This is a genomic window from Microbacterium sp. DMC48 (assembly GCF_056313825.1).
Genome location: NZ_JBQUZN010000003.1, coordinates 463,209 through 519,616, shown reverse-complemented (window position 1 = coordinate 519,616; position 56,408 = coordinate 463,209). Strand labels below are relative to the sequence as shown.

General features: G+C 70.3%; 53 protein-coding genes (2 of these 53 cut by a window edge). 38 read left to right on the top strand and 15 right to left on the bottom strand.

What is annotated here, in order from left to right; translation table 11 throughout:
- Together ACT53O_RS02425 and ACT53O_RS02420 are read left to right on the top strand one after the other, a co-directional pair.
- Positions 1-630: the 3' portion of a sugar nucleotide-binding protein gene (locus tag ACT53O_RS02425; protein WP_476151224.1), read on the top strand. 780 nt of this gene lie to the left of the window's left edge; the window shows 630 of its 1,410 coding nt (coding positions 781-1,410); its start codon lies off the left edge, out of view; its stop codon occupies positions 628-630.
- 85 nt (positions 631-715) lie between these two features.
- Entirely contained in the window at positions 716-1,513 is a 798-nt protein-coding gene (locus ACT53O_RS02420; RefSeq protein WP_476151223.1) for a G5 domain-containing protein, read from the top strand.
- On the opposite strand, the gene ACT53O_RS02415 is transcribed toward ACT53O_RS02420, so the two are convergent.
- Entirely contained in the window at positions 1,468-2,517 is a 1,050-nt protein-coding gene (locus ACT53O_RS02415) for a nuclease-related domain-containing protein (protein WP_476151222.1), read from the bottom strand. The genes ACT53O_RS02420 and ACT53O_RS02415 overlap by 46 nt on opposite strands.
- A 163-nt stretch (positions 2,518-2,680) precedes the next feature.
- Between ACT53O_RS02415 and ACT53O_RS02410 the strand changes: the two genes are divergently transcribed.
- Positions 2,681-3,988 carry an HNH endonuclease signature motif containing protein gene (locus ACT53O_RS02410; RefSeq protein ID WP_476151221.1) on the top strand — a complete coding sequence of 436 codons (1,308 nt, stop codon included), beginning with the start codon at positions 2,681-2,683 and terminating at the stop codon, positions 3,986-3,988.
- 67 nt (positions 3,989-4,055) lie between these two features.
- Here ACT53O_RS02410 and ACT53O_RS02405 read toward each other — a convergent pair whose 3' ends face one another.
- On the bottom strand, positions 4,056-4,460 hold the full coding sequence (locus ACT53O_RS02405; protein WP_239498529.1) for a DUF4406 domain-containing protein: 405 nt from the start codon (positions 4,458-4,460) through the stop codon (positions 4,056-4,058).
- 46 nt (positions 4,461-4,506) lie between these two features.
- Here ACT53O_RS02405 and ACT53O_RS02400 point away from each other — a divergent pair, with 46 nt between their 5' ends.
- On the top strand, positions 4,507-5,262 hold the full coding sequence (locus ACT53O_RS02400; RefSeq protein ID WP_476151220.1) for a DeoR/GlpR family DNA-binding transcription regulator: 756 nt from the start codon (positions 4,507-4,509) through the stop codon (positions 5,260-5,262).
- Position 5,263: 1 nt separating this feature from the next.
- Here ACT53O_RS02400 and ACT53O_RS02395 read toward each other — a convergent pair whose 3' ends face one another.
- Positions 5,264-6,364: a sensor histidine kinase gene (locus tag ACT53O_RS02395; RefSeq protein WP_476151219.1), complete on the bottom strand. Its 1,101-nt coding sequence runs from the start codon at positions 6,362-6,364 to the stop codon at positions 5,264-5,266.
- A gap of 272 nt (positions 6,365-6,636) precedes the next feature.
- Here ACT53O_RS02395 and ACT53O_RS02390 point away from each other — a divergent pair, with 272 nt between their 5' ends.
- Complete coding sequence (locus tag ACT53O_RS02390) at positions 6,637-7,314, top strand: response regulator transcription factor (RefSeq protein WP_167487072.1); 678 nt, start codon at positions 6,637-6,639, stop codon at positions 7,312-7,314.
- Positions 7,311-8,519 carry a sensor histidine kinase gene (locus ACT53O_RS02385; protein WP_476151218.1) on the top strand — a complete coding sequence of 403 codons (1,209 nt, stop codon included), beginning with the start codon at positions 7,311-7,313 and terminating at the stop codon, positions 8,517-8,519. Before ACT53O_RS02390 ends, ACT53O_RS02385 begins: the two co-directional genes overlap by 4 nt.
- Here the strand turns inward: ACT53O_RS02385 and ACT53O_RS02380 are convergent.
- The gene (locus tag ACT53O_RS02380) at positions 8,428-9,294 is read right to left on the bottom strand and encodes a CPBP family intramembrane glutamic endopeptidase (RefSeq protein ID WP_476151217.1); all 867 of its coding nucleotides are present in this window, start codon (positions 9,292-9,294) and stop codon (positions 8,428-8,430) included. The two genes, ACT53O_RS02385 and ACT53O_RS02380, sit on opposite strands and share 92 nt — an antisense overlap.
- Positions 9,295-9,618: 324 nt before the next feature.
- On the opposite strand from ACT53O_RS02380, the gene ACT53O_RS02375 reads away from it, so the two are divergent.
- From ACT53O_RS02375 to ACT53O_RS02360, 4 genes are all read left to right on the top strand, one after another.
- A complete protein-coding gene (locus tag ACT53O_RS02375) occupies positions 9,619-9,876 on the top strand; it encodes a hypothetical protein (RefSeq protein WP_112932452.1) in 258 nt (85 codons plus the stop codon).
- The gene (locus ACT53O_RS02370) at positions 9,873-10,568 is read left to right on the top strand and encodes a response regulator transcription factor (RefSeq protein WP_036318294.1); all 696 of its coding nucleotides are present in this window, start codon (positions 9,873-9,875) and stop codon (positions 10,566-10,568) included. The genes ACT53O_RS02375 and ACT53O_RS02370 overlap by 4 nt, the downstream gene beginning before the upstream one ends.
- 301 nt (positions 10,569-10,869) lie before the next feature.
- Positions 10,870-11,613, top strand: coding sequence for a cohesin domain-containing protein (locus ACT53O_RS02365; protein ID WP_476151216.1), 744 nt, complete (start codon positions 10,870-10,872; stop codon positions 11,611-11,613).
- Positions 11,610-13,436, top strand: a complete 1,827-nt coding sequence (locus tag ACT53O_RS02360; RefSeq protein ID WP_378794103.1) for an amidase family protein — start codon at positions 11,610-11,612, stop codon at positions 13,434-13,436. Before ACT53O_RS02365 ends, ACT53O_RS02360 begins: the two co-directional genes overlap by 4 nt.
- A gap of 51 nt (positions 13,437-13,487) precedes the next feature.
- Here ACT53O_RS02360 and ACT53O_RS02355 read toward each other — a convergent pair whose 3' ends face one another.
- A complete protein-coding gene (locus ACT53O_RS02355) occupies positions 13,488-13,964 on the bottom strand; it encodes a VanZ family protein (RefSeq protein WP_476151215.1) in 477 nt (158 codons plus the stop codon).
- 134 nt (positions 13,965-14,098) lie between these two features.
- Here ACT53O_RS02355 and ACT53O_RS02350 point away from each other — a divergent pair, with 134 nt between their 5' ends.
- From ACT53O_RS02350 to glmM, 5 genes are all read left to right on the top strand, one after another.
- Complete coding sequence (locus tag ACT53O_RS02350; protein ID WP_476151214.1) at positions 14,099-15,796, top strand: sensor histidine kinase; 1,698 nt, start codon at positions 14,099-14,101, stop codon at positions 15,794-15,796.
- Positions 15,797-15,923: 127 nt separating this feature from the next.
- Complete coding sequence (locus tag ACT53O_RS02345; protein WP_295820623.1) at positions 15,924-16,853, top strand: UTP--glucose-1-phosphate uridylyltransferase; 930 nt, start codon at positions 15,924-15,926, stop codon at positions 16,851-16,853.
- A gap of 399 nt (positions 16,854-17,252) precedes the next feature.
- On the top strand, positions 17,253-17,699 hold the full coding sequence (gene rplM, locus ACT53O_RS02340; protein ID WP_005050409.1) for a 50S ribosomal protein L13: 447 nt from the start codon (positions 17,253-17,255) through the stop codon (positions 17,697-17,699).
- Between the two features lie 27 nt (positions 17,700-17,726).
- Positions 17,727-18,224, top strand: coding sequence for a 30S ribosomal protein S9 (gene rpsI, locus ACT53O_RS02335; RefSeq protein ID WP_005050408.1), 498 nt, complete (start codon positions 17,727-17,729; stop codon positions 18,222-18,224).
- 6 nt (positions 18,225-18,230) lie between these two features.
- On the top strand, positions 18,231-19,574 hold the full coding sequence (gene glmM, locus ACT53O_RS02330; protein WP_039413323.1) for a phosphoglucosamine mutase: 1,344 nt from the start codon (positions 18,231-18,233) through the stop codon (positions 19,572-19,574).
- A gap of 238 nt (positions 19,575-19,812) precedes the next feature.
- Here glmM and ACT53O_RS02325 read toward each other — a convergent pair whose 3' ends face one another.
- On the bottom strand, positions 19,813-20,754 hold the full coding sequence (locus ACT53O_RS02325) for a Ppx/GppA phosphatase family protein (protein WP_135948544.1): 942 nt from the start codon (positions 20,752-20,754) through the stop codon (positions 19,813-19,815).
- Positions 20,755-20,787: 33 nt separating this feature from the next.
- On the opposite strand from ACT53O_RS02325, the gene coaA reads away from it, so the two are divergent.
- From coaA to ACT53O_RS02280, 9 genes are all read left to right on the top strand, one after another.
- Positions 20,788-21,732, top strand: a complete 945-nt coding sequence (gene coaA / locus ACT53O_RS02320) for a type I pantothenate kinase (protein WP_005050402.1) — start codon at positions 20,788-20,790, stop codon at positions 21,730-21,732.
- 70 nt (positions 21,733-21,802) lie between these two features.
- A complete protein-coding gene (gene glmS, locus ACT53O_RS02315; protein WP_295820627.1) occupies positions 21,803-23,653 on the top strand; it encodes a glutamine--fructose-6-phosphate transaminase (isomerizing) in 1,851 nt (616 codons plus the stop codon).
- Positions 23,654-23,705: 52 nt separating this feature from the next.
- A complete protein-coding gene (locus tag ACT53O_RS02310) occupies positions 23,706-24,068 on the top strand; it encodes a holo-ACP synthase (RefSeq protein WP_036318303.1) in 363 nt (120 codons plus the stop codon).
- Complete coding sequence (gene alr, locus ACT53O_RS02305) at positions 24,065-25,189, top strand: alanine racemase (protein WP_476151210.1); 1,125 nt, start codon at positions 24,065-24,067, stop codon at positions 25,187-25,189. The genes ACT53O_RS02310 and alr overlap by 4 nt, the downstream gene beginning before the upstream one ends.
- A 74-nt stretch (positions 25,190-25,263) precedes the next feature.
- Positions 25,264-25,767: a tRNA (adenosine(37)-N6)-threonylcarbamoyltransferase complex ATPase subunit type 1 TsaE gene (tsaE, locus tag ACT53O_RS02300; RefSeq protein ID WP_039413335.1), complete on the top strand. Its 504-nt coding sequence runs from the start codon at positions 25,264-25,266 to the stop codon at positions 25,765-25,767.
- A 38-nt stretch (positions 25,768-25,805) separates the two neighbouring features.
- A complete protein-coding gene (gene tsaB / locus ACT53O_RS02295) occupies positions 25,806-26,498 on the top strand; it encodes a tRNA (adenosine(37)-N6)-threonylcarbamoyltransferase complex dimerization subunit type 1 TsaB (protein ID WP_476151208.1) in 693 nt (230 codons plus the stop codon).
- Positions 26,495-26,992, top strand: a complete 498-nt coding sequence (gene rimI, locus ACT53O_RS02290; protein ID WP_476151207.1) for a ribosomal protein S18-alanine N-acetyltransferase — start codon at positions 26,495-26,497, stop codon at positions 26,990-26,992. The genes tsaB and rimI overlap by 4 nt, the downstream gene beginning before the upstream one ends.
- Entirely contained in the window at positions 26,989-28,056 is a 1,068-nt protein-coding gene (gene tsaD / locus ACT53O_RS02285) for a tRNA (adenosine(37)-N6)-threonylcarbamoyltransferase complex transferase subunit TsaD (RefSeq protein WP_039413420.1), read from the top strand. The genes rimI and tsaD overlap by 4 nt, the downstream gene beginning before the upstream one ends.
- The gene (locus tag ACT53O_RS02280; RefSeq protein ID WP_112932462.1) at positions 28,053-28,547 is read left to right on the top strand and encodes a hypothetical protein; all 495 of its coding nucleotides are present in this window, start codon (positions 28,053-28,055) and stop codon (positions 28,545-28,547) included. Before tsaD ends, ACT53O_RS02280 begins: the two co-directional genes overlap by 4 nt.
- 25 nt (positions 28,548-28,572) lie before the next feature.
- Here ACT53O_RS02280 and ACT53O_RS02275 read toward each other — a convergent pair whose 3' ends face one another.
- Positions 28,573-29,766 carry a class I SAM-dependent methyltransferase gene (locus ACT53O_RS02275; protein WP_476151205.1) on the bottom strand — a complete coding sequence of 398 codons (1,194 nt, stop codon included), beginning with the start codon at positions 29,764-29,766 and terminating at the stop codon, positions 28,573-28,575.
- A gap of 23 nt (positions 29,767-29,789) precedes the next feature.
- On the bottom strand, positions 29,790-31,082 hold the full coding sequence (locus ACT53O_RS02270) for an extracellular catalytic domain type 1 short-chain-length polyhydroxyalkanoate depolymerase (RefSeq protein ID WP_433720423.1): 1,293 nt from the start codon (positions 31,080-31,082) through the stop codon (positions 29,790-29,792).
- A 242-nt stretch (positions 31,083-31,324) separates the two neighbouring features.
- On the opposite strand from ACT53O_RS02270, the gene groES reads away from it, so the two are divergent.
- The 3 genes from groES to ACT53O_RS02255 all read left to right on the top strand — a co-directional run bounded on the left by groES (position 31,325) and on the right by ACT53O_RS02255 (position 34,200).
- On the top strand, positions 31,325-31,621 hold the full coding sequence (groES, locus tag ACT53O_RS02265; protein WP_005050391.1) for a co-chaperone GroES: 297 nt from the start codon (positions 31,325-31,327) through the stop codon (positions 31,619-31,621).
- Positions 31,622-31,762: 141 nt separating this feature from the next.
- Positions 31,763-32,695, top strand: a complete 933-nt coding sequence (gene rarD / locus ACT53O_RS02260; protein WP_476151202.1) for an EamA family transporter RarD — start codon at positions 31,763-31,765, stop codon at positions 32,693-32,695.
- A 170-nt stretch (positions 32,696-32,865) separates the two neighbouring features.
- Positions 32,866-34,200: an ABC transporter substrate-binding protein gene (locus ACT53O_RS02255; RefSeq protein WP_112932466.1), complete on the top strand. Its 1,335-nt coding sequence runs from the start codon at positions 32,866-32,868 to the stop codon at positions 34,198-34,200.
- A 259-nt stretch (positions 34,201-34,459) separates the two neighbouring features.
- Here the strand turns inward: ACT53O_RS02255 and ACT53O_RS02250 are convergent, their stop codons facing one another.
- From ACT53O_RS02250 to ACT53O_RS02235, 4 genes are read right to left on the bottom strand one after another with little or no spacing between them, the layout of a single operon-like run.
- Positions 34,460-35,245, bottom strand: a complete 786-nt coding sequence (locus ACT53O_RS02250; protein WP_005050387.1) for an ABC transporter ATP-binding protein — start codon at positions 35,243-35,245, stop codon at positions 34,460-34,462.
- On the bottom strand, positions 35,242-36,255 hold the full coding sequence (locus ACT53O_RS02245) for an ABC transporter ATP-binding protein (RefSeq protein WP_036322109.1): 1,014 nt from the start codon (positions 36,253-36,255) through the stop codon (positions 35,242-35,244). The genes ACT53O_RS02250 and ACT53O_RS02245 overlap by 4 nt, the downstream gene beginning before the upstream one ends.
- On the bottom strand, positions 36,248-37,243 hold the full coding sequence (locus ACT53O_RS02240; protein ID WP_039413358.1) for a branched-chain amino acid ABC transporter permease: 996 nt from the start codon (positions 37,241-37,243) through the stop codon (positions 36,248-36,250). The genes ACT53O_RS02245 and ACT53O_RS02240 overlap by 8 nt, the downstream gene beginning before the upstream one ends.
- 10 nt (positions 37,244-37,253) lie before the next feature.
- The gene (locus ACT53O_RS02235) at positions 37,254-38,594 is read right to left on the bottom strand and encodes a branched-chain amino acid ABC transporter permease (RefSeq protein WP_036322115.1); all 1,341 of its coding nucleotides are present in this window, start codon (positions 38,592-38,594) and stop codon (positions 37,254-37,256) included.
- Between the two features lie 361 nt (positions 38,595-38,955).
- Here ACT53O_RS02235 and guaB point away from each other — a divergent pair, with 361 nt between their 5' ends.
- The 3 genes from guaB to ACT53O_RS02220 all read left to right on the top strand — a co-directional run bounded on the left by guaB (position 38,956) and on the right by ACT53O_RS02220 (position 43,437).
- The gene (guaB, locus tag ACT53O_RS02230; RefSeq protein WP_036322118.1) at positions 38,956-40,458 is read left to right on the top strand and encodes an IMP dehydrogenase; all 1,503 of its coding nucleotides are present in this window, start codon (positions 38,956-38,958) and stop codon (positions 40,456-40,458) included.
- A 212-nt stretch (positions 40,459-40,670) separates the two neighbouring features.
- Positions 40,671-41,519, top strand: a complete 849-nt coding sequence (locus tag ACT53O_RS02225) for an endonuclease domain-containing protein (RefSeq protein WP_476151198.1) — start codon at positions 40,671-40,673, stop codon at positions 41,517-41,519.
- A gap of 229 nt (positions 41,520-41,748) precedes the next feature.
- Positions 41,749-43,437 (top strand): ABC-F family ATP-binding cassette domain-containing protein, encoded by a 1,689-nt coding sequence (locus tag ACT53O_RS02220; protein WP_476151197.1) that lies wholly within the window; start codon positions 41,749-41,751, stop codon positions 43,435-43,437.
- A 21-nt stretch (positions 43,438-43,458) separates the two neighbouring features.
- Here ACT53O_RS02220 and ACT53O_RS02215 read toward each other — a convergent pair whose 3' ends face one another.
- Positions 43,459-44,571 carry an FAD-dependent oxidoreductase gene (locus ACT53O_RS02215; protein WP_476151195.1) on the bottom strand — a complete coding sequence of 371 codons (1,113 nt, stop codon included), beginning with the start codon at positions 44,569-44,571 and terminating at the stop codon, positions 43,459-43,461.
- A gap of 86 nt (positions 44,572-44,657) precedes the next feature.
- Here ACT53O_RS02215 and ACT53O_RS02210 point away from each other — a divergent pair, with 86 nt between their 5' ends.
- Genes ACT53O_RS02210 through guaA form a run of 4 tightly spaced genes read left to right on the top strand, consistent with a single transcriptional unit; the run spans position 44,658 to position 48,661 of the window.
- Entirely contained in the window at positions 44,658-45,779 is a 1,122-nt protein-coding gene (locus tag ACT53O_RS02210; RefSeq protein WP_016463524.1) for a GuaB3 family IMP dehydrogenase-related protein, read from the top strand.
- The gene (locus ACT53O_RS02205) at positions 45,776-46,600 is read left to right on the top strand and encodes an SURF1 family protein (RefSeq protein ID WP_112932471.1); all 825 of its coding nucleotides are present in this window, start codon (positions 45,776-45,778) and stop codon (positions 46,598-46,600) included. The genes ACT53O_RS02210 and ACT53O_RS02205 overlap by 4 nt, the downstream gene beginning before the upstream one ends.
- 10 nt (positions 46,601-46,610) lie before the next feature.
- On the top strand, positions 46,611-47,081 hold the full coding sequence (locus tag ACT53O_RS02200; protein ID WP_036318291.1) for a DUF3817 domain-containing protein: 471 nt from the start codon (positions 46,611-46,613) through the stop codon (positions 47,079-47,081).
- Positions 47,078-48,661 carry a glutamine-hydrolyzing GMP synthase gene (guaA, locus tag ACT53O_RS02195; protein ID WP_112932472.1) on the top strand — a complete coding sequence of 528 codons (1,584 nt, stop codon included), beginning with the start codon at positions 47,078-47,080 and terminating at the stop codon, positions 48,659-48,661. Before ACT53O_RS02200 ends, guaA begins: the two co-directional genes overlap by 4 nt.
- A 66-nt stretch (positions 48,662-48,727) precedes the next feature.
- Here the strand turns inward: guaA and ACT53O_RS02190 are convergent, their stop codons facing one another.
- Positions 48,728-49,645 (bottom strand): Bax inhibitor-1/YccA family protein, encoded by a 918-nt coding sequence (locus tag ACT53O_RS02190; protein ID WP_036318290.1) that lies wholly within the window; start codon positions 49,643-49,645, stop codon positions 48,728-48,730.
- A gap of 152 nt (positions 49,646-49,797) precedes the next feature.
- Here ACT53O_RS02190 and ACT53O_RS02185 point away from each other — a divergent pair, with 152 nt between their 5' ends.
- The 4 genes from ACT53O_RS02185 (at position 49,798) to ACT53O_RS02170 (ending at position 56,135) form a co-directional block, all read left to right on the top strand.
- A complete protein-coding gene (locus ACT53O_RS02185; protein ID WP_476151192.1) occupies positions 49,798-50,793 on the top strand; it encodes a glycerophosphodiester phosphodiesterase family protein in 996 nt (331 codons plus the stop codon).
- A gap of 76 nt (positions 50,794-50,869) precedes the next feature.
- Positions 50,870-51,802, top strand: a complete 933-nt coding sequence (locus ACT53O_RS02180; protein ID WP_112932474.1) for an ABC transporter ATP-binding protein — start codon at positions 50,870-50,872, stop codon at positions 51,800-51,802.
- On the top strand, positions 51,799-52,884 hold the full coding sequence (locus ACT53O_RS02175) for an ABC transporter permease (protein ID WP_294946264.1): 1,086 nt from the start codon (positions 51,799-51,801) through the stop codon (positions 52,882-52,884). The genes ACT53O_RS02180 and ACT53O_RS02175 overlap by 4 nt, the downstream gene beginning before the upstream one ends.
- 128 nt (positions 52,885-53,012) lie before the next feature.
- Positions 53,013-56,135 carry a S8 family peptidase gene (locus ACT53O_RS02170; protein WP_476151189.1) on the top strand — a complete coding sequence of 1,041 codons (3,123 nt, stop codon included), beginning with the start codon at positions 53,013-53,015 and terminating at the stop codon, positions 56,133-56,135.
- Positions 56,136-56,228: 93 nt separating this feature from the next.
- On the opposite strand, the gene ACT53O_RS02165 is transcribed toward ACT53O_RS02170, so the two are convergent.
- A protein-coding gene (locus tag ACT53O_RS02165) for a hypothetical protein (RefSeq protein ID WP_112932477.1) crosses the window boundary here: on the bottom strand, positions 56,229-56,408 show its 3' end. It continues 234 nt past the right edge of the window; the window shows 180 of its 414 coding nt (coding positions 235-414); its start codon lies off the right edge, out of view; its stop codon occupies positions 56,229-56,231.

Here is a 56,408-nt window from a genome sequence, read left to right as displayed (position 1 = left end):
TGGGCCGCGAACGTCACCGCCATCACTGCCCTGGCCCGCATCGCGACCACCAACAACATCACCCTCGTGCACGTGTCCAGCGACTACGTCTTCGACGGCACGAAGAACACCCCCTACACCGAGGATGACCCGCTCTCACCCCTCGGCGTCTACGGGCAAACCAAAGCCGCCGGCGACCAGATCGTCGCCACCGTTCCCCGCCACTACATCATCCGCACCAGCTGGGTCATCGGCGACGGCAACAACTTCGTGCGCACCATGGCCACCCTCGCCCAACGCGGCATCAACCCCAACGTCGTCAACGACCAAACCGGACGCCTCACCTTCACCACCGACATCTCCGCCGGCATCCACCACCTCCTCACCACCCACGCCCCCTACGGCACCTACAACCTCACCAGCAGCGGCGAACCCCAAACCTGGGCCGACATCGCACGCGACGTCTTCACCCTCACCGGACACGACCCCCACCGCATCACCGGCGTCACCACCCACGAGTACTTCGCCGGCGCCACCGCACCCATCGCGCCTCGACCACACAACAGCGTCCTCGACCTCACAAAGATCACGGAAGCCGGATTCTCACCATCTGGGGAACTGCAGAGCTACCTGGGTGCTGAGGCACCCTGAGAGGACTCTCGATTTTTCACGGTACCGCTCCCATTGCCGTGATCACGCGGGTGGGAGTACGTTCTGATCGAGCTGGGGAGAGTCGATGGCGAACGTGCAACCGGGGTGGTATCCCGACCCGAACAAGGCGGACACGATCCGGTGGTGGGACGGCACGGCGTGGACCGCGCACGTCGCCGAGAAGACCGGGGCCGCGGCATCCGCAGACACCGCGGTGACGACGGCGGCGGCGACGAAAGCTCCACGGCGGGGGCTCTCGCGCCGCACGAGCATCATCGTTGGCGCAGCAGCGGTGCTGGGCATCGCGCTCGTCGGGGGAGCGGTCAACGCGGCCACGGTCGCCGTACGCTCGGCGGGCGAACAGAACGGTGCGGTCGCGTTCGTCGCGGCGACCGGCACGGCTGCGGCATCCACCCCCACGCCCACGCCGACGCACACGCCGGTCGTCACCACCCGCGACGAGGCCGTCACCGAAGTCGTGCCGTTCGAGCGCACGTCGGTGGACGACTCCACGATGGCGCAGGGACAGAGCGCGGTCACGACCGCGGGACAGAACGGTGAACGCACGCGCACCTACCGCGTCACCCTCACCGACGGAACGGAGACGAAGCGTGAACTCATCTCCGACACCGTCACCGTGCCGCCCGTCACCGAGGTGACGTCCGTCGGCACCTATGTCGAGCCGGCCGCTCCTCCGCCCGCCGCCGCGCCGGGCAACTGCGACCCGAACTACGCCGACGCCTGCGTGCCCATCGCCAGCGACGTCGACTGCGCGGGCGGCAAGGGCAACGGCCCCGCCTACTTCGACGGCGTCGCGCGCGTCGTCGGCCGCGACATCTACAAGCTCGACGGCGACGGAGACGGCTGGGCCTGCAACGGCTGACGCGTCGCGTCGGGGGAGACGGCACTGCGGAAGAAGTCGGGCCACTCGCCACTCATCTCACCCAGGCCCACAACATCGGCCGCATGCGGCTCGAGAGACCGCGCGATCGACCGGACGTCGTTCGGAGTATCGGTCGATCGGCGCAACGCTCCACGGAGAAATGCGCCAAACGACGCGCTGTCGAGCGCTGGCGTCTGCACGTGGCCGCGTGAGTCGCCCGCGGGGCGCGTGCCACTGAACAGTCGCACCTCGGGGTGGCTGTACAGCACGGCGGTCTGAATCCACGACACCTGATCGTGTTCCGCCTTCAGCATCCGCGACAGGTGCGCGGCCTGCGCGCGAGCCTGCGCGCGCGGAGACGGGCGCAGATCGACGCTCAGCGGCGTGTTCTTGCCGCCGCGCAGGTGAATCGCGAACGAGGAGGGAAGCTTCAGCGATGCCGAGACCGGCGCGAGCGCGGGATGAAGCGTCGCCGGATCGACATCGTCGAAGACCACACCCTGCCAGTGCTTCGCCTCGACGACCACGATCGCCTGCGCCGTCACGAGCAGATGATCGATCTGCGTGACGAACGGCGCACCTCCTTCGTCGGCGGTGAGGAGAAAGAGGTTCGTCACCAGCACCCCATCCACCTGAAGCGCCGCCGCCTCGCGGCGGATGAACTCCCGCGATGTCTGCTCCCACTTCATCCCGTGGCTGAGCTGGGCCAGCAGCGCATCGACCTGCTCGCTGCGTCGGATGCGCTCCGCCTCGAGCGCGTGCACGCTCATCGCCTCCTGCTGCTGGAGCCGCGTACGGACGGCCGCCGCGGACGCCTCGTGAGCGGCGAGCTCCGCCCGGTGAGCGCGCTCGGCATCTTCCAGCCGGCGCCGCAGACGCGACCGAACGGCGACGGCCGCGCCGGTTGCGGCTGCCACAGCGGTGAGGGCGACGATGAGCAGGATGACGTGCAGCGGCGTCTCTGCGGGTGTGGCGACGGCGGATGTGGCGAGTACGGTGTTCATTCTCTCCCTGACGGATCGTGCGGTGGCGCGCGCGAGCGCCTCCTCGGGCGCCCCGTTCACACAGAGAGATGTCGCGCGCGTCGGTTCATGACGCGACATCGGTGGCGTCGATGTCATTCTCATCATTCGAACAAATGTCCGAGGGTGTCGCTACCCTTGAGGCATGGAAGAGACCACGCCGATGAGCGAAGACAGCGACCAGCTGTCCGTGCTCGCGGCTCTGGTCGCCGAGACCGAGACGGTGCTGGCAGAGGTCTCGGCGGCCCAGGTGGCTGAGGTGCGGCTGCTCGCGCGGGCCGGCCAGCTCGCCGAGCGTCAGGCCGCCACCCAGCGGGGCTCGGTGCGCGTGCACGACATGGCCCTGCGTTCGATCGCCGCCGAGCTCGGCGGTGTCATGCGGGTGACCGACCGCACGGTGCAGCAGCGCATCGGAGAGGCGCGCGAACTCGTCGAGAGCTACCCTGCCACCCTTGAGGCGTGGGAGGCCGGGCGCCTCACCCGCGCCCACGTGCGCGTGATCCTGGATGCCGGGGCGTGCGTGCCTGCCGATCGCAAGGCCCCGTTCGAGGCGGAGGCGATTCGGCTGTGCGCCGCCGACACCCCCAACCGGGTGCGTTCCGCGGTCGAGATCCTCGCCGAACGCTGCGCCGAGCGCTCGTTCACCGAACGGCACGCGGAGGCGAGCCGCGGCCGACGGGTGCGTGTGGTGCCGGGCGCCCAGGGCATGTCCGACCTCATCGCGACGGTTCCGACCGTCATCGCGGAAGGGGTCATGGACCGCCTCACGCAGCAGGCGACGGTCATCATCGATGCGCGCACTCCCGACGACGACCCGCGCACCACCGATCAGGTGCGTGCCGACGTGTTCAGCGACCTGCTGCTGACGGGCGCGCCGGCGCTCGATCCGACCGCCTGCGGCGACGGGCCGGGAACGCTCGGTGCGATCCGCGCCCAGGTGCAGGTCATCGTGCCCGCCCTCACCCTCCTCGGCGCCGACGAGGGGCCCGTCGACCTGGTCGGCCGCGCACCCATCGACGCCGCCACCGCGCGGTGCCTCGCTGCCGAGACCCACTCGCTCGCGCGCGTGCTCACCGATCCCGTCGACGGCACCGTCATCGCGGTCGACCGGTACCGCACCGCCGGACCGCAGCGGCGATTCCTGCGCGCCCGCGACCAGCACTGCCGTTTTCCCGGATGCCGCCGCGCGGCCATCCGCTGCGAGATCGACCACACCATCGACCATGCCCGGGGTGGACCCACCGCGCTGTGGAACCTGGCCCACCTGTGCCAGCGGCACCATTCGATGAAGCAGTTCACCGCGTGGAGGGTGCGACAACATCCCGGCGGCGTTCTGGAATGGACATCCCCGACCGGCCGCCTCTACCGCGAAGACGCACCCGTGCCGCCGGTCGCGTTCGTCGTGAGTCCCGCGCCACCGCCGGTGATGGCCGACTCCGCACCGCCGTTCTGATCCGCACGCTGGCCGTCCGGCATGCCGTGCACCGGCGCGCGGTCGTCAGAACCGCGGCGCGGTGGCGTCACGACAGCGGTGCGGCGCCCTCCGACAGGGTCGACGCCGTCACGCCCGGAACGTCCTCGAGGGCGTAGTACACCGGCAGGCCGCGCGCCTCGGCGATCGCGACGTCCTGATCCGCACCGCGCGACGCTCCCGGCAGGCGCAGCACCGCGTCGCAGCGCTGCAGCAGGCGCTCCGCCGTCGGGTACATCACCTCCGCGGCCAGCGGGTCGGTCGGGCCCGTCGCCCCCGCGCTGTCGAGCACCGGCAGCGCCACCCATTCGCCGATCATCGGCAGGTGGCCGGCTCGAAACAGCGGCCACGCCGCCGTCTCGAGCCGTTTCAGGTTCTTCGCCATCAGCGCGGGGTCACCATCGGTGCCGGATGCGTAGGGGCCGGCGATCAAGATCATCAAAGACGTACTCATGTCGGCTACACTAAGACATAACGTGCAAAAACAAGAAAGAACGTGAATGCTCGCCGCTGCCCGCAAAGACCTCCTGCTCGACCGCCTCCGCCGCGATGGGCGCATCGTCGCGAAAGAGATCGCCGCCGAGCTCGGCCTCTCCGAAGACAGCATCCGTCGCGATCTGCGCGACCTCGATGCCGCCGGCCTCGCCGTGCGCGTCTACGGCGGCGCCCTGCCCGCCTCGCCCGCCGTCGTCGACTACGCCTCCCGCGCCGCCGTCGCCCCCGACAGCAAGCGCCGCGTCGCCGCCGTCGCGGCATCCCTGATCGAACCCGGCGCCACCGTCATCCTCGACGGCGGCACGACCAGCCTCGCCGTCGTCGACGCGCTCCCGCGCACCCAGCCCGGCACCGTCATCACCCACAGCCCCACCATCGCCGCCGCCCTCCTCGACCACGTCGTCGACGTCTTCCTCATCGGCGGCCAGCTGTTCAAGCACTCCGCCGTGGCCTGCGGAGCCGCCGCCGTCGAAGCGGCCGGCCGCATCAGCGCCGATCTCTTCTTCGTGGGCGTCACCGGCATCCATCCCACTGCTGGGCTCACCACCGGCGATGCCGACGAAGCTGCCATGAAACGCGCGCTCGCCGCCCGCGCCGCCGACACCTATGTCCTCGGCAGCGACGAGAAGGTCGGCACCGCCTCTCGGTACGAGGTGCTCGCTCTCGACGCCGTCACCGCGATCATCGCCGACGTCGTCGACGCCGACCCGACCGCACGCGCACTCGCCGCGCGCGGCGTGACCCTGCTGCACGCACGCTGACTCAGACGGCGATCATCACCAGACTCGCGATCGTGCCGACCGGGTGGTCGGGCCGCACCGACAGCGTTGCCTGATTCGCCCGCACGGCATGACGCGGCGCGAACGCCGGATCTCGCGTCGCCGTGCGGTGATCGGCAGCGCCCATGAGGTGCGCCAGCTGTCGCCGTCGCTCTTCGTCCGTCGTGTGTCGCCCGTCGTCGGCCACCGACACCGTCGTGCGGTGATGATCGCGATGTGCTCGCACCACGATCCTGCCCGCCGTACGGCAGTGCCCGATCGCATACGACAACAGGTCGGCGAGCACCTGACGCAGCTGCGTCTGCTCGAACCGCACGCTGCCGCAGCCCTCATCGATCACCTGCAGCGTCACCCCTCGGGCCCCTGCAACGCCCAGGAACACGGCGCATACGTCCGAGAGCGCCGCCGACACCTCGGTGGCGGGTATCGACCGCGCGACGTCCTCACGAGCCGTGCGGAACAGATCGTCCACCACGTCGACCAGCTGCTCCGTCGCCCGACTCAGCCGCCCGCCGATCTCACCGGCCGGGGAGTGCGATTCGAGCAGCTCGGCATAGCCGGCCACCGTCGTCAGGTGACCGCGCAGGCGGTGGGCCGCATCGCGCAGGAAGTCGTCACGGATCCGCGACGCCTCGAACACCGTCGTCATATCGCGCGCCACGATCACCGCGCCCCGCCGGGCGCCGCGCTGATCCCGGAACGGGCGGGCGGTGATCGACATCGCGCGCTGCTCGGCCCCTTCGCCCACCCACGTCGTATACGGAATCGCGTTGCCCGTCGACGCCACGTGGTGCAGGAGCTGCGGCCCCACCGCGATCGGCGTGGTCCGGTCGGCGTGGAAGAGGCGCAGGTCGCGGTACTCCGCACCGGCGCTCAGGGTCTCGGGCAGCCCCGCCCGTGCGAACGCGTCGCGTGCCGGGCCGTTCAGGCGCAGGGGGATGCCGCGCTCATCGGTCACGATCACCGCTTCGCCGACGATCTCGTTCAGGGCCGACAGCACGAGCGGCCCGTCATCGCAGGCGCGGCGCGAGAGGCGGCCGCGTCCGCGCGCCGTCGATCCCGTGCTCCTCCTCGCCATGCTCATGGGTCCTCTTCCGTGCTCGCCACGGTGTGCATCCCCCTCGACGGTTCTAGCAGAGGGCTTCGCCCGGCTCCGAGCGCAGCGCCGGCAGTTGTAGGTGGAATCACCGACGCGTTCTGCGCTGCCGTGCGCGAACTCGCCGTCTTCTTCGTCATTTTCGACGGCGAGCCGCACGAGTGCGTGAAAATGGTCGTCGGCGGGGGGCCACTCGACAGGAGAATGCACATGTCACGCCCGTGCCCCCGATCGCTCCGCCTCCACGTGATCCCGCGATCGTGACGGGGCAGCTCCGCGTCCTCGACGTCATGGTCGTCGAGGATCAACCGCTCTTCCGCGAGATGCTCGCCGTGCTGTTGGCCGATCAGAACGGCCTGCGCGTCTCCGCCGTCGCCTCCTCGGCGCAGAGCGCCCGCAACACCGACGTCCGCACTCTCGATGTCGCCCTCATCGACCTGCGCCTGCCCGACGGCGACGGCATCCGGCTGGGCCGCGAGCTGCGGCTTCGCCGCCCCGGTCTCGGCATCCTCGTGCTCTCCGCGTCCGACTCGATCAGCACCCTCCTGGAGGTTCCGGGCAGCGAGGCCGCCGGGTGGGGCTTTCTCTCCAAGAACTCCTCGCTGTCGGCATCCGCGCTCGTCTACGCCATCCGTGCCGTCGCCGCCGGGCGCACCGTGCTCGATCCCGCGATCCGCGCTCAACGCGAGATCCGCCGCAACAGCCCGCTCACCCGGCTCAGCCGGCGCCAGCGCGAAGTGGTCGCCCTCGTCGCCGAGGGCTTGACCAACGCGGCGATCGCCGACCGGTTGGGCATCTCGCCCCGCTCCGTCGACGCGCACCTCAACGCGGCCTACGGCCTGCTCGGCATTCCGGCCAGTCGCGAGCGCAACCCGCGTGTCGAGGCGGTGCGCAGTTACCTGCAGCACACGACGTCGCCCTGGACCTCGGCGGGATGATCCGGTCGGGCCCCTCGCGCGACGTGCGTGCGGATGCCGTGACCGACCATCGGATCGTCCTGGTCGCGACGGCGGCGGCCACCCTCGCTGTCACGATCTACACCAGCCTGCAGGGTTGCCTGCTCAGCGGCTGCCCCGCCGTCGCCGGTGGAGGCGTCGCGGTGTGGGCGACGGTGGGCGCGGCCGTGGTCGCACCGGCCGTCATGCTGTCGGCCGTGCACCTGCTGCGGCCCGAGCGCTACGGCTACCTCGCCCGGTGCCTGTCGGTCGTCGCGATCGCGGTCGGAGCGGCCCTCACGCTCGCAGCCGCTCGAGCGGTTCTCGCGGCGATTCTCGCGCCGGATGCCGTCGCGCCGACCAGCATCGGCGACTACGTCAGCGCCGCGGTGGCGGCGGCATGCGCGGTCGGTCTCGGACTCGTGCAGGTGGACGTCGCCCGCCGCATCCGCCACGCCGAGCGGGAGCAGTCGATCGCGCAGGCACGCGCCGCGGGCCTGGTCGCCGAACTGCAGGAGGAGGAACTGCGCCTGCGTTACGAGCTCGCCGAGACGATCCACGGCAGCGTGCAGGGCACCTTCGTCGTCATGGAGGCGCGGCTGCGGCATCTGGCACTGTCGACCGCACACGCCGATGCGGGAGTGGCCGGCGAGCTGCACGCGGTCGCCGACCAACTCCAACGGCTGCGCGAGAGAGAACTGCGCGCGCTCAGCGGACGGCTCTACCCCGTCGACCTCGAGCGCGGGCTCGCACCGGCCGTGCGTGCGCTCGTCGTGCGCCTGCCGCCGTCGGTGGCCGTCACAGCGCCCGACGACGCCGTCTTCTCGGCTTTCGAGAGCCGTCTCTCGCACGAAGCCCGCGTTCTGGTGGTGCGGGTCATCGAGGACGCCCTCTCCAACGCGCTTCGCCACGGCTCGGCCGACCACGTCGTCATCTCGGCGCGCGAGAGCGGCGGCATCCTGCTCGTCGTGGTCGGCAACAACGGCTCCGCGCCCCCGGCGACACCGACACTGTCGGGGCTGGCGCGCCTTCGGAGACGGGCGCAGGTGCTCGGCGGAGAGCTCGTGCTCGAAACGCTGCACGGCGGGCGCTCGCGCACCGGCGCCCGCCTGAAGCTCACGCTGCCGCTGAGCGCGGAGAGTGCCGGGGATGCCGCGGCATCCGCTTCCGCCACAGCAGCACCGCACACACCGCCCCCTGCACCATGACGACCGCGCTGATCGTCGACGCGATCACCCCCGCAGACTGATCCGCCGCGGTCAGCAGATCGAAGCCGGCGTGCCACAGCACCACGGGGACGATGCTCCACCGTGCGCCGGCCGTCATCCACGACAGGACGAACGATCCGAGCACCAGAGCCAGCATCCAGCCGACGATGCCGGCGCCCATCGCCTGATACGTCGGGTTGAAGAAGAACGCCGGAGCGTGCCAGACGATCCAGACCACGGCGACCAGCACCGATGCCCAGAACACCGTGACGCGCTCCGCGAGCGCGGGAAGCAGCCATCCGCGCCACCCGGCCTCCTCGCCCAGGCCGAACGTCGCCGCCCACACCAGTGCGACCAGAGGCCAGGGCAGGCCCGGCAGCTTTGCCGTGGTGCCGAAGGCGGCCGGGTCGGGCCAGCCGCCCACGGCGAACGCAGCGGTGAAGAAGCCGATCAGGTAGTACAGCGCCGGCATCCCCAGCGCGGCGAACCACCAGAACCCGCCGAACCGCAGGCGCAGGATGCGTCGCGCCCACCGCGCCACAGCCGCCGGCCCCGCCGCGAACCAGGTCGCCGCCATCGCTCCGACCGCCGGTCCCACCGACGCGATGAAGAACGTGGCCGGTACGGCGTCGAGCGTGCCCGACGCCGCGGTGCGCGCGTCGACGAGAAGCGGCAGCCACAGCCCCCAGGTGACGGCGAAGGCGACGCCCAGGAACACCGCCACGGTGCCGCGCCGCGCGGGCGCCGCGATCCCCGCCGCTGGGTACGCGCTCATGCGTCGAGTCAACTCCGCCCCTCGCGGCGCAGCCAGCGGTCGCGGCCGTGTCAATCCGTCGCCGCGGGAACGCTCCCAGTCCGACCGCGCGATCGCCGGCGTCTGCGCCCCTACGTGCTTCCACGTAAAACTCTCGTGAAATCGCGGATATCCGTCGATGGGCTGTTTCGCGCTGAGACACAATGATGCTGCGCCTGGTCTTGGGGCCCGGCGCGACCCTTCCGTTTCTGGGAACGGAGCACTTTCTGCAGCGCTGCGCCTCCCTCGCCGGATGCGCCGGGCCTGCGGTCGGCGGGTCGCATCTTGGGGAAATGAGGAGTGACGATGAGTCGAGCCGGCGACGCTCGCATTGTGGAGATCTACGTCAACGCGCACTGGCAGCCCGCGCCCTCGCGCCGTTACCTTGATCCGCCCACGGCTCGCCAGCTGCGCGCCGAGGGCATCACGATGGTGCGGGTCGCCCCCAGCCTCTGGAGTCGCATCACCGGCCGCGCCGCCGGTCTCGCCGGTCGCGACATCTCCGTCGCCCGCTACCTCGCGACCACCACGCACCGCGGCGGCGACGCCACCAGCCGGGCGTGACCGACCGGCCGCGCTCGGTGCGCGTGCTCGTCGTGGAGGGGCAACCCCTCCTTCGCGATCTGCTCGCGCGTCTCATCGATCAGCAACCGGGCATGCGTGCCGTCGCGCTGTGCGACTCGGCCCGCGCGGCGATCGAGGCGACCGAACGCGCGATCGACGTGGCCCTCATCGGCCCGCACGTTCCCGACGGCGGCGGGGTTCCGCTCGGCGAAGCTCTGCGTGCCCGATCGAGCCGCCTCGGCATCGTCGTGCTGGCGGCGCCAGAGACGCGGGATCTTCTGCGCCGCGTGCCGGCGGAAGACGCGGCCGGCTGGGCCGTGCTCTCCAAGAACCTCTCGCTCACGTCCCCGGCTCTCGTGTACGCCCTCACGTCGGTCGCCGCCGGACGCCGCGTGCTCGATCCCGCCATCCGGGCGGAGAGCGTCGAATGGCGCGAGAGCCCGCTGTGCCGCCTCAGCGCCCGCCAGCGCGAGGTGCTCTCCCTCGTCGCCGAGGGTCTCAGCAACACGGCGATCGCCCGGCGACTCGCCCTTTCGCCCCGCTCCGTCGAAGCGCATCTGCGGGCGGCGTACGCCGTGCTCGGCGTGGGGTCCGACCCCGCACGCAATGCCAGAGTCGATGCCGTGCGCGCCTATCTCGCGCACGGGGGAGCCGAGCGCGAGACCGCGATGGGTGAGATTCCTCTCATCTAGCCCCACGAGCCGCCTCGGGTGGTCGATGATGGGCGTGCCCCATCCCCATGCGGTGACGAACCCCAGATGTCACCAATGGAAGGCGGTCGCCCTGCCCCTGCCGGGGGGCTGGCGCAGGGCGACCGCATCCCTCCGCGGCGTGTACCTCCGCGCGCCGTGCGCGAAACGTCCCGGCAATGCGTCGAAACCCTGGCGACATGCGGCTTTGGAAGGGTGCGAGTACCCCCGGACGCGCCGATGCGACTTGCAGCATTGGCGTGTCGGTCGTCCTCTCTCCTCACCCGAAAGGACGTCTCCTCGCATGCCTGCACCACAGCACCGCGAAGGGGTGTGGCGCCGACGCGCCCGCGCCATGCTGCTCGCCGCAGCAACAATCACCTTGGCTTCGACTGCGGGCATCTTCGCGCCTGCCGCCGTCGCCGCTTCCGACCCGATCGTCTCTCTTACCGCCCCGGCGTCAGCCCGGGTGGGTGACACCGTCACCATCAGCGTTCCCGTGGATGCCGTCGCTGACTTGTACGCTTACGAGCTCTCGCTGGACTTCGACCCTGCGCTGCTCGCCTACAAGGACGGATCCGCCGTGCTCCCATCCGGCGGCTACAGCTCGGTGTCGTCGTCGAGCGGTCGTGTCACCCTTACCCACACACGACTCGGCACCTCTCCCGGCCTCGTCGGTGCGCAGACCCTCGCGACGGCTGCCTTCACCGTGCTCGCCGGGGGCCAGACGGCGGCGCTGACACCCGCGGCCGTGACGTTCGTCGCCAGCGACGGCAGCACCTCCAACATCACCCCGCCGCCTGCCGCTGTCATCGCGATCGAGGCCGTCCCGGTGGTCGAGCCGTCGCCAGAGCCCCGGCCGTCGGCATCTTCCTCCGCGCCGTCGCCTTCGCTCGCCGCCAGCGGATCCGACAGCAGCGACCCGCTTGCCTCGACGGGCGGCGCCGCACTGCCCGTGATGGTCGGTGGCGCGTTCGCCGTCGCCCTCGTCGCTCTGGGCACCATTCTCATCATTCGCCGTGCGCGCACGAAGGAGTCCCTCCAATGATCACCACCTCTCACCGCACCCGCCGAACGATCGTGGCTACGGCTGCCTTCGTCACGGCATCCGCGGGCGCCCTCCTCGCCCCGGCAGCCGCATACGCTGACGTCGTGCATCCGACGGCACCCCTCCTCGCGCCGTACTACACGGAGTTGGATCTGACCGGCGACCAGCAGGTCACAACCGCCGATCTCGGCATCGCTACGGCAGCGCTCGGAAAGACAGCGGACGACCCCGACTGGGACGCCGTCTCCGTCATCGACGGAGACCACGACGGGCGGATCACCGTCACCGACATCGCCGCTCTGTCGCACCGGATGATCTACGACGACGGTCCCTTCACCCTCATGGAGGCGTCGGTCATCGACATGCAGGCCGCGATGAATGCGGGCGTGACGACCTCGGTCGCGCTGACTCAGGCCTACCTCGATCGCATCGCCGCGTACGACCGTACGGTTGTCGCAGGCGGCACACGCCCCCTCAATTCGATCATCACCACCAGCGCGGTCGCGCTGAAGGCGGCGGCGCAGGCCGATGCCGAGCGTGCCGCGCACGGCATGACGAGCATGCTCCTCGGAGTGCCGATCGCACTCAAGGACAACTACGACACTGTCGATATGGCCACCACGGGTGGTTGCGGTTGCTGGAACGGCAACCAGACCTCGACGGATGCCGCCATGGTCGTCGGTCTGCGTGCTGCCGGTGCGGTGGTGCTCGCGAAAGCGTCGCTCGACGAGTTCGCCTACGGATTCGTGTCGGAGTTCTCCACGAACCAGCCGGCAGGATCCACTTTGCTCGTGGCGTCCCCCTACGACACGACGAAGACCGCCGGTGGCTCGTCCGGCGGCACGGGTGCGGCAATTTCGGCAAACCTCGCGGGGATCGGCTTCGGAACCGACACCGGCGGATCCATTCGTGTGCCGTCGTCTTACAACCAGCTCGTCGGAGTTCGTCCCACCGTCGGTCTCGCCAGCCGTGACGGCATCATTCCGCTCGCGCTCTCGCAAGACACCGGTGGCCCCATTGCACGTTCTGTCCTCGACGCCGCCGTGGCGCTGGACGCCGTCGTGGGCGTGGACCCTGCCGACCCGGTGACAGCGCGTCAGGAAGGGCACGTCCCCGACTCGTACACGACGGAACTGTCGACGACGGCGCTCGCCGGTGCGCGCATCGGCTATGTCGCGTCTATGGTCGGTTCGAACGCGGCGACGATCGAGCGCTTCAACAAGGCGAAGGAAACGCTTGCTGCCCGTGGAGCGACTCTCGTCGAGATCACGCCGCCGAGCGATTTTGCGGCCGTTCTCGGTGAAGGGTCCGGGTCGACCAATGAGTTCAAGCACGATCTGAACGCATACGTCGCCACTCATCTTGCGCCCGAGGTGACCCAGCGCACGCTGGACGACATCCTCGCCGGCGGCAACTTCGTCACCTCGCGGCGCAGTATCTATGTCCAGCGCAACAACGTGAGCGATGATGCGTACCAAGCGTGGGCAGGTCCCCACGGAAGTCACACCACGCAGCTCGCCGCCGGAAAGGTCCTCGTGACCAAGATGATGGACGACAACGACCTCGATGCGCTGATCTACCCGAGTACCAACGCCTATGGCACGATCGGCACCAACATGCGGCTGAGTCCCAATACCGGACTGCCTGCCGTGACGCTGCCGATGGGCGGGACGGGCGCGGGACAGGGGGGTTCGACGGTGGGAATGAACCTCGAGTTCCTCGGCCGCGACTTCGCTGAGGCGCACCTGCTCGGTCTCGCCTATGACTTCGAGCAGGCCACGCACTACCGCACGACCCCCGCGCTCTATCCGGCGCTGGGCTGATCGGATGAAGGGCGGCTCCCGGCGGCGTCTGCCGCCGGGAGCCGTCCTTTGTCACGTCGGAGGTTCGGTGCGCGCCCGGGCGAGCGTCTCCGCGAAGACGGCGAGCACGATGCCGAGGCAGGCCCCCGCCGTGTTGGCGACGATGTCGAGCACGCTCGGCGTGCGCGCGGCCAGCGCGATGGCCTGGCCGGTCTCGATCGTGACGGTCGTGAGGAACGCGATCGGCATCACCAGCCACCGATCGCGCGCGAGAATCAGCGTCAGAAGGAAACCCAGCGGCACGAACAGCAGGATGTTCGCGCCGAACTCGATCCGCGCGTAGGTCAGCAGCGGAAAGAGCCGCGTCACCGCTCGCAGCAGTGGCCCGGCCCCGGAGTCGACGGGAACCGGCCAGAATGCGATCAGCGCGAGCGCGATCACGTACGCTGACAACCACGCCCGGGCACTTCGCCCCCACCGCGTCAGCCGCGTCTGCCAGGTCGTCGCGAGACGCCCACCGAGTGGGGGAGAACCGGCCTCTTCCGTCATCGGGCTTCCCTTCTACCGGGTCGCCCCGTCGCGACGAGAATACGGGCGGATTATAAGCATTTCCCTCTCCCCTCTATGTAGACGAATGGTTACACTGACTACTACTTGGGGGTAGGAATGGTGGGGTTGAGCTGATGGCCCGGCGGGAGCCGCGCGCGATCAACGTGGTGTCAGCGTACTGGGACACCGCCGGAAGTGGCCGCTTCTTCACGCGCTGGAGCGCGGTCGTGTCGCTGCCCGTTTCGGCGCTTCTGCTCGTCGCCATCGTCGAGGGCGCCCGTGACGGCTATGTGCAAGGCATTGCCGCGGCTGTGCTCAGCTGGGTCGTCCTCGCCCTTGCCGTTCTCGCCGTGGCCGCCGCCGAACGCCGAATGCGCGATCACCGCTCTCGTGCGCTCCTCGTCACCGTCACGCTGCTGCTCGTCGCGACCGCGCGTCCGATCCTCAACGAGACGTTCATCCACCTCCTCTACAACGGCCGCTCCGGCGGCGTGTGGGCGGCGCGCATCGGCACCAACGTCATCGTGGCTTTCGGTCTGTTCACCCTCGTCGCGATCATCACCACCCAGTACCAGCAGACCCGTGCGACCGCCGACCGTCTTGCCCACGCTCTGGGCCGCTTGGATGCCGCAACCGAGCAGGTCGTCACCGACGATCGTGACGCACGTCTGGTCATCCGGGGCCTCGTCGCGGAGCTTCGTGCCGAGCGCGACGCCATGCTGGCGCGCGTGATCGACTTCGACGCCGTGCGCGACTTCTCCGAACGCGTGCGCGCCGCGAGCCACCGCTTGGAGGAGATGGCCGCCGCCAGTGCGCCGGTTCCCGCGCTGTGGGTGCCGCGGTCGCGCGCCGCTCGGCACCGTCACGGGCTCGAGCGGCTTCAGCCGACGCCGCTGCTGTGGGTCGGGGCGCTCTACCTGCTCATGGCTGCGCCGTATCTGCTGACGGTGGGAGACGTCTCCGATGTCGTCATCGCCGGCGTCGCCGTCTTCCTGCTCGATCTGGCTGCCGGCGCCGTGCTGCGCGCGGTGCCGATCCACACCCGACGTGGCCGAGGCGTGATCTTCCTCCTCGTGTGGACGTTGGCGGGAATGACGTCCGCGGTCGTGGGACGTCTCCTGCTCCCGGCGACCGGGGCGCTGATGATCATCCCGGCGTTCGCCATGCCGCTCGCGGCGATCGTGCTCTCCCTCGCGATCGACACGTATCGCTGGGCGCGCACCGACGAGGCCGATGCCACCCGAGAGCTCGCCCGTGCGGCGGGTGACTTCGCCGACCGCGTGCGGCGAGCGCAGGCTCCGTTGCTGCACGCGGCATCCACCCTCCACGGGCGCGTGCAGGGGCGCTGCGTGATCTTCGCCGCTCGCGTCGACGAGAATCCGCCGACGGCCGACGACATCGCCCAGTTCCGTGTCGAGACCGACCGGGCGCTCGACGAGGTGCTCGTGCCCGTGCCGACGTCGGAGATCGAGACGGTGGGCGCCTTGCGGCGGATGCTGGCGGGGTGGGAGCCGATCATGGTGCTGGAGACCCGCATCGACGACGCCGCGGCGTCGGCCGTGGACGGTGCCGAGGCCGCCCCCATCGTCTCGGAAGTCGTCAACGAGGCCCTCGTCAACGCGGTCAAGCACTCCGGTGCGCGCGCGGCGCGGATCGACATCTCCACGGATGCCGGGGGAGACCTCCACGTGCGCGTCGCATCGGCCGGTGAGCTGCCTCGCGCGGTCATGCCCGTGCGGCCCTTCGCGGGACGAACGCTCCTCTATCAGGACGGGCGCGACGTCGTGCTCGAGTCGACCCTGCCGGCGACCCTGATCGCGGCCCCTGCCTGAGTCGGCACGTCATCTGGCCGTCGCCCGGCCGACACAGAGCGATCCTCTGCGGGCGCTATGCTCGCCCTACGCGCGCGTCCTCGGACGCCTCGGAGCAGACCCCCCTTCACGCCCCGCAGGAGATCGCATGTCCATTCGCTACAAGGCCGTCATCCCCGCTGCGGGTCTCGGCACGAGGTTCCTTCCCGCCACCAAGGCGATGCCGAAGGAGATGCTGCCCGTCGTCGACAAGCCGGCCATCCAGTACGTCGTCGAAGAGGCGGTGGCCGCCGGCATCCGCGACGTGCTCATCATCGTCGGCCGCAACAAGAACAACATCGCCAACCATTTCGACTCGGTGCCCGAGCTCGAGACGGCGCTGACGACGAAGGGCGACACCGCCAAGCTCGGCAAGGTCGCCCACTCGTCGCAGCTCGCCGACATCCACATCACCCGCCAGGGCGAACCGCGTGGGCTCGGGCACGCCGTGTCGCGAGCGGCCTCGTACGTCGGCGACTCCTCGTTCGTCGTCATGCTCGGCGACGACCTCATCGATGAGCGCGACCCGCTCCTTCCGACCATGCTCGCGGTCCATGAGCGCACGGGCGGTGCCGTCGTCGCGCTCATGGAGGTCGATCCCGAACAGGTCCATCTCTACGGTGTCGCCACCGTCGGAGCTCGCGGCGACGACGGATCGGTCCGCATCCTCGACCTCGTCGAGAAGCCCAGCCGCGAGGATGCCCCCTCAAACCTCGCTGTCATCGGCCGCTACGTCCTGGGGCCGGAGGTGTTCGGAGTGCTGGCGCACACCGAGCCCGGCAAGGGCGGCGAGATCCAGCTGACCGATGCCCTCCGTGAACTCGCGGCCGATCCGGACGGGCCCGGCGTGTACGGCGTCGTCTTCAGCGGACGCCGCTACGACACCGGCGACCGGGTCGACTACATCAAGGCGATCCTGCAGCTCGCCTGCGACCGCGACGACCTCGGGCCCGAGCTGCGTCCGTGGATCAAACAGTTCGCCGCCGGCCTCGACGAGACGGCCGTTTCTCCGGCTCCGCCTGCGGTGGAGACGGCCTGATCCCGGTAGTCTGGTACCGACAACACAGGAACGGTGAGCTTCGCCTGCAGAGCCTGTCCCCCCAACCCCCGGTAGTGTCCCCACACGACCGGTTGGCGGTCGCCGACCCCCCGCGTGCGGCCGCCGCGACCGAGGAGCCGGAGTATCCCTTCGGCTCCTCGGTCGCCCTTTTTCACGGCACGTATCGAGTCGCCGTGCCCGCGTCGTCTCGACGGGTTTGGCGGTGATGACCGCGTAGCGTAGACTTTCCCTTTGGTGCTCGTGCTGCCTGCGGCCGACGCCACGAACGTGAGCCCTCCACTGGCGTGTTCACCTCCGCGGATCTCGTACCCGCGCGGCGAACCACCCCGGAGCGGGATTCACGAACCTCTCCGTTCGAATCAAGAAAGCAGCACTACTGTGACGCGCACCTACACCCCCAAGGCCGGTGAAGTGACCCGCGAGTGGGTCGTCATCGACGCGACCGACGTCGTTCTCGGACGCCTCGCCTCGCACGCCGCCGCCATCCTCCGCGGCAAGCACAAGCCCACCTTCGCGAACCACATGGACACCGGTGACTTCGTCATCGTCGTCAACGCCGAGAAGGTCGCCCTCACGGGTCAGAAGCTCCAGAAGAAGATGGCCTACCGCCACTCGGGCTACCCGGGCGGGCTCACGGCCACCTCGTACGCCGAGCTCCTCGAGAAGAACCCGGTCCGCGCCGTCGAGAAGGCGATCCGCGGCATGCTCCCCAAGAACAGCCTGGGTCGCCAGCAGCTGTCGAAGCTGAAGGTCTACGTGGGCGCCGAGCACCCGCACGCGGCCCAGCAGCCCACCCCGTACACCTTCGGCCAGGTCGCTCAGTAAGCGCGCCGAGAGACATAAGGACAACTCATGGCGAAGATCGCTGACTCCATCGAAGAGAACACCCTCGACAACGCGGAGAGCTACACCACCGAGAGCGCTCCGGTCGAGGCCGCTGCCGCGCCCCGCCCGGTGCTGTCGGTTCCCGGTGCCGCCGTCGGCCGCCGCAAGCAGGCCATCGCGCGCGTCCGCCTCATCCCCGGCTCCGGCACCATCACGGTGAACGGCCGCACGCTCGAGGACTACTTCCCCAACAAGCTGCACCAGCAGCTCATCAACGACCCGTTCACGGTGCTCGACCTCGCGGGTGGCTACGACGTCATCGCGCGCATCTCCGGCGGCGGCCCCTCGGGTCAGGCCGGCGCGCTGCGCCTGGGCATCGCCCGCGCGCTGAACGAGATCGACGCCGAGAACAACCGCCCGACCCTCAAGAAGGCCGGCTTCCTCTCGCGCGACGCCCGCGTCAAGGAGCGCAAGAAGGCCGGTCTCAAGAAGGCCCGCAAGGCTCCGCAGTACTCGAAGCGCTAAAGCTTCATGGCGCTGTTCGGGACGGACGGTGTGCGGGGCCTGGCCAACGGCCCCCTCACCGCCGACCTCGCGCTCACCCTGGCCCAGGCGACTGCCGTCGTCCTGGGCCAGGGCCGTATCGCCGAGGCGCGAAAGGCCGCGGGCAAGCGGCTCACCGCCGTGATCGCGCGCGATCCTCGCGTGTCCGGTCAGTTCCTGTCGGCGGCCGTCGAAGCGGGGCTCGCCTCGTCGGGCGTCGACGTCCTCGACGCGGGAACGCTGCCCACGCCGGCGGCTGCCTACCTCATCGGTGACATCGACGCCGACTTCGGCGTCATGATCTCGGCATCCCACAATCCTGCCCCCGACAACGGCATCAAGATCTTCGCCCGCGGCGGCGTCAAGCTCCCCGACGAGGTCGAGCGACGCATCGAAGAGGCGATGGCGGGGGAGAAGCTGCGTCCCACCGGTGGCGACGTCGGGCGCGTGGTGCGCTTCTCGGATGCCGAAGACCGCTACGCGATCCACCTGCTCGCGTCCCTGCCGCACCGCCTGGATGGGCTGCACGTCGTGCTGGACTGCGCGCACGGCGCGGCATCCGGTGTCTCTCCGGAGACGTTCCGCAACGCCGGGGCGAAGGTGACGGTCATCGGCGCCGATCCCGACGGCGTCAACATCAACGACGGCTACGGATCGACGCACCTCGAGAAGCTGTCGGCCGAGGTCGTGCGCACCGGCGCCGACGTCGGCATCGCGCACGACGGCGACGCCGACCGGTGCCTGGCGGTCGACGCCGACGGGCGCGTGATCGACGGCGACCAGATCATGGCGATCCTCGCCGTCGCGATGAAGCGCGACGGGCGGCTCAAGAACGACACGCTGGTGGCGACCGTCATGAGCAACCTCGGCCTGCACCGTGCGATGGCCGCTCAGGGCATCACCGTCGAGCAGACCGCGGTCGGTGACCGGTACGTGCTCGAGCGGATGAACGAGGGCGGCTTCTCCCTCGGTGGCGAGCAGAGCGGCCACGTCATCATGAGCCGCTACGCCACGACCGGCGACGGCGTGCTCACCGGGCTGCACCTGTGCGCCGAGATGGCGCGGACGGGGCGTTCGCTGGCCGATCTGGCGTCGGTCATGACCGTCTTCCCCCAGGTGCTGATCAACGTGCGCGGGGTCGAGCGTTCCCGCGCGACCGACGCCGACGTCCTCGCCGGCGTGCAGGTCGCCGAAGCGGCGCTCGGCGACAGCGGGCGGGTGCTGCTGCGCCCGTCGGGAACCGAGCCGATGGTGCGCGTCATGGTCGAGGCCGCCTCGCAGGACGATGCGCAGCGCATCGCCGAAGAGCTCGCCGACATCGTCCGCGGCTGAGGCGGCGATCGTCGCAGATTACGCGCCGGTAAAACGTTGCCGGCGCTCTGGCGCTGCGCTCGCGCGGCGCCCTAGCCTGAGCCTGCACTCACTACCCATCCCCGAGCCCTGACCCGACAGGATCGGGGCTCTGCGGGCATGACGACTGGGGTGCGCGGCCCCTCCGTCAGCGTTCCCCCCGACGCACCCCCCCCCGACGGAGGGGCTGCTCCCCTCGATCCGCCGGCGACGGCGACGCTCAGGCCGGTTCCTGCCAGCTCAGCGACTCGATGTACCGCAGCAGCACGCCTTCGCGCAGCGCCCAGGGGCTCACCTCGAGTTCGTCGACGTCGAGCGCCGTCATGGCCGTGTGCAGCACCACGGCGGCCGCGACGATCTGGAAGGTGCGGTCGGCGGTGATGCCGGGCAGCTCCTGACGGGCGGATGCCGGGATGCGTGCCAGCCGCGGAATCCACGAGCCCAGCGCTCCCCGGGGAAGCAGCATCCGCTCGCTGCCGCTCCACCCCGGAACGGGGTAGCCCGCGAGCTTGGCCAGCGACCGGATGGCCTTCGAGGAGCCGACGACGTGGTTCGGTCGCGGCTGACCGGACATGCGCGCGGCGACGGGCGCGAGCACACCCCGCGCGTGCTCGCGCAGCACCTCCACGGCGTCTTCGCCGGGCGGGTCGTGGGGGAGGAACTCCACCGTCGTCCTTCCCGCGCCGAGAGGGACCGATGCGGCCACGTCGGGCAGCTCGTCCGCGCCGGCGGCGATCTCCAGCGATCCGCCGCCGATGTCGAAGAGCAGGATCTGCCCCGCCGACCAGCCGAACCAGCGGCGCACCGCGAGAAACGTGAACCGCGCCTCCGACTCGCCGCCCAGCACCTGCAGTTCCTGGCCGAGGGCCGCCTCGATCCGCGCGATCACGTCGGCGCCGTTCGTGGCCTCGCGCACCGCGCTGGTCGCGGTCGCCAGCAGCTCGACGACGTTCTCCGCCTGGGCGACGGCGCGGGCCTGCGCGACGGCATCCACGAGCGCCTCCACACCCGCCTCGCTGATCGCGCCGTCGGGCTCGAGATAGCGCATGAGACGCAGCACCGTGCGCTGGCTCGTCGTGGCCTGCGGACGTCCGCCGGGATGGACATCGGCGACAAGCAGGTGGACGGTGTTCGAGCCGATATCGAGGACTCCGAGACGCATGGGTTCAGCGTATCCACAGATAGAGTGGGCCCGATGTCCACCGAAGACGAGACGACGATCGACTCGCTGTACCGCGAGATCGGGCGCGCAGACTGGGCACGCCTGGCCGCCGGCATCCCCGCTCCGCTCACCGAGACCGAGGTCGTGCAGCTGCGCGGTATCGGCGATCGGCTGGATCTCACCGAGGTGCGCGAGGTCTATCTGCCGCTGAGTCGGCTGCTGAGCACCTACGCCGAGAACACCCAGCGCCTGGGCGCCGAGACGGCCGCCTTCCTCGGCGAAGCCGACTCGACCACGCCGTTCGTGGTCGCCGTCGCCGGGTCGGTCGCGGTCGGAAAGTCCACCATTGCGCGGCTGCTGCGCGAGCTGATGAGCCGGTGGCCGGGAACGCCCCGGGTGGAACTGGTCACCACCGACGGCTTCCTCTACTCGAACGCGGAGCTCGAGCGCCGCGGCCTCATGGAGCGCAAGGGCTTTCCGGAGTCGTACGACCGCCGCGCACTGGTCAGCTTTCTCACCGAGGTCAAATCCGGCGCCGCGGAGGTGCGCGCCCCGTTTTACTCGCACGTGCGCTACGACATCGTCCCCGATGCGCATGTCACGGTCCGTCGCCCCGACGTCGTCATCGTCGAGGGCCTGAACGTGCTCTCGCCCCCGCCGTCGCCCCACGACGTCGCCGTCAGCGACCTCTTCGACTTCTCGATCTACGTGGATGCCGACGAAGCCGACATCGCCCAGTGGTACGTCGACCGCTTCCTCGCCCTGCGCCGCGGGGCGTTCAGCAACCCGAGCTCGTTCTTCAACGTGTTCGCCGACCTCTCCGACGAGGAGGCCGTCACGACGGCCCTCGGCTACTGGAACGAGATCAACCTGCCCAACCTCCGCGAGAACGTGGCGCCCACGCGTCACCGCGCCACCCTCGTGCTGAAGAAGGCGGCGGCGCACGCGGTGGAGTCGGTGCGCCTGCGCAAGCTCTGACGGCGACATCCGCCGAATTCACGGCGTTTGTCAGGGCTCCGAGCAAATGCCCGCACCTAGCATTGAGCCTATGTGTGGAATCGTCGGTTACGTAGGTCCTCGCGACAGCCAGGCCATCCTGCTGTCCGGGCTCGCCCGCCTCGAGTACCGCGGCTACGACTCGGCCGGCATCGCCGTGATCGACGGCGGCGGTGACCTCGACATGCGCAAGCGCGCGGGCAAGCTGCAGGTGCTGCGCGATGATCTCGCCGCCCACCCGATGCCCGACGGCACGACCGGGATCGGTCACACGCGGTGGGCCACCCACGGGGGGCCGACCGACGCCAACGCGCACCCCCACCTCGCCGACGACGACAAGCTCGCCGTCATCCACAACGGCATCATCGAGAACTTCTCGGAACTGAAGGCCGAGCTGCTCAGCGAGGGGTACACGTTCCGCTCCGAGACCGACACCGAGGTCGCCGCGGTCCTCCTCGGCCGCGAGTATCAGGCCTCCGGCGATCTCGTCGCCGCCTTCCGCACCGTCGTCGCACGTCTGGAAGGCGCTTTCACCCTCCTGGCGATGCACCGCGACCAGCCCGGGCTGGTCGTCGGCGCCCGCCGCAACTCCCCCCTCGTCATCGGTCTCGGTGAGGGAGAGAACTTCCTCGGCTCCGACGTCGCCGCCTTCGTCGAGCACACCCGCCACGCGCTCGCGATCGGTCAGGACGAGATCGTCGCGATCACACCCGCCGGCGTCGAGGTGACCGACTTCACCGGCGCCCCCGTCGAGGTCGAGCCGTTCGAGGTCGTCTGGGACGCGTCGGCGGCCGAGAAGGGCGGCTGGTCCTCGTTCATGGCCAAGGAGGTCTCCGAGGAGCCCGACGCGGTCGCGAACACCATCCGTGGACGCCTGCACGACGGCACCGTGACCATTCCCGAGCTCGAGGGACTGGACGAGCTGTTCACCGGCATCCGTCGCATCGTCGTGATCGCGTGCGGCACTGCCGCCTACGCCGGGCAGACCGGCAAGTACGCACTCGAGCAGTGGACCCGCATCCCGGTCGATGTGGAGCTCGCGCACGAGTTCCGCTACCGCGACCCGGTCATCGGCGAGGACACGCTGGTCGTCTCGATCAGTCAGTCGGGTGAGACGATGGACACCCTGATGGCCGTCAAGTACGCCCGCGAGCAGGGCGCCAAGACGCTGTCGATCTGCAACACGCAGGGAGCGACCATCCCCCGCGAGTCGGATGCCGTGATCTACACGCACGCCGGGCCCGAGGTGGCCGTCGCCTCCACGAAGGCCTTCGTCGCCCAGATCACCGCCCTGTACCTGCTGGCGCTGCACGTCGCGCGTCTTCGCGGCACGATCCCCGTGGCCGAGCAGGCGACGCACGTGCGCGAGCTCGAGGCGATCCCCGCCAAGATCCAGCGGGTGCTCGCGGAGGAGCAGGCGCACATCGAGCAGTTCTCCCGCTGGATGGCCGACACCCAGTCGGTGCTGTTCCTGGGGCGCCACGTGGGCTACCCGATCGCTCTGGAGGGTGCGCTCAAGCTCAAGGAGATCAGCTACATCCACGCGGAGGGCTTCGCCGCCGGCGAGCTCAAGCACGGCCCGATCGCCCTGATCGAACCCGGTCAGCCGGTCTTCGTCATCGTGCCCTCTCCGCGCGAATCGGCGGAGCTGCACAAGAAGGTCGTCTCCAACATCCAGGAGATCCGCGCCCGCGGCGCCCGCGTCATCGCCGTCGCCGAAGAGGGCGACGCCGCCGTGCTGCCGTTCGCCGACGAGGTGCTGCGCATCCCGCTGGCCGGCCCCCTGTTCGAGCCGCTCCTGGCCGTCGTGCCGCTGCACATCTTCGCCATGGGCCTCGCCACCGCGAAGGGCCTGGACGTCGACCAGCCGCGCAACCTCGCGAAGTCCGTCACCGTCGAGTAATCGCCGCCGCAGGTAGGCTGGCGGGGGCGCGCGTGCGGAGGGGGTGGATGCCGTGATCATCGGAATCGGCGTCGACCTCGTCGACATCCCGCGCTTCGAGCGGTCGCTGCAGCGCACGCCTCGGCTGCTCGAGCGGCTCTTCGCGCCGACGGAGCGGGCCCTCAGACCGCACTCGCTGGCCGCCCGCTACGCCGCCAAGGAAGCGCTGATCAAGGCTCTCGGCGGCTCGGACGGCGTGCACTGGACCGACATCGAGGTCGCGAGCGAGCCGTCGGGTCGGCCCGTCTTCGCACTCACCGGCGAGACGGCGGCGACCGTCGCCGCGCGCGGCATCGGCGCCCTCCACCTGTCCCTCAGTCACGACGCGGGCCTGGCGACCGCGTACGTCATCGCCGAGTCGCAGGAGAGCGCATGAGCAGACTCCCCGAGGGCGTGCTGCGCGAAGCCGTCATCGACACCTCCGCGATCACCGCGAACGTGCGGCATCTGCGACAGCTCACGGCATCCGAGATCATCGCCGTCGTCAAGGCGGACGGGTACGGGCACGGCGCCGTGCGGGCGGCCCGCGCGGCACTGGAGGGCGGTGCGCGCCGCATCGGCGTCTCCGACATCGACGAGGCGCTGGCCCTGCGCCGTGCCGGCATCGATGCCCCCCTCGTCGCCTGGCTGCACGCACCCGGAGCCCGTTTCGCCGAAGCCGCCTCCCGCGGCATCGAGCTCGGCGTCTCCAGCCTCGATCAACTGCAGGCCGCCGCCGCGGCGGCGACGGGGGATCGCCCCGTGGGCGTGCACCTGAAGATCGAGACGGGTCTCGGCCGCAACGGACTCGCTCCCGGCGACTACGCGGTCGCCTTCGCCGAAGCGGCCCGCCTCGAGCGCATCGGGCGTCTGCGGGTCGTGGGCATCTTCAGTCATCTCTCCAACACGTCCTCCGCCGACGACCGCGCCGCGATCGAACGCTTCACGGACGGGCTCGCGCTCGCGGCATCCCACGGTCTCGCTCCGCAGCTGCGGCACATCGCCGCCTCGCACGCGGCCATCGCCCTGCCCGAGTCGCGCTTCGGGTGCGTGCGGCTCGGCATCGCGATCTACGGGCTGTCGCCGTTCGCCGACCGCACGTCCGCCGAACTGGGCCTGCGGCCGGCGATGACCCTGCGCGCCGCGGTCGCGGCGGTGCGGCGCGTGCCCGCCGGCCAGGGCGTCTCGTACGGCTACGCCTACCGCACGACGCAGCCGACCACGCTCGCGCTGATCCCCGCCGGGTATGCGGACGGTGTGCCGCGCGCAGCGTCCGGCGGCGGCGCCGTCCGCATCGACGGGGAGGTCTTCCCCGTCGCCGGCCGCATCGCGATGGACCAGTTCGTCGTCGACGTCGGCGACCACCCGGTCGCCGTGGGCGAGGAGGCGGTGCTGTTCGGCGACCCGACGCTCGGGGCGCCGCCGGTGGAGGTGTGGGCGGATGCCGCCGGCACGATCAACTACGAGATCGTCACCCGCATCGGTCCGCGCGTGCCGCGGCGCGAGGGCGCGGTGTGACCGCTCACCTGCGGGAATCCGCGACCCGTCCGCGGTGTTGCACGCCAGCGGAGAGAAGACGAAACGGTGATCGCATGAGCGGATTGGATGAATTCGTCGGGCAGCGCGAGATCGCCTCGCCCGCAGAGATGGAAGAACTGGGTCGGGCTTTCGGCCGCGCGCTGGGCGCCGGTGATCTGGTCGTGCTCACGGGGCCGCTGGGCGCGGGTAAGACGACGTTGACGCGCGGTATCGCCGCCGAGCTGGGGGTGCGCGGCCGCGTGCAGAGCCCGACCTTCGTCATCGCCCGCACCCACCCCTCGCTCGCCGACGGTCCCGCGCTCGTGCATGTCGACGCCTACCGGCTCGGCACCGACGGCGAGCTCGACGATCTGGACATCGACTTCGCCCACGCGGTCGTCGTCGCCGAGTGGGCGGCGCCGTTCGCGGATGCCGTCGCCGACCGCTGGTGGGAGGTCGAGATCGACCGGGGCTGGAGCGGCACCGGCGTCGACAACGCCTGCGGCACCGCCGGTCCCCACATGGCCGCGATGGAGGACGCCGCACCACGGCTCGTCCGCATCACCCGCCACGGGTGAGCGCTCCGGCGGGCGTTCACCCCGATTACCCTGGAGGGGTGATCCTCGGCATCGACACCTCGCTCGGCACCGCCGTCGGCGTCGTCGATCCCGACGGCGCGGTCCGCGCCGACCGCACGAGCGACAACCCACTCGGCCACGCCGAAGTCATCGGCGACCTCCTGCGCGACGCGCTCGCCGACGCGGCCCGGGGCCCGATCGGACAGACCGGGGCGGCAGAGCCGGTCAGCCTCACACACGTCGCCGCCGGCATGGGGCCGGGCCCCTTCACGGGGCTGCGGGTGGGTATCGCAGCCGCGCGCGCCTTCGCTCTCGCGCGGAACCTTCCGGTCGTCGCCGTGCCCAGTCACGACGCGGCGGCCCTGGCGATCCTCCTCGACGATGCGATCGCCGATCCCTACGCCGAGGCGCGCCGGTTCGCCGTCGTCACCGACGCCCGCCGGCGTGAGGTCGCGTACTCGGTCTACGAGGGCATGGATGCCGACGGCATCCCGATCCGCACCGCGGGACCAGCCCTCGCCCTGCGCACCGATATCGACGCGGTGCTGTCCGCTCACGAGGCGGACCGCGTCGAGGTGACGACGATCAGCGCGGCCATGCTCGCCGTCGTCGCGGCGCGCGCCGTCGCCGCGGGACGCGAACTCGCCGGTGCCGAGCCGTTGTACCTGCGTGCTCCCGACGTGACGCTGCCGAAGAGCGTCATCCGCCCGGGCGTCGAGGGGCGCGCATGACGCTGCGCGCCGCCACCGTCGACGACCTCGCGGAGATCATGGACCTCGAACGCGCGTCGTTTCCGACCGACGCGTGGAGCGAGCCGATGATGCGCGAAGAGCTGCTCTCACCCCACGCGCACTACCTGGTCGACGTGGAGGCGGGGCGGTTGCTCGCATACGGCGGGGTGCGCGCCGTCGCGCGCGCCGCCGATGCCGACATCCAGACGATCACCGTCGCCGCGTCCGCGCGGGGCCGCGGGCGGGGGCGGACCTTGCTGCGGGCGCTGCTGGAGGCAGCGCGGCAGCGCGGGGCGCGCGAGGTGTTCCTCGAGGTGCGTGCCGACAACCCGACCGCCGCCGCACTGTACGTCTCGGAGGGGTTCCTCGAGATCGCGCGTCGCCCCCGCTACTACCAGCCCGACGACGTGGATGCCGTCGTCATGAAGCTCGATCTCCTCGCCTGGGCCGCCGAGCGAGACGCACAGACGCAGACCGGGGGAGTGTGCTCATGACCGTTCGTGAACCGCTTGTGCTCGGCATCGAGACCAGTTGCGACGAGACCGGCATCGGCATCGTCCGGGGCCGCACCCTGCTCAGCAACACCATCTCGAGCTCGATGGACGAGCACGCCCGCTTCGGCGGGGTCGTGCCCGAGGTCGCCGCCCGCGCGCACCTCGAAGCTCTGCAGCCGGCGATCGACGCGGCCGTGGCCGAGGCCGGCATCGCCCTCACCGACGTGGATGCCGTCGCCGTCACGAGCGGGCCGGGCCTCGCCGGAGCGCTCATGGTCGGCATCGGCGCCGCCAAGGCGCTCGCCGTCGGCCTCGACAAGCCGCTGTACGCCGTCAACCACCTCGTCGGGCACATCGCCGCCGATCTGCTCACCGGCGAGGACGTCGACTACCCCACCGTCGCGCTGCTGGTCAGCGGCGGACACACCTCGCTGCTGCTCGTGCGCGATCTCGTGAGCGATGTGGAGCTTCTCGGCGAGACCCTCGACGACGCCGCCGGTGAGGCCTTCGACAAGATCGCCCGGATTCTCGGACTGCCCTACCCCGGCGGACCGGAGATCGACCGCGCCGCGGCGGGCGGCGACCCGGCCGCCATCCACTTCCCGCGCGGGCTGTCTCGCGCCTCCGACATGGCGGCGCACCGCTACGACTTCTCCTTCTCCGGTCTGAAGACGGCCGTGGCGCGCTGGGTCGAGCAGGCCGAGGCCTCGGGGCAGCAGGTCGCGGTGGGAGATGTCGCGGCATCCTTCCGCGAAGCCGTCGTCGATGTGCTCGTCACCAAAGCACTCGATGCGTGCGCGCAGCACGGCGTGCCGCGCCTGCTGCTCGGGGGCGGCGTCATCGCCAACCGGCGCCTGCGCGAGGTCGCGCTGGCGCGCGCGGCCGAAGCGGGAGTCGCCGTGCGCATCCCGCCGCTGAGCCTGTGCACCGACAACGGGGCCATGATCGCCGCGCTCGCGTCGGAGCTGATCGCGAGTGGACGCGCTCCCTCGAGCCTCGCCTTCGGTGCCGACTCGACGTTGCCGGTGACCGAGATCCAGGTCGCCGGGGAGGCCACGGGATGAGCGACGACCGCCCCGACACGGCGCCCGACGACGTTCCGCCGCCGCGCATCGACGCCCGTCTGGAGGCGCCATCGGCCGACGTCGCGCCCGCGGGCACGGCGGCCCTGCCCGGAGCGCATCGCGGCGGCTTCCAGCGCGAGCTCACCGAGCCGGTGCCGGTTGCGGTCGGCGCGCCGGTGGAGCCGGATGCCGCGACCACGGGGTCGTGGACACCCGAACCCGACGTGCGGTGGGCGCCGACGCCGCCGGTGCTGCCTCGCAGCGCCTCGTGGGCTCTCGCCCTCGCCGTCGTGGCACTGATCGTCTCGCTGGTCGTCGGCTGGGGCGTGCTCATCGGCATCCTGGCCGCGGTGCTCGCCGTGGTCGCGCTGCGCCGTCCCTGGGAGAGTCGGGCCGTCGCGGTCTGGGCGCTGTGCCTGAGCCTGCTGTCGCTCGCCTACAGCGCGGGCTGGCTGTGGTGGGCGTCGACCCAGGGGCCGCTGTTCGGCTGACGGCGCCGCGCCGGCGCGATCGGCGTCAGCGGGTGACGCGCTCGGCGAGCAGCGCGACGCGTGAGGTCCCCGCACGCGTGAGGATGAGCGTCGCGGCGCGCGGACCGGTCAGCTTCAGCTGGGTGCGAAGGATGGCGGGGTCGACGTCGACGCCGCGCTTCTTGATCTCCAGCGTTCCGATCTCCCGCTCGCGCAGGGCGCGCCGGAGCGCCTTCACATCCGAGGGCAGCTCCTCCAGGATGCGGAAGGACTGCACGAAGGGGCTCGTGATCTCGGCATCGGAGGTCAGGTAGGCGATGCCGGGGGCGAGCATTCCGGCGTCGAGGCGGCGAGCCACCTCGCCGATGAGGCGCGCACGGATGACAGCGCCCTCCGGCTCGTGGACGAAGGCGCCGAGCGGCCGTGTCTCGGCATCCTCGGCATCGGACGCAGCGGTCAGCTCGGCGGCGCTGTCGGAGCGGACGACGAGGGCCGAGCGGCGAACACCGTCGCGAGCGAGCGTTCCGGTCCAGACCACGAGCTCGATCGTCGACCCGTCGACGCTGATCCACTGCGCCTCCGCATCCGCGGGGATCTGTGCCCGGTCGAAGGCCGGTCCGAGTTTGATGCCCGCGGGCATCCGCTGCGCCAGCGCGAAGACCCATTCCAGCGGCGGCGACCAGTCGCCCGCGGCGACCCGCACCGTCTCGGTATGGCCGGCCGTGCGTCGGGCCGGATCGAGCCACACCGCCTCGACGCCGTCGAGGGCGACCTCCTCGGCGCGGGCATGGCGCACGGTCGCGGACTCGCCGAACGGGGCGAGGTTGTACGCGGCCAGGGCGGCCGTGGTCTCGTCGGCGTCGACGGCCAGCACGTCGAGGCCGATCCCGGCGAACGCGAGCGCATCGCCCCCGATGCCGCAGCCGAGGTCGGCGACGCGGTGCACTCCGGCGTCGCGGAACCGGCCCGCGTGGCGGGCGCCCACCGACAGCCGTGTGGCCTGTTCGAGACCCGCCCGCGTGAACAGCATGCGGTCGGCGAACGCCCCGAACTTCGCGCGCGCCCGCGTCCGCAGCCGCGCCTGGCCGACGGCGGCCGAGACCAGCTCGGGCGTCAGGCCCTGCGCCCGCAGCCGCGACACGGTGCGCGCCACCTCGTCGGCGGAGTCGATCGCGCCGAGCTCATCGGCCAGCCGCAGCCCCTCGGGGGTGAGCAGGGCGGTGAGCTCGGCGCGTTCCATCCCGCCAGCCTATGCGGGGCTGCTCAGCACCCGCTCACCTTCGTCCAGCGCGATGCCGACGTCTGCTGCAGACTCGTCACGGTCGCATCCCCCTGCCCCAGGTAGTCCAGGCTGCCCACCGCGTAATACGGGTTGTAGGGATTGACGCCGTAGCTGGTCGCCCGGCCCGCGGCCTTGTGGGCGGCATTGGTCGCGCTCACGCACGTCGCGCCCGGTGCGGTCGGCGTCGGGCTGGGGCTCGCGGTCGGCGTCGCCGTCGGCGTCGGCGTGGGCGTCGGCGTCGGACTCGGTGTCGCCGCGCGGTCGACCCGCCGGTTGTGCGCGAAGAAGAAGCCGGTCACGTACGCGGGGTAGTCGATGCTGTTGGTCGAGACGTACGAGCCGCCCGGCCCGCCGCCGGCCGGCCAGTTGTGACCGAGGCCGGTGTTCTGAATGAGCGAGACGCGCGGACCCGCGGCATCCGCGTACATCGTGCCCGACCCCGCCGTGTTGGTGCCGGCCAGCCCCGCCAGCGAGAACGTCGACGACGACCCGGCGCCGTAGATGCCGGCCATGATCTGCGCGTTGAGAGTGTTGTAGCCCGTCGCGACCGTGGTGTCATTCGATCCGTAGATCACCGAGGTGAGCTGGCTCGAGAACGATGCGGATGCCGAGCCGGCGAAGGTGCGGCACGTGGCCGTGCCCTGAGCCTGCGAGACGGCGACGCTGCCGATCTGTCCCGACGTCGTGCCGACGGTGGGTCCGGCATTGATGCCGATGCCAGCGAACACGTCGGGGGCGAGGCACCCCATCACCATGGTCTCGCCGCCGCCGGAGGACAGGCCCGAGAGGTACACCTGCGCCGGGTCGATGCCGAGCGCCGCGCGGCCGGTGAGCGCCGACACCAGCGCCAACAGGTTGTCGTCGTGGCGGGCGGGTGCGGTGCGCGAATGGTTGCCGTCGTAGTAGTCCCAGCATCCGAGCACCACACCCCCGCCCGGGGCGTCGGGAAGGGCGACGACCATGCCGTACTGCTCCGCCGTCGCGGCCCAGTTGCCGGCGGTCTGCAGAGTCGACGCCGTCTGCACGCACCCGTGCAGGCTGATCATCAGCGCGCGACCGTTGCCCAGCGTCGCGGCGCTCGCCGGCGTGTAGAGCCGCACGCTCATGCCCGCGATCGACTCGGTCGTCCACGACCCCGTCGCCGCCGCAGCGGGGCTCGCTGCCGGTGCGGCCAGGAGAGCGCCGACAGCCAGGGCCGCCGCCGTCAGGGCCGCGGCCAGCGCGCGTCGCCGCCGATGAGCGGGGTGATCCGTCGTGAGGTCGGGGGTGGTCATCGGTCGACTCCGATCCCGCTCCCGCCATCGTCCGGGCACCGTTGCCCGGTCGTCCCGGTCGTGGGAGCGCAGGTCCGATGGTAAGTGAAACATGATTCATGTAACAGGGGGGGTGGTGGTCTCGCAGAGTTGGCACTCGCGTTGCACGAGTGCCAGCCGCGCTCTAGACTTCTGTTAGCACTCCACCCCTGTGGGTGCTAACGAGTCTTGAAGCATCACGCCCAGCAAGAAAGAGGTAGACCGTGTCGGTTTCCATCAAGCCGCTCGAGGACCGCATCGTCATCAAGCAGGTCGAGGCTGAGCAGGTCACGTCCAGTGGCCTCGTCATCCCTGACACCGCCAAGGAGAAGCCCCAGGAGGGCGAGGTCGTGGCCGTGGGCCCCGGCCGCATCGACGACAACGGCAACCGCGTGCCGCTCGACGTCGCCGTCGGCGACCGCGTCATCTACAGCAAGTACGGCGGCACCGAGGTGAAGTTCGGCGGCGACGAGTTCCTCGTCCTGTCGGCCCGCGACGTTCTGGCGGTCGTCGTCCGCTGACGATCGCACACGACGATGGCCCCCGGCAAAGTCCGGGGGCCATCGTCGTTGACGCGGATTGGCGGAGGAACGACGACCAACGGCAGGATGCCTCGGCATCCGTCGGTCCGAAGATGTCACGACCGTCGTAGGCTTTCTCTCATGACACCCGCCGAGACCGCACGTGAAGAGCGGCGCGGGGGGATCTACGCCTTCGCGGCGTACTTCCTCTGGGGATTCATGCCCCTCTACTTCCTGCTGCTGGCGCCCATCGGGCCGTGGGAGATCGTCGTCTGGCGCATTCTCTTCTCCCTCGCGTTCTGCGCGATCCTGCTGACGCTCACCCGCACGTGGGGCAAGCTCATCGCGATCCTGCGTGATCGACGGCTCGTGTTCTGGACGATCATCGCGGGCCTGCTGATCTATGTGAACTGGCAGGTGTTCCTGATCGGCATCCTCACCGGGCACGTCATCGAGGGGAGCCTCGGGTACTTCATCAACCCGATCGTGACCGTGCTGCTGGGTGTGATCGTGCTGAAGGAGCGTCTGAGGCTGGCGCAGTGGATCGCGATCGGGTTCGCGGGACTGGCCGTGATCGTCATCATCGTCGCCTACGGATCGTTCCCTTGGATCGCGCTGACCCTGGCGGCGAGCTTCGGCACCTACGGTCTCGTGAAGAAGCAGATCGGTCCTCGGGTCGATGCGATCAGTGGCCTCACCCTGGAATCTCTCTGGCTCACCCCGATCGCCCTCATCCAGCTGGTCGTGGTCGCCGCCACCACCGGCCTCGTCTTCGGCACCCAGGGCGCCGGGCACACCGTCCTCGTCACCCTTGCCGGCGTCGTCACCGCTGTTCCGCTGCTGCTGTTCGCCGCGGGTGCGCGACGGGCGCCGCTCACCGTGATCGGCTTGCTGCAGTTCGTGGCCCCCATCCTGCAGTTCATCATCGGCGCGTGGATCCTGCACGAGCCGATGCCGCTCGAACGCTGGATCGGGTTCGCGCTGGTGTGGGTCGCGCTGGTCGTGCTGAGCGTCGATTCCGTGGTGTCGTCGCGGCGGGCCCGAAACGTCTCGGACGTCGCCGATCTGGTCTGAGAACGTCTCGACGACGTGAGCGGCGCCCGCGCGACGTTCATAACGATTGCGTCGCGGTGCTTCTCTTCGATGCGTGCGCGAAACATCCTGGTGACACAGCAGGTTTAGCGTTCAAGCCAGACCGCGGAGCCCGTGCGCCGCGCGATGTCATCGAAGAAAGGGAAGAACCCATGGTTCATCGCAACAAGGCGCTCATCGCCGCGTTTGCGCTCGCGGGCGCCGCGTCGCTCGCCCTCGCAGGGTGCTCCAGCTCGGGCGGAGGCGGCACCACGTCGGCTCCCACGGCAACCTCGACGGGGTCGGCGGACCCTGCCGCCGCCTGCACGCCCGGCACGCCCTCGACCGGACCGTTCACTCTCGCGACGATCCTGCCGCAGACCGGTTCGCTGGCCTACCTCAACCCGCCCGCCGAGGCCGGCTACGGCCTTGCCGTCGAAGACATCGACGCCGCCGGCGGTGTGCTCGGTCAGCCCATCAAGGTCGGCCCCATCACCGACTCCGGCGCCTCGTCCGACCTGTCGGTCTCCACCGCCTCGGCTGCGCAGATCGCGTCGTCGGACGCTCAGGTCGTGCTCGGTGCCGAGTCCTCGAGCGTCAGCCTCAACTTCGTCGACACCATCGTCTCGAAGTGCAAGGTGCAGATCTCGCCGGCGAACACCGCGACCGAGCTCTCCGGTTACTCCAGCTACTACTTCCGCACCGCTCCGCCGGACACGGTGCAGGGCTCGGCGCTGGGCAACCTCGTCATCGGTGACGGCGTCCAGAAGGTCGCGTTCATCGTCTTCAACGACGCGTACGGCACCGGCCTGCGCGATGTCGTCGAAGACACCGTCACCAAGGCGGGCGGCGAAGTCGTCTACGGCGCCAAGGGCAAGGGCCAGGAGTTCGCTCCCGGTCAGAAGACCTTCTCGTCCGAGGTGTCGGCGGCTCTGGCGGCCAAGCCCGACGCGATCGTGATCCTCGCCTTCGACGAGACCAAGCAGATCGTCCCCGAGCTGAAGGCTCAGGGCTGGGATCTGTCGAAGACGTACCTCGTCGACGGCAACACGGCCGACTACAGCAAGGACTTCGAGGCGGGCACGCTCACCGGCGCCCAGGGCACCATTCCCGGCGCCCAGCCCGACCCCGAGTTCAAGCAGCGCCTCGTGGACTTCTACAAGAAGAGCGCGAACGCCGACCTGAAGGACTTCTCGTACGCTCCCGAGTCCTACGACGCCATCGTGCTCGCGGCACTGGCCGCCGAGAAGGGCAAGGGCACCGACGGTCCGACGATCCAGGCGAACCTCGCCGCGGTCTCGGGCACCACCAACGGTGAGAAGTGCTCCGACTACGCCTCGTGCCTCGCGCTCATCAAGAGCGGCAAGGACATCACCTACACGGGTAAGGCGGGCATCGGTCCGTTCAACTCCCAGAACGACCCGTCGAGCGCCTACATCGGCATCTACAAGTTCGACGCGAACAACACTCCCGTCTTCCAGAAGTCCATCCAGGGCTCCGTGAACTGACACCTGCGCACGACAGAAGGGGCGGATGCCGCGGCATCCGCCCCTTCTTCGTGTCTCGGCGCGCAGCCGGCGGGTGCATATGCCCGCCGCGGCATCCGATCTCCCGTCGCCAGCGCCGTCAACAGATGCGGATGCGGTCAACGGATGCGGATGCCGTGCCGTTCGGCGTCCGCATCCGTTGCGCATCTCCGCATCGAAAGCCGCGCGCGTGCAGAAGGGGCCTCGCCGAGACGGCGAGGCCCCTTCTGTCCCTGAGCGGTCAGTCCGAGTGCGACGCCTCGACATCCGCGGCGAGCGTGCCGAGGTACAGCTCGATGACCTTCGGGTCCTTCGCGAGTTCGCGTCCCGCGCCCTCGTAGGCGTTGCGGCCCTGGTCGAGGACGTACGCGCGATCGCAGATCTGCAGGCAGCGACGGGCGTTCTGCTCCACCATGATGATGGTCACACCGGTCTTGTTGATCTCCCGCGTGCGGATGAACGTCTCGTCCTGGCGAACGGGGGACAGGCCCGCGCTGGGCTCGTCCAGCAGCAGCACCTTCGGCTTCATCATGAGGGCGCGCGCCATGGCGACCGACTGGCGCTCGCCGCCGGAGAGCGATCCGGCGCGCTGCTTGCGACGCTCGCCCAGCACGGGAAAGAGCTCCCAGATCTCGGCGACGCGGCTCTGGAACTCCTTGGGTCGCAAGAACATGCCCATCTGCATGTTCTCCTCGATCGTCAGGGAGGGAAAGACGTTGTTCGTCTGGGGAACGAAGCCGATCCCCGCCTGCACCAGCTGGTTGGCCTTCTGGTTGGTGATGTCCTCGCCCTCCAGCGTCACGGCGCCGGAGCGGACGTTGACGAGGCCGAAGAGGGCCTTCAGCAGCGTCGACTTGCCGGCGCCGTTGGGGCCGATGATTCCGACGAGCTCGCCCGGAAACGCCTCCAGGGTGCAGTCGTTGAGGATGTTGACGCCCGGCAGGTAGCCGGCGACGAGGCTGTCGGCCTTGACGACCGGCGTCGCCGTCGGTGCCTCGGGCGCAGCCGCGGCGGATGGCATGCTCATTTGTGGTCGTCCTCCTGCTCGGCCTCGGCTTCGACCTCGGCCTCGATCTGGGTGATGAGGCCCGTGTTCACGGCGGCATCGTCGCCGAGATCGGTGTCGTGATACGCGCCCAAGTAGGCGTCGATCACGGCCGGGTTCTTCATGACGCGCTCCGGATCGCCCTCGGCGACCACCTCGCCCTGGGCCATGACGACCACCCAGTCGGAGATGTGGCGCACCATGTGCATGTCGTGCTCGACGAACAGCACGGTCGTGCCGTCGTTGCGCAGCGCCTGGATGTGCTCGAGCAGGCTCTGCGTGAGCGCGGGGTTGACCCCGGCCATGGGCTCGTCGAGCATGATCATCTTGGGATCGCTCATCAGGGCCCGAGCCATCTCGAGAAGCTTCTTCTGCCCGCCGGAGAGGCTTCCGGCCATGTCATCGCGCTTGGTGTCGAGCTTGAAGCGCTGCAGCAGCTCCTCGGCTTTGGCGATGTTCGCCTTCTCGGCGCCGCCCCACAGTGGCTTGACGAGGCCGACCGCCAGGTTCTCACCGGGGTTGTCCTTCGCGCCGATCAGCATGTTGTCGAGCACCGTCATGCGCGACAGCGCCTTCGTCAGCTGGAACGTGCGCACCATGCCGGCGCGGGCCACCTTGGATGCCGCGGTGTTGCCGAGCGTGCGCCCGTCGAACGACCACTTGGCAGCCTCGGCCGGCGAAGGCCCCCCGAAGAGCTTCTTCGCCGACGACGGCTTGTCGAAGCCGGTGATGAGGTTGAAGAACGTGGTCTTGCCGGCGCCGTTCGGGCCGATCAGCGCCGTGATCGCGCCGCGCTGCACCTCGAGGTGGTCGACGTTAACGGCCGTCATGCCGCCGAAGCGTCGCACGATGTTGTCGACCACCAGGATGGGATCGGGCTTGGCCGAGCCGGGCGTCTCCGCGACGTTCAGCAGCGTGGAGCGGATGGCCTGTGTGATCGCGCCGGGCTCCTGCGAGACCGGAACGGCGCGGTCGGCGGTCTGGTCAGGCATTGAAGCTCAACTCCTTCTTATTGCCGAGGATGCCTTGTGGTCGGAAGATCACCAGCAGCATGAGAGCGATGCCGATCAGCACCCACGACAGCCACTGCGTCTGCTGCGTGTTGAGGATCGACGCCGGGATGTACTCGCCGGCGATCTGCACGATCGCGATGCGCACGACGAAGAAGATGATCGATCCGAGCAGCGGGCCGAAGATCGTGGCGGCGCCGCCCAGCAGCATGATCGTCCACAGGTTGAACGTGAGCGGGCGGCCGAAGCCGTCCGGCTGCACGGAGGCCGGCAGCACCACCAGGATGCCGGCGATGCCGCCGAGCACACCGCCGATGATGAGCGCCTGCATCTTGTAGGAGTACGAGCTCTTGCCGAGGCTGCGTACGGCGTCCTCGTCCTCGCGGATGCCCTTGAGCACACGACCCCACGGGCTGCGCATGGCCAGCCAGGTGAACAGCAGGGCGATGGCGACGAGGGCCCACGCGACCAGGCGCGTCCACCAGTCGTTGCCCGACCCCGGGTCGGTGTTGGGGTAGGAGAACCACAGGATCTGCGTGGTGCCCGGAGGCAGGATCGACAGGCTCGTGAACGCCCCGCGGTATTCGGGTCCGACGAGGCCCGTCGACCCGCCGGTCACGTCGGCGAGGGCGGACAGGCGTCCGACCATGCGCACGATCTCGGCCGCACAGATCGTGACGATCGCGAGGTAGTCGCCGCGCAGTCGCAGGGTCGGGATGCCGAGCACGAAGGCGAAGACGACACACGCCACGATCGCGACGAGAACCCCCAACCAGAAGCCGCCGCCGTTGATGACGGTGATGGCGAACCCGTAGGCGCCGAGGAGCATGAAGCCCGCCTGCCCCATGTTCATGAGCCCCGTGTACCCGAAGTGGATGTTGAGGCCGATCGCCGCGATGACGTACGCGGCGGTGATCGGCGCGATCGCGGTCTCGGTGAGCTGCTGCAGCAGCGTGATCCAGAAGTCCATGGCCCTCTCCTTAGCCGACTCGCTCGGCGCGGCCGAAGATGCCCTGCGGCCGGAACAGCAGGATGACGATGAGCAGTGCGAGCGCCGTGGCGTACTTCAGATCGCCCGGCAGCCAGATGTTCGTGAGTTCGACGATGAGGCCGATGACCATCGCACCGGCGAACGCGCCGAACGCGGTGCCGAGCCCGCCGAGGGTGACGGCTGCGAACAGCAGCAGCAGCAGTTGGCCGCCGGTCTCCCAGCCGATGCCGTTGAGCACGAGGCCGAGCAGCACGCCGGCCAAGCCCGCGAGGCCCGAGGCGAGGATCCACACGCCACGGATCACCTTGTCGACGTCGATGCCGGATGCCGAGGCCAGCGCCGGGTTGTCGGAGACCGCGCGGGTGGCGCGACCGAAGCGCGTGTACATCAGGCCGAGCCCGACCGCCGCGATGGCGACGATCGCGATTCCCATCGCGACGTACGACTGGATGGTCAGGGTGACGCCGAAGATCGTCACCGTGGCGGGGTTCGACTTGTCGATGCGCACCGTCCCCGCGCCGATCCACAGCTGCACGACGTACTGCAGCGCGATCGACAGGCCGATCGACACGATCATCATCTGGGTCAGGCTCAGCCGGCGCCGCCGCAACGGCTTCCACAGCCCGGCATCCTGCACCCATCCCAGCGCCGCCATCACGATGACGGCGAGGCCGCCACCGAGCCAGAGGTTGCCGGTGAGCGAGGTGAGGAACCAGGCGAGCACACCGCCGATGGTGACGAGCTCGCCGTGGGCGAAGTTGCTGAGGCCGGTGGTGCCGAAGATGAGCGACAGTCCCAGCGAGGCGAGTGCCAGAAGCAGGCCCAGGCGGATGCCCTGCACCGCTTGCTGCCAGAACCGCGGCCAGTCGAACGCGCTCGCGCTGGCGGCGGCGCCGTCCGGGCTGTCGGAGAGCTTGAAGATCGCCGAGACGTCGGAGTGCAGCGTCACGCTGACCTCGCGCGAGTCGGCGCCGTCGAGGTACTGGCCCTGGGCGAGTGTCGCGGCATCCACCTTCACCGTGTAGGTGCCGTCCTTCGTGACGGCGAACACCCACCGTCCGGCGCTGTCGGTCGTCGTGGTCGGGCTGGCGCCGACGCCGGGGCCGGAGATCGTCAGTCCCACACCCACCGCGGGTGAGCCGTCGCTCTGGCGGATCGTGCCCTGCACGCACGCCGTGGACGCATCGGCGGAGCACGATGCCGCGGCGGCTGCGGCGGGCTGTGCCGGCAGCAGCACCGCCAGCATCGTGATCGCGGCGAACAGAAGGGAGACGAGGAGGGCGACTCGTCGTCGCGGATGGACCCCGAGTCTCGCTGAGGACACGAGCATGGCACTCCACTCTGAAATCGACGGCGGCCATCCGGACGGTCGCTCGTTGGTGGGTCGAGGCTACGACCCGGATGTGTCGCGCGTGTTTCGCACAAGAACGTCGTCGCTCCGTCGTTGGAGCTTCGTCGGGGTGCGCATCGTCGCGTGGAGAAACGCTCCCTCAGATGCCGCCCCGCGTCAAGAGGCGAAACGTTCACGTGAACGTATCGAGATGTCCGGGGCGAGCCGCGCGCCGCACGGGCCGGGAGTATCCGCGGAATGCGCGGAGGTCGCCGCGACTTACAATCGGTACACCCGCCTTTCGCGCGCGCGATACACACGCGACCCGCGCGCGCCGCACATGCCAGACACAGGAGAGCACGTGGAGCACAACGACCCGTTCGGTTTCGTCGGATTGACCTATGACGACGTGCTCCTGCTGCCGGGGCACACCGACGTCATCCCCTCCGAGGCCGACACGTCGTCGCGGGTCACCCGCCGCATCACGGTCGCCACCCCGCTGCTGTCGGCGGCGATGGACACCGTCAGCGAGGCGCGGATGGCCATCGCCATGGCTCGCGAGGGTGGACTCGGCATCCTGCATCGCAACCTCGCCATCGCCGAGCAGGCCGCGATGGTCGACCAGGTCAAGCGCAGCGAGTCGGGCATGATCACCGACCCGATCACGACGACGCCCGACGCGACGATCGAAGAGGTCGACACGCTCTGCGGTCAGTACCGCATCTCGGGTCTTCCCGTCGTGGACGAGGAGGGGCGCCTTCTCGGCATCATCACCAACCGCGACATGCGCTTCGTCTCGGGCTTCGAGCGCCAGACGACCAAGGTCCGCGACGTCATGACCAGCGAGGGCCTCGTCACGGGGCGCGTCGGCATCGGTGCCAACGAGGTCATCGCCCTGTTCGCGCAGCACCGCGTCGAGAAGCTGCCGCTCATCGACGATGACGGCAAGCTCGCGGGCCTCATCACGATCAAGGACTTCGACAAGAGCGAGAAGTACCCGCTGGCGACGAAGGACGACCAGGGGCGCCTGCGTGTCGGTGCGGCGATCGGCTTCTTCGGCGACGCGTGGGAGCGCGCCGAGGCCCTGCGCGACGCGGGTGTCGACGTCATCGTCGTCGATACCGCCAACGGGCAGTCTCAGGGTGTCATCGACATGGTCCGTCGTCTCAAGGCCGATGAGTCGTTCGCGCACATCGACGTCATCGGCGGCAACGTCGCGACCCGGGAGGGCGCGCAGGCGCTCATCGAGGCGGGCGTGGATGCCGTCAAGGTCGGCGTCGGCCCGGGTTCGATCTGCACCACCCGCATCGTCGCGGGCGTCGGCGTGCCCCAGGTCACCGCGATCTGGGAGGCCTACCAGGCGGCGCGCGGGGCCGACATCCCGGTCATCGCCGACGGCGGTCTGCAGTACTCGGGTGACATCGCGAAGGCGCTCGTCGCCGGTGCCGACACCGTCATGCTCGGATCGCTCCTGGCCGGCACGGACGAGTCGCCGGGTGAGATCGTCTTCCAGGGCGGAAAGCAGTTCAAGCTCTACCGCGGCATGGGATCGCTCGGGGCGATGCAGACCCGCGGCAAGAAGACGTCGTACTCGAAGGACCGCTACTTCCAAGCGGACATCCCGAGCGACGACAAGCTGATCCCCGAGGGCATCGAGGGTCAGGTGGCCTATCGCGGCCCGGTGTCGGCCGTGGCCTACCAGCTCGTCGGCGGCCTGCGGCAGTCGATGTTCTACGTCGGCGCCCGCACCATCGAAGAGCTGAAGGCGCGCGGCAAGTTCGTCCGCATCACCGCGGCCGGGCTCAAGGAGAGCCACCCGCACGACGTGCAGATCGTCGTCGAGGCGCCCAACTACAAGCGCTGAGCGCGGCCCGCCGCATCCGCGGCCGCGGCATCCGTGGTGTCACGAACTCCGCAGATTCGCACGAACTCCGCATCCATTCGCGTTATCGGGTGCGGAGTTCGTCACATTCTGCGGGGTTCGTGAACTCCTCCCCAACCGCCGTCGTGAGGCTTCTCGCTACAGATGGCGCCTGGGGCGCCCGGTCGGGCGCGAGAGCCGGTCAGGATGCCGGTATGCAGCTCGTGCCCATCTCGGACCGTCTCCGCGGCACCGCGGAGCACCGTCAGCAGCTGCGGGGTGAGGGGTACAGCGCCGAGCAGCTCCGCGCGGCGGTGCGGTCGGGAGCGGTCGAGCTCTTCCGCCGCGCGTGGTTCGTCGGGCGCGACGCCGCTCACGACCTGCGCGAGGCGGCGCGGTGGGGTGGGCGGGTGAGCTGCACGACGTTCGCGCGCAGGCGAGGGTGGTGGATCCCCGAGGGAGTGGGGGAGGAGCTGCACCTGCATTTTCCGCCCGGATCGACGGGACCCCGCGCCCCCTGGGACGGCATCGCGCACTGGGCGCAGCCGATCGCGCCCCTGGGACGCTCCCTCGTGGCGACGATCGAGGACGCGCTCGCACACATCGCCGTCTGCCTGCCGCCGGACGAGGCGCTCGTGCTCTGGGAATCGGCCGCCGGTCTCGAGCGCCTGGCGCCGGAGGCCCTGCGCGCGATCCGCTGGCCGTCGCGCGCGGCGACGGCGCTCGCCGCGGAGGTCACGGGGTTGGCCGACTCCGGTCTCGAGGTGCTGGTGTGCCGTCCCCTGCGCCGGCTACGCGTGCGCGTGCGGCAGCAGGTCTACGTCGCGGGCAGACCCGTCGACGTCCTCGTCGGCGAGTGGCTCGTCATCCAGATCGACGGCTGGACGCACCACTCGTCGTCCACGCAGCGGTCCAAGGACATCGCCCACGATGCCGAACTGCGGCTGCGCGGCTACACCGTGCTGCGGTTCTCCTACGCGCAGGTCGTGCACGACGCCGCCGGCGTCGAGCGCGCGATCCGCCGGGCGCTCGCCGCGGGGCTGCACGACGTGCCCGCTCGCTGACGCACCCGCGACATCACGTCGCCCGCGGCATCCGTGTGCGTGCGAACTCCGCAGATTCTTACGAAATCCGCATCCATCTGCGCGATCCGGTGCGGAGTTCGCGAGATCCTGCGGAGTTCGCCGGCCGGGCTCGCGCCGGACCGGCGTGCCCGGTTCGCGCGGTCGGGCCGCGACCGGTTAGGCTGGTCGGCTCTGCGCCCGCACCGCGGCGAGGGCGGAAGGACCCGCTGTGGGCTACATCGACATCGCCGCCGTCTCCTTCGTGCTGCCGGACGGCCGACCGCTTCTCGACGAGGTGACGTTCCGGGTGGCCGACGGCAAGACGACGGCCCTCATCGGCCCCAACGGGGCCGGCAAGACCACGCTCCTGCGCCTCATCCGCGGTGAGCTCGCCCCGCAGTCCGGCGTCGTCACGATCGACGGCGGGCTGGGTGTCATGGACCAGTTCGTCGGTCACGGCACGGCGGAGCAGTCCATCCACGATCTGCTCGTCTCGGTCGCCCCGGCGCGCGTGGGCGCGGCGGCACGGGAACTCGAGGATGCCGAGGCCGCAATCATCGAACGCGACGATCTCGACACGCAGATGCGCTACGCGAGCGCGCTGGCGGACTACGCCGAAGCGGGCGGCTACGAGTACGAGACCGTCTGGGACACCTGCACGATCGCCGCTCTCGGCATCCCCTTCGCCCGTGCCCGCTTCCGCGCGCTGACCAGCCTCTCGGGCGGCGAGCAGAAGCGTCTCGCACTCGAAGCGCTGCTGCGCGGACCCGACGAGGTGCTGCTGCTCGACGAGCCCGACAACTACCTCGATGTGCCCGGCAAGCGCTGGCTCGAAGAGCGTCTGCGCGAGACCCCGAAGACCGTGCTGCTCGTGTCCCACGACCGCGAGCTGCTGGCGCGTGCCGCCGACCGCATCGTGACGTTGGAGCCGGGCGGCGCGGGCAGCAGTGCCTGGGTGCACGGCGGCGGCTTCGACGGCTACCACGCCGCGCGCGAAGACCGGATGGCTCGACTCGACGAGCTGCGCCGCCGGTGGGATGAGCAGCACCTCAAACTGCAGCGGTTCGTCGCCGACATGAAGGCGAAGGCGGCCGCCAGTGACGAGTTCGCCTCCCGTTACCGTGCCGCCCAGACTCGGCTTCGTCGTTTCGAAGACGCGGGCCCGCCCGAAGAGCGTCCGCCCGCGCAGAACCTCGATCTGCGCCTGCGCGGAGCGCGCACCGGCAAGCGCGCGGTCGTCGCCGAGCAGCTGGAGTTGACGGGCTTGATGAAGCCGTTCGACCTGGAGGTGTGGTTCGGCGATCGCATCGCCGTGCTCGGCTCGAACGGGTCGGGCAAGTCCCACTTCCTGCGGCTGCTGGCTCGCGGCGGCACCGATCCCGACGCTCTCCTCGGCCACGTCACCGAGGTCGGCGTCGCGCTCGAGCCGGTCGCCCACAGCGGGCGCGCCGTGCTCGGCGCCCGTGTGCGGCCCGGGTGGTTCGCCCAGACGCACCGCCATCCCGAGTACGTCGGGCGCTCGCTCCTCGACATCCTCCACCGCGGCGACGACCGCAGATCCGGGATGCCGCGGGATGCCGCAAGCTCGGCGCTCGACCGCTACGGCCTGGTCCGTCAGGCGGAGCAGAGCTTCGACAGCCTGTCGGGCGGGCAGCAGGCGCGCTTCCAGGTGCTGCTGCTGGAGCTGTCGGGCGCGACGCTGCTGCTGCTGGACGAGCCCACCGACAACCTCGACCTCGTGTCGGCGGAGGCGCTCGAAGAGGCGCTCGGCCGGTTCGAGGGCACGGTGCTGGCGGTCACGCACGATCGCTGGTTCGCGCGTTCCTTCGATCGCTTCCTGGTCTTCGGCGCGGACGGTCGGGTCGTCGAGTCCGATGAGCCGGTCTGGGACGAGACCCGGGTGGCGCGGGCGCGATAGGGGCGCGCCCGCGGTCGTCGGTCAGGCGCCCGGCAGACGGAACGGCTCGGCCGCGCGCGCGTCGGCATCGAGCACGAGATCCGCGAGGGTGGCCCCCACCCCCGGCGCGAACTTGAAGCCCTGCCCCGAGAATCCGGCGCCCACCACCACCGGTCCGACCCGGTCGAGCACGAACGCCTCGGTCGGTGTCGTCGTATAGGTGCAGGAGATCGGCACGGCGGTGTCGGCGTCGAGGCCGGGGAACCACTCGCGGACGTAGTCGCGCAGCTCGCGCTGGAGCACCGGCCGGTGCGGGCGCCGGTCGGGATCGACCTCGTCGCCGATGCCGTGGAAGCCGACCTTCACGCCCTCGCCGGGCGTCGGCATGCCGTAGACGTTCGCCGGCTGCGAGCCCGGAGCGACGAAATGGTTGAACGAGGGCCAGGGGCCCGTGGAGGTCGTCGTGAAATGCGCCGGCGTCTCCTCCGTCACCCGCAGCGGCGGGAGGGGGATGCCGAGGTCGGCGAGAAGCCTCGAGGTCCAGGCGCCCACGGTCACGACGAGCACGTCGGCGCGCAGCGTCTCGGCGTCCGTCACCACGGTCGCGCCGTCGGCATCGGCCGCGACCGCGCGCACGCGCGTGTTCCACCGCACCTCGCCGCCGCCGGCGACGATGCGGCGCTCGAGCTCTCGCAGGGTCGCCGCCGCCCGGGCGACGCCGGCGTCGGGCGAGAACAGCACCGTGTCCTCGAAGCGCATCCCCGGCCAGCGCCGGCCGGCCGTCGCGCCGTCGAGGATCTGCGCCGGGATGCCGCGGGAAGCCAGCTCGCTCGCGATCGCCGGCAGATCGCGCGCCGTCGCACTGCCGAGCGCGAGTCCCGACCCGTGCGAGACGAGCCCGTGCAGTCGTAGCAGCGGTTCGCCCTCCACCGTGCCGAGCGCGTCCCAGCCCTCGCGCGCGCGGACGAGCAGGTCGAGGTAGTGGGCGTCGCCGTACGCATTGTTGAAGTTGCGGGTCTCGCCGTGCGAGGCGCCCTCGTGGTGGCCGCGGGCGAACCGCTCCAGCACGATCGGGCGCTCGCCGCGGCGCACCAGCTGCCACGCGGTCGCCAACCCCATGACTCCGCCGCCCACGACGATGATGCGTTCCGACATGGCATCCCTTCTCCCGGTGCTCCCATCCTGCCGCGCCGACGCCGGAGGGTGAGGGCGGGCTCCGCGAGTAGGCTGAGGGGGTGACCATGGAGATCGAGCTCGGCCGCGCCAAGCGCGCCCGCCGTGCCTACGCGTTCGACGACATCGCGGTCGTGCCTTCGCGGCGCACCCGCAACCCCGAAGACGTCTCGACCGCCTGGTCGATCGATGCCTTCGGCTTCGAGATCCCGGTGCTGGGGGCGCCGATGGACTCCGTCATGAGTCCGCGTACCGCCGTCATGCTCGGCCAGCTCGGCGGACTCGGCGTGCTCGACCTCGAGGGCGTGTGGACCCGCTATGACGACCCCGAACCGCTGCTCGCCGAGATCGCCTCTCTGCCGGCATCGGAGGCGACCCGTCGGATGCAGGAGCTGTACGCCGAGCCCATCAAGCCCGAGCTCGTGCGCGACCGCCTCGCCGAGATCCGCGAGGCGGGGGTCACGGTCGCCGGATCCCTCACGCCTCAGCGCACGCAGGAGCTGTACGAGACCGTCGTCGCCGCCGGTGTCGACCTCTTCGTCATCCGCGGGACCACGGTGTCGGCCGAGCACGTCTCGAGCGTCGACGCGCCCCTGAACCTCAAGAAGTTCATCTACGACCTCGACGTGCCCGTCATCGTCGGCGGCGCCTCCACCTACACCGCGGCGCTGCATCTCATGCGCACCGGCGCGGCCGGAGTGCTCGTCGGCTTCGGCGGCGGGGCGGCCTCGACGACCCGTGCGACCCTCGGCATCCATGCACCGATGGCGACGGCCGTCGCCGACGTCGCCGGCGCGCGCCGCGACTACCTCGACGAGTCGGGAGGCCGCTACGTGCACGTCATCGCCGACGGTGGCGTCGGCACGTCGGGCGACATCGTCAAGGCGCTGGCGATGGGCGCGGATGCCGTCATGCTGGGCGTCGCGCTCGCGCGCGCGACCGACGCGCCCGGCCGCGGTTACCACTGGGGCCCCGAGGCGCACCACCCGAAGCTGCCGCGCGGCAAGCGCGTGGAGGTCGGGCAGGTCGCGCCGCTGGAGGAGATCCTCTACGGCCCCGCCCCGGTCGCCGACGGCACCGCGAACCTCATCGGCGCGCTGAAGAAGTCGATGGCCACCACCGGGTACTCCGACCTCAAGGAGTTCCAGCGCGTCGAGGTCGTCGTCGCGCCCTACATGGCAGGTCGATGACCGCGGAGCCGTTCCCGCCGACGCTGCGCGAGGTCATGCTGCGCCCCTGGTGGCTCGGCATGCTCGTGTTCGCCCTCGTCGTCGCGGCGGTGTTCGCCTGGCTCGGCCAGTGGCAGCTGGGCCGCGCCATCGACACCTCGCCGCCGGCGCCCGGCGCCACCGAACAGGTGCGCCCGATCGCCGACGTGACCGCGCCCGGCGCCTACCTGCCCGAGCCGCTGGTCGGTCAGCGTGTCGAGGTCGCCGGATCGTTCGTCCCCGGCGATTTCCTCGTGGTCTCCTCGCGCTTCAACGACGGTCAGCAGGGGTACTGGGTCACCGGGCAGCTGCGCACCGACGCGGCGACGCCGACCTCCCTGGCCGTCGCCGTTGGCTGGAGCGCCGACCGTGCGGTCGCGGATGCCGCGGCATCCACTCTCAACGCCGACCCCGGCGGCGCGCTCACGCTCACCGGTCGGCTGATCGCCGACGAGGGTCCCGTCGCGCCCCCGCGCGGGGCCGCGGACACCGAGATGACGCGGATGTCGCCGGCCGCGCTGCTGAGCTGGTGGCATGACACCGAGGAGCTGTCGGTGTACCGCTCGTACCTCGTCGCCGACGCCGGCGAACCGCTCGTGGGCGGGCTCGTCGCGATCGACTCGCCGGCACCGGCGGAGGGCTCCAGCGTCAACTGGCTGAACATCTTCTACGCCGTCGAATGGGCCATCTTCGCGGGCTTCGCGTTCTACATGTGGTACCGGCTCGCACGCGACGCGTGGGAGAAGGAGGTCGAGGCGCTGGAGGAGGCGCAGGCCGCCGGAGCGGCCGCGCACGCCGACTAGACTTGACGGCATGCCTCAGCCCAAACTCGCCAGTTTTCCGGCGATCCGCGGGGCGCTCAGGTTCTACCAGATCGCCTCGGTGATCACGGGTGTGATGCTCCTGTCGCTGTGCGCCGAGATGATCGTGAAGTACGCGTTCGGCTACGAGCTGTTCGCGGGCGGGTCCGGGGGAGCGCTGTGGCTGCACCCCGTGGCCCTCGACGGCGGCGCCGACCTCACCGGGGGAGCGATCAACCTCTCCACCGGCATCCTCATCGCGCACGGCTGGTTCTACGTCGTCTACCTCTTCGCGTGCTTCCGCGTCTGGAGCCTCATGCGCTGGGGCTTCGTGCGCTTCATCGTGCTCGCGCTCGGCGGCATCGTGCCGCTGCTGTCGTTCTTCATGGAGGCGCGCGTCGCGCGCGAGGTGCGGGCCTACCTCGCCCAGCGCGAAGCCGACGAATCCTCCGCCTCGATCCCCGCCACGGAAGGCAGCCGGTGACCACCCAGACAGAGACCGCTCAGCGTCCCGTCCTCGTCGTCGATTTCGGAGCCCAGTACGCGCAGCTCATCGCGCGTCGGGTGCGTGAGGCCGGTGTGTACAGCGAGCTCGTGCCGCACACCGTCACCGCCGCCGAGGTCGAGGCCAAGAACCCCGTCGCGATCATCCTGTCCGGCGGGCCGTCGTCGGTCTACGAGCCCGGGGCGCCCTCGCTCGATCCCGGCGTGCTGCAGCTCGGCGTGCCGACGCTCGGCATCTGCTACGGCTTCCAGGTGATGGCCCAGCAGCTCGGCGGCGAGGTCGCCAACACGGGCCTGCGCGAGTACGGCGCGACGGATGCCGTCGTCGTGAACGACGGCGGAGTGCTCCTCGGCGGTCAGCCGGCCGAGCAGAACGTCTGGATGAGCCACGGCGACCAGGTCGCCACGGCACCGGCCGGCTTCGAGGTGCTCGCCTCGACCGCCGCGACACCGGTGGCTGCCTTCGGCAACGCCGAGAAGTGCTTCTACGGCGTGCAGTGGCACCCCGAGGTCAAGCACTCCGACTACGGCCAGGACGTGTTGGTCAACTTCCTCCACAAGGCGGCCGGCCTTGCGGCCGACTGGAACAGTGGCAACGTCATTGCCGAGCAGGTCGATCGCATCCGCGCACAGGTCGGCACCGGTCGCGTGCTGTCCGCGCTGTCGGGCGGCGTGGACTCGGCCGTGTCGACGGCGCTCGTGCACAAGGCCGTCGGCGACCAGCTCGTCGCCGTGTTCGTCGACCACGGGCTGCTGCGAAAGGGTGAGCGCGAGCAGGTCGAGAACGACTACGTGGCCTCCACCGGTGTGCGCCTGATCACCGTCGACGCGCGCGACACGTTCCTGAACGCGCTGGCCGGTGTCAGCGACCCCGAGCAGAAGCGCAAGATCATCGGCCGGGAGTTCATCCGGGCCTTCGAGAAGGTGCAGGCCGACCTGGTCGCCGAGGCGGCCGCCGAGGGCGAGCCGATCCGCTTCCTCGTGCAGGGCACGCTCTACCCCGACGTGGTCGAATCCGGCGGCGGAGCGGGCACGGCCAACATCAAGAGCCACCACAACGTCGGCGGGCTTCCGGAGGATCTGCAGTTCGAGCTCGTCGAGCCGCTGCGCACGCTGTTCAAGGACGAAGTGCGCGCCATCGGCCGTGAACTCGGCCTTCCCGAAGCGATCGTCGGGCGTCAGCCCTTTCCGGGGCCCGGCCTCGGCATCCGCATCGTGGGCGAGGTCACCGCTGACCGTCTCGAGATTCTGCGTGACGCCGACGCCATCGCCCGCGAGGAGCTGACCAAGGCCGGCCTCGACGGGGAGATCTGGCAGTGCCCCGTCGTGCTGCTGGCCGACGTGCGCTCCGTCGGTGTGCAGGGAGACGGTCGCACGTACGGACATCCGATCGTGCTGCGCCCGGTCTCCAGCGAAGACGCCATGACCGCCGACTGGACGCGCCTGCCCTACGACGTGCTGTCCAAGATCAGCAACCGCATCACCAATGAGGTCCGCGAGGTCAACCGGGTCGTGCTCGACGTCACGTCGAAGCCCCCGGGAACCATCGAGTGGGAGTGATCCCCGCATGACGAAGGGCCCGTCCGGCGATCCGGACGGGCCCTTCGTGCGCGGGTGCGCTGTGTGTCAGTTGTTGCCGCGCAGGATCGCGATCATGCGCAGGATCTCGATGTAGAGCCAGACGACCGTCACCATGATGCCGAAGCCGCCAAGCCAGCCGAACTCGCGGGGCGCGCCGTTGCGGACGCCCTGCTGGATCTGGTCGAAGTCCTGCACGAGCGAGTAGGCGGCCATGATGACCACGAGCACACCGATGATCAGGCCGATCGGAATGCCGGCGATCTTCGCGCTGTACAGGCCGAAGGCGCCGGGCGCGATGCCCGTCCACATCAGCACCAGGTTGATGAGGCCGAAGACGAGATAGCCGACCATCGCGATCAGGAAGATCTTGTTGGCGCGGGCGCTCGCGCGCACCTTGCCGCTCGCGAACAGGGCGAGGGTCACACCGACGACGGCGAAGGTGGCGATCGTGGCCTGCATGACGATGCCGGGCCAGATGAACTCGAAGTAGGCCGAGATGCCGCCGACGAACAGGCCCTCGAAGGCCGCGTAGCCGAAGATCAGCGCCGGGCGGACCTTCTTGCGGGAGGTGAAGGAGACGACCATCGCGAGGACGAAGCCGCCGAGCATGCCGAGGATCCACGGCACGATCGTGATCTGCGATGTGCGCGCCACGTCGGTGGGCGAGAAGGCGCCGCCGAGCGTCCACACCCAGCCGATGACGGCCGTGACGAGGAGGATCGCGAACAGGCCCACCGTCTTGGCGACGGTGTCCTCGACGGTCATGCGGCCGGTCTGGTGCGACGCGGCGGCAGGGGCGGCGAACGCGCCCTCGAGCTGGGCGTTCACCGCGGCATCCGTCACCTGGTGCGACGTCGCGGCGTAGGCGGTCGGGGCGCCGGGCTGCGGTGCGGCAGGCGGCGTGAGGCCGGGGCGCTGCTCTTGGAACGCCGGGTTGTTGAATGCGAAGTTGCCGGAGGCCATGGTCTCTTTCCACTCCCTAGGGTGCACCGGTCGGGTGCACAGCGAGGTGCTGTGGATAACAGGCTATCGGACGGCTGCGCCGCATCGTCAGGCGCCGGCTGTGCTGCTGCTGTGAAGGCGCTCAGACGGGCCTCGATCGGTAGCCTGGGCCCATGCCTCGTGCCCGCCCGCTGGTGATCGGTCATCGCGGCGCCCCCGGATACCGCCCCGAGCACACCCGCTCGTCGTATGAGCTGGCGCTGGCGATGGGAGTGGATGCCGTCGAGCCCGATGTCGTCTTCACGAAGGATGCGGTGGCCGTCGTCCGGCACGAGAACGAGATCTCGGGGACGACCGACGTCGCCGACCGTCCGGAGTTCGCGGACCGTCGCACGACGAAGCCGGTCGATGGCGTCCCGCAGACGGGCTGGTTCACCGAGGACTTCACCTGGGCGGAGCTGTCGACGCTGCGCTGTCGCGAGCGACTGCCGCACCTGCGCCCCGGCAGTGCGGCCTTCGATGACACGGAACCGCCGCTGCGGTTGCGCGACCTGCTCGATCTCGTCGCGACAGCCTCACGTGAACAGGGGCGCGACATCGGCATCGTGCTGGAGATCAAGCACGCCACCTTCTTCGGGGCGCGGGGCTTCGATCTCGCGGCGCTGGTCGCCGCCGAGCTGCGCGACGCGGGGTGGGCCGAGGGAGCGCACCCGCTGTTCGTGGAGTCGTTCGAACTGACCGTCCTGCGACAGCTGCGTGCGCGCGGCATCCCCGCGACGTACGTCTACCTCGTCGAGGCCGACGGTGCGCCGTTCGATCTCGTCGCGGCCCACGGTGAGGCGGCGACACCGTATCGCGACCAGGTCAGCGCCGCCGGGCTGGCACGGCTGGCGCCGGAGGTGGACGGCATCAGCGTCGACAAGGCGATGCTGCTGAGCGCGTCGCCGCCGGGGGGAGCCGAGCTGGTCGCCGAGGCGCACGCGGCGGGGCTTGCCGTGTTCACCTGGACGTGTCGTCCCGAGAACACCTTCCTGACGCCCGCGTTCCGCCGCGGTGAGGACGACGCCGCCTTCGGCGACTACCGTGCGGAGTGGGCTGTCCTCCGGGATGCCGGGATCGACGGTGTCTTCGTCGACCATGCCGACCTCGGGGTGGCGTCCTTCGGCTGACCGGCCCTCCGTTCGGCCGCTGAGTGTTCACCGTGCGCTTCGCAGCTGCGACACAGCTCTCGCATAGGGTGAGGGCATGACCCTCCCCGGCATCGTCGTCACCGGAGTGCGCCGGTCGTTCGGACACGTGCAGGCCGTGCGCGATGTCTCGTTGGAGGCGCGGGCGGGCGCCGTCACCGGGCTCGTCGGCCCGAACGGCTCGGGCAAGACCACGCTCATGCTCATGCTGGCTTCGCTGCTCGCGCCGGATGCCGGTTCGATCCGCATCGGCGGCGTCGACCCGCTCGCCGAGCCCGCCGCCGCCCGCGCGCTGCTCGGCTGGATGCCCGACGCCCTCGGCGCGTGGCCGACCCTCACCGCCCGCGAGACGCTCGTCATGACCGGCCGCCTCTACGGTCTGGACGCCGCGGCGGCCCAGGCGGGCGCCGCGCGGCTGCTCGACGAGGTGGGGCTCGGGACGCTGTCCGATGCGCCGGCACGCGTGCTGTCGCGCGGACAGAAGCAGCGCCTCGGCCTCGCGCGCGCCCTCGTGCACGATCCCCGCGTGCTGCTGCTGGACGAGCCGGCCTCGGGCCTGGACCCGCAAGCACGCATCGACCTGCGCGTGCTGCTGCGCCGCCTCGCTGCCGAGGGGCGCACGATCCTCATCTCCAGCCACATCCTCTCCGAGCTCGAGGAGGTCGTGGACGAGGCGGTGTTCCTCGTCGACGGCGCGACGGTGAGCAGCGAGCGGGTCGCGGCGGCGGCGACGCGTCTGCGCACGTGGCGCATCCGCCTCGCCGGCCGTGATGCGACGGCGGCGGTGCTGCCGGTCGCCCAGACGCTGGGCCTGGACGCCGCGCTCGTCCCGATCGACCGCCGCGACCTGCTGGTCTCGTTCGCAAGCGACGACGACGCGGCATCCGCCCTCGCCGCCCTCATCGGGGCGGGTCTGCCGGTCGCGGAGTTCGCGGCGGCGACAGGACTTCTGGAACACACGTTCCTCGACCTCGAGGGGGAGCGCTCATGAACGCCACGCGGCTGTGGACGATCGCCCGCCTGGAGCTGCTCCAGCGGGTGCGCACCGTGTCGTGGTACGTGCTGCTCGGTGTGTTCGCGCTCCTGCTCATCGGCGTGACCGCGCTGGCCTACCTCGCCTATGGCGGCTGGGGTCAGAGCGGCCCCGGGATCTATTCCGTCGTCGTCTGCGTCACCCTGCTGCTCGTGCTGCTCGTCTCGCCCACCCTCAGCGGCAACAGCATCAACGGCGACCGGGATGCCGCGACGCTCGCTCCCGTGCAGGTGACGCTCGTCACGACGGGGGAGATCCTCCTCGGCAAGTTCATCGCCGGCTGGATCACCGGGCTGGCCTTCGCCGCCGTGGCGGCGCCGTTCCTGGTGATCGCCACCTTCGCGGGCGGCGTCGACCCGCTCACCGTGGTCGTCTCGCTCGTCGTGCTCGTGGTGGAGACCGGCGTCGTCGCCGCGATCGGGGTAGCGCTGTCGGGCCTGCTCGCACGTCCGCTGTTCTCGGTCGCGACGACCTACCTCGTCGTCGCCGCCCTGACCGTCGGAACGCCGCTCGGGTTCGGGCTGATCGGCGCCGCGGTCTCCAGCGAAGGCACCTCGATCACCCGCTCCTACGAGACCGGTCCCGACGGAGCGCCGCTGTGTCAGGACGGTGCCCGCTTCTGCGGCGACACCCCGGAGAAGTTCGTCTGCGGCCCGTGGCAGACCGGCACCTACCGCGTGCCGCGCTTCGACTACGTGTGGTGGCTGCTGTCGGCCAACCCCTTCGTGATCCTCGGCGACGCCACGCCCACACGGTTCACCGAGTACGGCTACCCCGACGACCTCTTCGGCTCGCTGAAGCTGTCGGTGCGGTCGGCGCAGCTGCCCCCGTCGCTCGAACAGCGCTGGGACGATTGTGCGCCGGGCACGTACCTGGACTCGACGCAGCCCACCCCGCGCCAGATCATCGACGAGACCGTGCCGAGCTGGTTCGTGGGCCTCGCCGTCCAGGTGGTGCTGGCGGGCCTGCTGCTGTGGGGTGCCTGGGCTCGTACGCGCACACCGGCGCGATCGCTGCCGCCGGGAACGCGCATCGCATAGACCTTCGGATGAACTCGGATGAGGATCCTCTCATCCGTCTTTCGCCTCGTGCAGGGGATGCATAGCCTCCATACAGCCGCGTCCTACCCCGATGTGGCGCATCCCCCTGCACGAAAGGCGGTCTTCCCTTGCAACGACCACGGCAACGACGCATCCTCGCCACGGCAGGTGCGATAGCACTGCTGCTCCCCTCCACGGCCGCATTCGCCGCGACCGCCGACGACGCCGACCCGTCGTCGCGGTTTCTGACCGCGGCATCCGCCGGAAAGATCTCGACGTCGTTCACGTCGGCGGCCATCGACGCCAACGGACTCGTGAGCGTCGTCGTCGAGATGACGGGCGATCCCGTCGCCGTGGTGGAAGCCGAGCAGGGCCGCGAGCTCAGCGACGGTGAGCGCGGCGACGTGAAGAACCGCCTCAAGGATGCGCAGGAGCCGGTGAGCTCGGCCATCGAGGACAAGGGCGGCTCGGTGCAGGCCGAGATGCAGTCGGCGTACAACGGCGTGCAGGCGAAGGTGCCGGCGGCCGAGCTCGACGCGATCGCGTCTCTGCCGAACGTCGTCGCCATCCATCCCGTGCGCAAGTACACCGTCGACAACGCCGTCTCGGTTCCCTTCCTCGGTGTCCCCCAGGTGTGGGAGAGCACCGGCTACACGGGACAGAACGTCAAGGTCGCCATCATCGACACCGGCATCGACTACACCCACGCGACCTTCGGCGGTCCCGGCACGGTGGCGGCCTTCGACGCCGCGAAGGCGAACTCGGCCCAGCCCGCCGATCCCGCCCTGTACGGCCCGGATGCTCCCCGCGTCAAGGGCGGCATCGACCTCGTCGGCGACGATTACAACGCCGACCCGAACAGCGCCTCCTACCAGCCGGTGCCCCACCCCGACGACAACCCGCTCGACTGCAACGGCCACGGCTCGCACGTCGCCGGCACCGCGGGCGGCTCGGGTGTGCTCGCCGACGGCACCACCTACCGCGGCCCGTACGACTCGACGACCCCCTCGAACCAGTTCCGCGTCGGACCGGGTGTCGCCCCGCAGGTCGACCTGTACGCCGTGCGGGTCTTCGGGTGCGAGGGTTCGACCGATGTGGTCGTGCCCGCCCTCGACTGGGCGGTCGATCACGGCATGGACGTCGTGAACATGTCACTCGGCTCGTCGTTCGGACGTGCCGACGACCCGGATGCCGTGGCCGCCGCCAACGCGGTCGGTGCCGGTGTCGTGGTGGTCGCGTCGTCCGGAAACGCGGGTCACAACCCGTACCTCACCGGATCTCCCGGAACCGGTGACGGTGTGATCTCCGTATCGGCCGTCGACAGCGCCGAGGGTTTCCCGGGCGCGACGATCACGGTCGGCGGCACCCCCGTCGAGGCGATCAACGCCAACGGTGCCTCGCTCGACGGCATCGGCGATCTGACGGTCGTGCGCCTCACCGGCGACAACGCGCTCGGATGCTCGCCGGCGGCATTCACCGCCGCGGGAGTCGTCCCGGGTGGAAAGCAGATCGCGGTCGTCGACCGCGGGTCGTGCGCCCGTGTCGCCAAGGCCATCTACGGCCAGCAGGCCGGAGCGGCGGCCGTGGTCATGGTGAACAACACCGACGACCTGCCGCCGTTCGAAGGCGTCGTGACGGCGAATGCCGACACCGGGGAGCCGTTCGACCTGACGATTCCGTTCCTCGGCGTGCGCTCCTCGAGCGGTCCCGCCTTCGTCGCCGGCGCCACGGCGAGCCTCGTCGCCACGCAGATCGCCAACCCCGGCTTCCGCGGCTATGCGTCGTTCAGCTCATCGGGTCCGCGCTCGGGCGACAGCGCCATCAGCCCGGACGTCGCCGCCCCCGGCGTCTCGATCTCGTCGGCTGCGGTGGGCTCGGGCAACGGTGCGGCGATCCTGTCGGGCACCTCGATGGCCGCCCCGCACGTGGCGGGTGTGGCGGCGCTGTCCGCCGAAGCGCACCCGTCGTGGACGGCTCCGCAGATCGCGGCATCCGTGGTGTCCACCGCCGATCCCGACAAGGTCGCCGGCCAGAGCCTGACGCTCGGCGGCGTGGGTCTCGTCGATGCCGCGCAGGCCGTGGCGACGACGGTGACGGCGACGGGTGACGCGTTCCGGACGGAGAGCGGTTGGGCGCGCGAGTCGGCGCTCAGCTTCGGCTTCCAGGAGTCGCCGCTGGGCTTCGGTGGCGTGAAGACCGTGACGGTGCGCAACGACGGGCCGACCGCGGTGCGCTACGACGTCTCGACGACCCCGTCGGCGCAGTCGAAGAAGGCACGCATCCTGCTCTCGAACCGCTCGATCACCGTCCCGGCGCATGGCTCGGCGAAGGTGCTGCTGATCGTCACCGCCGCCGCGAAGGACGTGCCGAGCTCGGTGGGCGCCGACGACCAGTTCGCGTTCTCCGAGATCTCCGGTCACATCGTGCTCACGTCGTCCGACTCCACGCTGCGCGTGCCCTACCTGCTCGTGCCCCGCGCCGACAGCACGGTGCGCGCGACGATGAACGGCCCGTGGTTCAGCGGCAAGCAGAAGGTCGCCGACGGCACCAAGAAGCTGACGCTGCGCAACCTCGCCGGCGCCCTGCCGGCCGGTGCCGACGTGTACACGTGGGGCCTGTCCGACCCGCAGGACGCCAGCAAGACCCTGGCCGACACCGGGTACGACATCCGTGCGGTCGGGGTGCAGTCCTTCCCCGATGGCGACGACACGCTCATGGTGTTCGCGATGAACATGCACCACCGCTGGTCGAACGCGGCCGCGAACGAGTACGACATCGTGATCGACAGCGACCGCGACGGCACCCCCGACTGGATCGTCCTGTCCGCCGACTCGGGCGGGGTGCGCAACGGCGACACCAACGGTCTGTCCGAGGTCTTCATCGTCAACGCCAAGACGAAGGAGACGGCCGCCGCGGGCTTCCTCACGCAGGCGCCGACCGACAGCAGCACCCTGCTGATGCCGGTGCGGGCGAGCGATCTGGGCATCACGGGGGCGTTCTCGTACACGGCCCAGACCTTCGCGTCCAACGACGCGTCGGACGCCGTGGACGGGTGGGCGACGTATGACCCGACGGCGCCGGCGATCAGCAACGGCCAGTTCGTCACGGTGCCGAAGCGCGGTTCGGCCAGCGTCGACGTCACCTTCAACGCGAAGCAGATCGACGCGCAGAAGCCGCTGGGCTCGATGGTGGTCGTGATGGACAACCAGTCGGGCGCCGATGAGGCGCTGCTGCTGCCGCTGAAGAAGTAGCCCCGGCGAGAAAGAAGAGGGGGTGGATGCCGCGGCATCCACCCCCTCTTCTTTCGTGTGCGCTGTCGCGTCGTCGCGTGTGCTGTCGCGAGGTCAGGCGCAGAGCTTGGGCTCGGCGCCCTGACCGAACCGGTAGTCGTAGGTCTTGCCATCGACCGAGACGACCACGCGCATGCCGTCGATCTGCGCTTGCGTGTAGGACTGACCCGGAGACGGGCAGCCGAGCGAGCCGTCGTTGAACGTCACCGCTTCGGAGGACACGAGCGCGGGGGT

Bases quoted from the DNA above. Each gene is read 5' to 3' on its own strand.
- ACT53O_RS02420 (WP_476151223.1), top strand. From the start codon at position 716: ATGGCGAACGTGCAACCGGGGTGGTATCCCGACCCGAACAAGGCGGAC.
- ACT53O_RS02415 (WP_476151222.1), bottom strand. From the start codon at position 2,517: ATGAACACCGTACTCGCCACATCCGCCGTCGCCACACCCGCAGAGACG.
- ACT53O_RS02410 (WP_476151221.1), top strand. From the start codon at position 2,681: ATGGAAGAGACCACGCCGATGAGCGAAGACAGCGACCAGCTGTCCGTG.
- ACT53O_RS02405 (WP_239498529.1), bottom strand. From the start codon at position 4,460: ATGAGTACGTCTTTGATGATCTTGATCGCCGGCCCCTACGCATCCGGC.
- ACT53O_RS02400 (WP_476151220.1), top strand. From the start codon at position 4,507: ATGCTCGCCGCTGCCCGCAAAGACCTCCTGCTCGACCGCCTCCGCCGC.
- ACT53O_RS02395 (WP_476151219.1), bottom strand. From the start codon at position 6,364: ATGAGCATGGCGAGGAGGAGCACGGGATCGACGGCGCGCGGACGCGGC.
- ACT53O_RS02385 (WP_476151218.1), top strand. From the start codon at position 7,311: ATGATCCGGTCGGGCCCCTCGCGCGACGTGCGTGCGGATGCCGTGACC.
- ACT53O_RS02380 (WP_476151217.1), bottom strand. From the start codon at position 9,294: ATGAGCGCGTACCCAGCGGCGGGGATCGCGGCGCCCGCGCGGCGCGGC.
- ACT53O_RS02375 (WP_112932452.1), top strand. From the start codon at position 9,619: ATGAGTCGAGCCGGCGACGCTCGCATTGTGGAGATCTACGTCAACGCG.
- ACT53O_RS02365 (WP_476151216.1), top strand. From the start codon at position 10,870: ATGCCTGCACCACAGCACCGCGAAGGGGTGTGGCGCCGACGCGCCCGC.
- ACT53O_RS02360 (WP_378794103.1), top strand. From the start codon at position 11,610: ATGATCACCACCTCTCACCGCACCCGCCGAACGATCGTGGCTACGGCT.
- ACT53O_RS02355 (WP_476151215.1), bottom strand. From the start codon at position 13,964: ATGACGGAAGAGGCCGGTTCTCCCCCACTCGGTGGGCGTCTCGCGACG.
- ACT53O_RS02350 (WP_476151214.1), top strand. From the start codon at position 14,099: ATGGCCCGGCGGGAGCCGCGCGCGATCAACGTGGTGTCAGCGTACTGG.
- ACT53O_RS02345 (WP_295820623.1), top strand. From the start codon at position 15,924: ATGTCCATTCGCTACAAGGCCGTCATCCCCGCTGCGGGTCTCGGCACG.
- rpsI (WP_005050408.1), top strand. From the start codon at position 17,727: ATGGCGAAGATCGCTGACTCCATCGAAGAGAACACCCTCGACAACGCG.
- glmM (WP_039413323.1), top strand. From the start codon at position 18,231: ATGGCGCTGTTCGGGACGGACGGTGTGCGGGGCCTGGCCAACGGCCCC.
- ACT53O_RS02325 (WP_135948544.1), bottom strand. From the start codon at position 20,754: ATGCGTCTCGGAGTCCTCGATATCGGCTCGAACACCGTCCACCTGCTT.
- coaA (WP_005050402.1), top strand. From the start codon at position 20,788: ATGTCCACCGAAGACGAGACGACGATCGACTCGCTGTACCGCGAGATC.
- glmS (WP_295820627.1), top strand. From the start codon at position 21,803: ATGTGTGGAATCGTCGGTTACGTAGGTCCTCGCGACAGCCAGGCCATC.
- alr (WP_476151210.1), top strand. From the start codon at position 24,065: ATGAGCAGACTCCCCGAGGGCGTGCTGCGCGAAGCCGTCATCGACACC.
- tsaE (WP_039413335.1), top strand. From the start codon at position 25,264: ATGAGCGGATTGGATGAATTCGTCGGGCAGCGCGAGATCGCCTCGCCC.
- rimI (WP_476151207.1), top strand. From the start codon at position 26,495: ATGACGCTGCGCGCCGCCACCGTCGACGACCTCGCGGAGATCATGGAC.
- tsaD (WP_039413420.1), top strand. From the start codon at position 26,989: ATGACCGTTCGTGAACCGCTTGTGCTCGGCATCGAGACCAGTTGCGAC.
- ACT53O_RS02280 (WP_112932462.1), top strand. From the start codon at position 28,053: ATGAGCGACGACCGCCCCGACACGGCGCCCGACGACGTTCCGCCGCCG.
- ACT53O_RS02275 (WP_476151205.1), bottom strand. From the start codon at position 29,766: ATGGAACGCGCCGAGCTCACCGCCCTGCTCACCCCCGAGGGGCTGCGG.
- ACT53O_RS02270 (WP_433720423.1), bottom strand. From the start codon at position 31,082: ATGACCACCCCCGACCTCACGACGGATCACCCCGCTCATCGGCGGCGA.
- rarD (WP_476151202.1), top strand. From the start codon at position 31,763: ATGACACCCGCCGAGACCGCACGTGAAGAGCGGCGCGGGGGGATCTAC.
- ACT53O_RS02255 (WP_112932466.1), top strand. From the start codon at position 32,866: ATGGTTCATCGCAACAAGGCGCTCATCGCCGCGTTTGCGCTCGCGGGC.
- ACT53O_RS02250 (WP_005050387.1), bottom strand. From the start codon at position 35,245: ATGAGCATGCCATCCGCCGCGGCTGCGCCCGAGGCACCGACGGCGACG.
- ACT53O_RS02245 (WP_036322109.1), bottom strand. From the start codon at position 36,255: ATGCCTGACCAGACCGCCGACCGCGCCGTTCCGGTCTCGCAGGAGCCC.
- ACT53O_RS02240 (WP_039413358.1), bottom strand. From the start codon at position 37,243: ATGGACTTCTGGATCACGCTGCTGCAGCAGCTCACCGAGACCGCGATC.
- ACT53O_RS02235 (WP_036322115.1), bottom strand. From the start codon at position 38,594: ATGCTCGTGTCCTCAGCGAGACTCGGGGTCCATCCGCGACGACGAGTC.
- ACT53O_RS02225 (WP_476151198.1), top strand. From the start codon at position 40,671: ATGCAGCTCGTGCCCATCTCGGACCGTCTCCGCGGCACCGCGGAGCAC.
- ACT53O_RS02215 (WP_476151195.1), bottom strand. From the start codon at position 44,571: ATGTCGGAACGCATCATCGTCGTGGGCGGCGGAGTCATGGGGTTGGCG.
- ACT53O_RS02210 (WP_016463524.1), top strand. From the start codon at position 44,658: ATGGAGATCGAGCTCGGCCGCGCCAAGCGCGCCCGCCGTGCCTACGCG.
- ACT53O_RS02205 (WP_112932471.1), top strand. From the start codon at position 45,776: ATGACCGCGGAGCCGTTCCCGCCGACGCTGCGCGAGGTCATGCTGCGC.
- ACT53O_RS02200 (WP_036318291.1), top strand. From the start codon at position 46,611: ATGCCTCAGCCCAAACTCGCCAGTTTTCCGGCGATCCGCGGGGCGCTC.
- ACT53O_RS02190 (WP_036318290.1), bottom strand. From the start codon at position 49,645: ATGGCCTCCGGCAACTTCGCATTCAACAACCCGGCGTTCCAAGAGCAG.
- ACT53O_RS02185 (WP_476151192.1), top strand. From the start codon at position 49,798: ATGCCTCGTGCCCGCCCGCTGGTGATCGGTCATCGCGGCGCCCCCGGA.
- ACT53O_RS02180 (WP_112932474.1), top strand. From the start codon at position 50,870: ATGACCCTCCCCGGCATCGTCGTCACCGGAGTGCGCCGGTCGTTCGGA.
- ACT53O_RS02175 (WP_294946264.1), top strand. From the start codon at position 51,799: ATGAACGCCACGCGGCTGTGGACGATCGCCCGCCTGGAGCTGCTCCAG.